The following is a 55,141-nucleotide window of genomic DNA, read 5'->3' as shown; positions in this document are numbered from 1 at the left end:
CTACACGAACAGCACGAACAACCTGAAGCTCGACGGCAACGGCAACCTGCGCATCACCGCCCTGAAGGACGGCGGGGGCGGCTGGACGTCGGCGCGCATCGAGACCCAGCGCTCGAACTTCAAGCCCGCGGCCGGCGGCAAGCTCGCCATCGAGGGTCGCATCCAGATGCCGAACGTCACGGGCGAGGCAGCCCTGGGCTACTGGCCCGCGTTCTGGACCCTCGGCGCGCCGTACCGCGGCAACTACTGGAACTGGCCGGGCATCGGCGAGTTCGACATCATGGAGAACGTCAACGGCATCAACTCCGTCTGGGGCGTGCTGCACTGCGACGTCGCTCCCGGCGGTGCCTGCGGCGAGTTCACCGGCATCGGCAACTCGCGGACGTGCCCCGGCTCGTCCTGCCAGTCCGCCTTCCACACCTACCGCTTCGAGTGGGACGACGCCGCGAAGACGTTCACGTGGTTCGTCGACGGCCAGTCCTTCCACCAGGTGACGCAGGCCCGTGTCGGCGTCAACGTGTGGAACGCGATGACGTCGCACGCGGGGCACTTCATCCTGCTCAACCTCGCGATGGGCGGCGCGTTCCCGAACGCGCTGAACAACAACCAGCCGACCCCTGTCGCGGCCACCCAGTCCGGGCACTCGATGGTCGTGGACTACGTGGCCGTGTACTCGGCTGGCGGCGGGTCCACCACTCCCCCGACGACCACGACCACGACGTCGAACCCCGGCGGCGGGGGTTCCGCGTACAGCGAACTGCAGGCGGAGAACGCCTCGGAACGCTCCGGTGGTTCGGTGGCGCCGGGGGATGGTGGCTCCGGCGTGCACCAGATCGCGAACGGCGGCTACCTGAAGTTCTCCGGCGTGAACTTCGGCTCCGGCCCGGCCCGGCAGTTCCTCGCCAGGGTCGCCTCCGGTGCCGGAGGCGGGGTGAGCGGCCTGGTCGAAGTGCGGCTCGGCTCGCGCACGGCCACTCCGGCGGGTTCGTTCGCGGTCGGCAACACCGGTGGGTGGGACGCGTGGAGAACGATCCCCGCGAACATCTCGAACATCTCGGGCACCCACGACGTGTACGTGACGTTCACGAGCGGCCAGCCGGCGGCTTACGTGAGCGTGAACTGGGTGAAGTTCGGCCTCTGACCCCCTGCGTGCGCGCCGGGGAGAGTTCGTCCGCTAAGATGTCATCCGTACGACACGGATGATTAGCTCAGCGGGAGAGCACTACCTTGACACGGTAGGGGTCACTGGTTCAATCCCAGTATCGTCCACTCCACTCGGAGCGAGTTGTGTTCGCGGAAAGCGCGAACCTGCTCGCTCCGTTGTGTTTTCCGGGGGTGCAACCCCCAGACCCCGCCCGGCGGGCTTCGCCCCCGTACCCCCAGCCGTGGTCGCGCTGGAGGTACGGTCGGGCTGTGTACGCCGAACGTCCCGCTCCCGCGGGTCTGGCTTGCCTGTGGACGCGCACGGTGTCATCGCAGACCGTGCAGCGCGTGGTGCCGGACGGGTGCACGGACCTGATGTGGACACCCGCGTCCGGCGCGCTGTACGTGGCCGGTCCGGACACCTCGGCTCAGCTCGCCACCGTCGCTCCCGGCACGTTGTACGGGGTGCGGTTGCCGCCCGGAGCGTTCCCGTCGGTGTTCGGGGTGCCCGCGCACGCCGTCCGGGACCTGCGGGTGCCGCTGTCCGAGCTCGTTCCTTCGGCTCGGCTCGACTCCTTCTCGGACATGGTGTCGTTCTGCGCTTCGCGAGTGGTCGTCGATCCTGCTCTGGCAGCGACCGCGTCGTTGCTGCGGTCCGGTGACGTCGGCACGGTCGCGTGGGAGATCGGGCTGAGCGCACGTCAGCTGCGGCGGCGGTGCCTGGACGCGTTCGGCTATCCACCCAAGGTGTTGCAGCGGGTGCTGCGCTTCGACGCGGCGCTGCGGCTGGCTTGGAAGGGTGTGCCGTTCTCGGCCGTGGCATTCGAGGCGGGTTACGCGGACCAGGCGCACCTGGCCCGCGAAGTGCGTGCGTTGGCCGGCGTGCCCCTCGGTCAGCTGATCCGGCCGTAGCGGCGCAGCGTCAGCAGTGCGTCGACCGTGGCGATGGAACGCCATTCGAAGTCCACGATCGGGGTGAAGGCGGCGAAGCCGAAGGTCCAGCCGCCGTCCTCCTGCTGGCCGTTCTGGAGCTCGTCGAGGTCCTTGCCGAACTCGTCGTCGGTGAACCACGCGCGGGCGAGGCTGGTGGGCTTCTGCGCGTACATGTGCAGGTCCAGGCCTTCGCCCTCAGCGTATCCCTCGGTGCTCGGCTTGAGGTGCCCGAGCCTCTCGGCGGCCAGTTCGGCGCGGGCGCGGTCCGGCACCTCGTCCAGGAACATCGCCGCTGCTCGCAGCTCGTACGGGTGGGTGTTCTCGAGCTTCTCGATCTCCTGCCAGCAATAGCCGGTCGCCTTGTCGAGCCACGGGTCCGTCGTTCCGAGCGCGTGGAGGGCGGCGGCGATCTGGGCCGTGAGGAGAAGTCCGCCCTGGTCGTCGGCGGCGACCCACGGCGCCTTCGGATGGTCCTTCGAGGTGGACATGCCGAACGGGACACTGCCGTCCGGGCAGGTGTCGTTCAGCCAAGTCAAGATCGATTCAGCATGCTCGGGGGCGCCGACCTCGCCGAACACCTGGAGCGCGCGCAGAGCGTGCAACGGCTGGCTGGTGGGCCCGCGGTGATCGGGTTCGAGCCCGTAGCCGTAACCGCCGTCGTCGTTGCGGTAGGCCAGCACCGCCTGGACCACGTGCTCGGCCTTCCCGCCGTCGAAGGCGTGCTCGAACCAGCGTTGTTCCAGCGTGCGGGCGTTGCGCCAGAGGAAGGTCCTCGCTTGCTCGATCATGCCCCGAACCTATGCCGCTCGCGGTGCGCGGTCTTGAACGAATCGGCCATGTGACCTGATCTGCTGATTCGTTCGCCTCCGCAGGGAACCGGTCCTATGCGAAAATCCTCTGACAGGGGTGTGGAGTTCTGAGGGGAGCTGGCCAGGATGCTGATGTTCGACGCACTCGTACCCGTGAAGACCGCCGGGGCCGTGGGCAAGAGTATCGGTGCAGCCGTGGGTGCCGCGGCGGGAGCAGCCGCCGGTGCGGGCAGTGGCGGGGTCGCGAAATTCAGCGTCGACCCTGAGCAGGCCCAGAAGATGATCGACGGTCTGAAGCTCGCCATTGAGAAGCTGATCGATCTGAGGGACAAGTCCGACGAAATCCAGGCTTCGGGCGCTCCTGGTCCAGATCCCTACAGCGGCTACGCGACGCTCGCGATGCGCAAGACGGCAGGTGGAGAGCCCGGCGGATACCTGTGGGCGAACCAGGAGGCGCAGAAGGCGCTGGAACAAACTGTCAAGAACATCGAGAAGGCCCTTGCCGAGTATCGGGCCACCGACGATGCGGCGAAGTCCGCGATGAAGGGCTGACACGATCTTGAAGCGCATGACCGCCCTGCTCACCGCTGTACTCGCGTTCGGTGCACTGGCGGGGTGCACGGCCTCCCAGACCGGCGGCAATCCCACCACGGCGCAGTCGGCCGGTACCAAGCAGACGAGCAGCGAGCCCACGAGCGACGGGCCCGATGCCGGACTCAGCATCGCCAAGTACGTGAGCAACCCTTGCAGCATCCTCACCGCGAGCCAGGTGACGACGCTCGGTTCTGTACGAGCACCTGAGCCCGGCACTGGCGAACTCGGCCCCAACTGCGTGTGGAGGGGTCAGGACGTCATCAAGAACTCGAAGTACACGGTGCACACGACCGAAAACAAGTCCTTCGAGGACATCATCAACAACGTTAAGGCCAACCCGGTCTTCACCGACAAGAAGATCGACGGTGTGAGGGTCATCTCCACCAGTCAGACCGACGCGTCGACCGGTTGCCTGACCACGCTCCAAGCCTCGAAGACCGACTCGGTCACGGTGCAGGTCGCCACAGCGGCGGACGAGCGTGCGGCCAAGCCCGCCTGCACGGAGACCGAGCGCGTCGCGCAACTGATTATCACAAACTTGAAGGGGTAGCGAGATGGCTGGGGATGAGCCGAACATCGCTGGTTTCGCCATTCTTCCCTTCGCGGGTGGCGAAACCATCTACAAGTGGTTCGAGAACGGCAGCGGTCCGAGCCAGAGCACCGCGATCGCCTCGCAAGGCTGGCGTGATCTCTCGACCGGCCACGGAGACGTCGCCCAGCTGATCGAGAAAGCCGTACGCGACTCCGGTGCCGCGTGGGAGGGGTCCGCAGGTGACGCGGCGCGTGGTGGGACTTCACCGCTCGCGACGTGGGCCACGGTCACGGGCGATTCGGCAACTCAGGCAAGCACGACCGCCGACACGGTCGGCAGCGCGTACGCCGACGCCAAGAACTCGATGTCCAAGCCACCGTCGGTGCCGGACAAGCCGTTCCTGAACGACTACCGCCCGTGGGACACGGACTACGACAAGGCGCTCGAGCAAAACCAGCAGGTCAGCGAGCAGAACATCCGGGCGTTCAACCAGTACGCCGGAGCCGTCAACGCGAGCATGAGCAACCAGCCGACGTTCATCGCGCCGACCGCCAACGACGGGTCCGTCGAACAGCAGCCGGGTGGCGACCACATGATCGACAGGGTCGGGATGCAGACCCAGCCGCCGCCCAGCATCGGCACGCCTCCCGGCGGTGGGGGCGACCGCATCGGTGGCGGCCCTGACGGCAGCGGCACGGACCTGTCCGGCTCGAGGCCGCCCGGCGGCGATGACACCAGCACGGCCGGCGTGAACGACCCCAAGTTCACCCCTCCGCCCACCGACATCGGCCGTCCGCGGCCCGACATCGGCGTTCCGACCTTGCCGCCGGACGGCGTGTACAACCCGAACGACCCGCGCAGGCCCGGTGGTCCGCTCGATCCCAACAACCCGCGCAGGCCTGGCGGTCCGCTCGACCCCAACAACCCGCGCAACCGTCCCGGCGGCCTCGGCGGACCCGGTGGACCCGGCGGCGGTGGTGCCGGTGGTGGCGCCGGCGGCGGTCGTGGTGGTGGCGCCGGTGGCGGTGTCGGTGGTGGGCCCGGTGGTGGTGGCCTCGGTGGTGCCGCTGCGGCCAAGGGCATGGGCGGACCTGGCGGTATGGGCGGCGGCTTCGGTGGCGCGGCCGGTGTCACCGGTGACGGTCGTGGTGGCGCTGGTGGCTTCGGGCCGTCCGGTGCCGGTGCCGCGGGTGCCGCCGGTCGTGGTGGCGCCGCGGGCATGGGTGCCGGCGGTATGGGCGCCGGTGGTGGGCGTGGTGAAGGTGCTGAGGACTCGGAGCACAAGTCCGCGTCGTACCTTCAGGAGACCGAAGACATCTTCGGCGATGGAACGATGGTCGCTCCGCCGGTCATCGGCGGATAAGGGGGAAACGTGCTGCGGAGCAGGGTCGCCATCCCTGTCACGGCGCTCTACCAGGCGTGGCAGGCCGCGGGCCTGCCGACGATGCACCGTGCGCTGCTCGCTCAGGTCGACTTCGACGAGGACCTCCTCGAGTCGGGTGACGTGAGCGAGCTCGAACGGTTGCAGCGGTCGGCGTGGGCGCAGCTCGAGCAGTACGGGCTCGCGCGCGGCGGTCAGATACACCCGGACCTGACGAACGCGCTGCGGCTCGTGGTCGAGGCCGGCGTGGAGTACTGGGCGTTCTTCAGCCTGAAGGACGGCCCGCAGCAGAGCGTGCTGGTCGTGTCGAACGGCCAGGACGCGCTGCGGATCCTGCTCACGCCGGACCAGCAGTTCGTGCTCGAACCGGTGCGGGCGGAAGAGGCTCCGCAGGCGTTGATCGGCGCCCTGCCGCCCACGCCGGCGGGCAGGGGCAACCCGATCACGCTGCCCGAGGAGGCGCTGCAGCAGAAGCGGCCGCAGCCGTCCTACGAGGACACCGGCTCGTTCCTGCAGCAGAGCCGGCCGACGAGCACGCCGAACGACCAGCTCGTCGCGCAGCTCAACGAGATCATGAGCCAGCCGCGCACCGGTGGCGGTCAGGTCTTCTCGGCCAAGCGCGACCACCTGGGCCGCAAGCAGCGTTGCGTCAACCCGCTGACGTTCATCGACACGCCGAGCGGGCGCTACCTCGCGGCCAAGAGCGACGGCTGGCTGCGGGTGCAGCCGGCCGACTTCGGCACGTTGACGCGGATGACCGCGACGATGCCGTAAAAGAACGTAAAAGGACGCCACGAAGGCCGGGTCGCAGCTGCTGCGACCCGGCCTTCGTCGTTCAGGAGAACCGCAGCGCGTCCGGCCCCAGGTCGGCCGGGCTGCGGTGACCCGACAGCCCGAGCGTCAGGTCGAAGTCCGCGAGCAGGCTGCGCAGCACGTGCCGCACGCCGACCTGGCCGCCGTGCGCCAGTCCGTACGCGAAGGGCCGCCCGACCATCACGGCCTTGGCCCCCAGCGCCAGCGCCTTCACGATGTCGGCGCCGGTGCGGACGCCGGAGTCGAACAGCACGTCGACCTGCTCCCCCACCGCCTCGACGATGGACGGCAGCGCGTCCAGCGACCCGACGGCACCGTCGACCTGGCGCCCGCCGTGGTTGGAGACGACGACACCGTCCATTCCGTACTCGACGGCCTTGCGCGCGTCGTCGGCGTGCTGGATTCCTTTCAGGACGATCGGCCCGTCCCAGTGCTCGCGCAGGAACGAGAGCTGGTCCCACGACTTGTCGGTGCCGGTGAACAGCTGCACCCACCGCAGGATCGCCATCGGCAGGTCCTCCTCGGGCGACTTCTGCAGCCCGGCGCGGAAAACCGGGTCGCTGAACGGGATCGCCGTGCCGACCGCGCGCAGGAACGGCAGGTAGGCCTGGTCGAGGTCGTGCGGCCGCCACGCCAGCGTCCACGTGTCCAAGGTGACGACCAGCGCCGTGTACCCGGCCTTGCGCGCCCGGTCCAGCAACGACGCGCACACGTCGGGGTCGTTCGGCCAGTAGAGCTGGTACCAGCGCGGCCCGTCACCGGACGCTTCGGCGACCTCCTCGATGGTGTGCGAGGAGGCGGTCGACAACACCATCGGCACGCCGAGCTCGGCGGCGGCCCGTGCGGTCGCCAGCTCACCGTCCGGGTGCAGGATCGACTGCACGCCAACGGGTGCGAGCATCACCGGCGCCGGCAGCTCAGTGCCGAGGACCGAGACACCCAGATGCCGTTCGGTCGCGTTGGTCAGCATGCGCGGCACGATCCGCACGCGGTCGAACGCCTCACGGTTCGCCCGCACGGTGGCGCCCGAACCAGCGCCTCCCGCCACGTACCAGAACGGGCCCGGTCCCAGCCTGTCGCGCGCGGACTGCTCCAGCGCGTCGGGATCGGTGGTGAACGGCGGCACGGCGCCACCGAGCCCCTGCAGGTAGATCTCGTTCTGGTACGCGGCGAAGGAGGTCATGCCGCCTACTTTGCTACGAAGCGAGCTGCACTAGGAAGAACTCGTTGCCGAAAGGATCGCTGAACCAGGTGGCCCGATCACCCCACGGCATGGTCTCCGGCTCGCCCTTCACCGTCACCCCCTCCGCCACGAGCCGAGCAACGTCTCCGTCGATGTCGTCGGTGATCAGCGAGATCCCGCAGCCCATCGCGAACGAGACGTTGGGCGCGTCCGCCTGCGACAGCGCGAACGCCGTCTGGGCGCCGGGAGGAGCGACAGTCAGCCAGCGCATGCCGGCCTCGGTGCTGTCCTGCCGCTTCTGCCAGCCCAGCACGTCCACGTAGAAGCCCAGAGCCTCGTCGAGATCGCGGACGTTGACGGTGGTCGAGTGCACATGAGTGATCATGCGCAGAACGCTAGGCGTGTGCCCCCACCGGGCGCTTCTTCGAAACCGCTCGCCTGGGCCAGCGCGACTCCAGCCAGATCGCCACGGGTGCGGCGGTGACCACTGTGGACAGCGTGCCGGCGATGAGGCCGATCAGCAGTGCGATCGCGAAGTTGGCCAGGGAGCCGTCGCCGAGCACCAGCAACGCCGCCAGGACGAAGAGCACGCCGAGGCCGGTGTTCACGGTGCGCGGCACGGTTTGGACGACCGCGTCCGACACGACATCCGGGTACAAGGCCTTCAGGCGGGAACCTCGTAGTTCGCGGAGGCGGTCGAAGACGACCACCGAGTCGTTGACCGAATAGCCGATCACGGTCAGCAGGGCCGCCAGGAACACGCCGTCGGCCGTCTTGCCCATCCACGCGAACACGCCGATGAGCACGAGGACGTCACTGAGCAGCGCGGCCACCGTGGCGAGGCCGAGGCGCCAGTCGAAGCGCACGGCCAGGTAACCCAGCTGGGCGGCTACGGCGATGGCCAGGCCGATCACGGCGTTGCGGCGCAGTTCTGAGGACAGCGACGGGCCGATGAGCTCGTTGCTGGACTGGCGGGCGCCGCCGTCGACGGCCGACGAGACGACCTCGCCCAGGCGAGCGGAGGTGGCGTCGTCGATCGGGGCCGTGCGCAGGGAGACCTCGTTGCCCGACGACGAGACGACCACGTCGGGGAAGCCCGCGTCCGCCAGGGCGGTGCGCACTCGGCCGGGGTCGATGGAACCGCCCGCGGTGAAGTCGAGCATGCGGCCGCCGGTGAACTCGACGCCCAGGTTCAGACCCCGCGCGAAGAGACCCGCGAACGCCACCAGCACCACGGCACCGGCACTGATCAGCCACAACGACGGGCGGCGGTACAGCACGACGGACAGGCGCCGGCGGACGAAACCGAGGGTGTGCAGGCCGCTCAGACGCGGCCGCTTGGCGACGAAACGGGTGCCGAGCGCCCACACGACGAGCACGCGGGAGAGCACCAGGGCGCTGAACATCGACGCCAGCACACCGATGGTCAGGGTGACGCCGAAGCCGCGGACCGGACCCGTGGCCAGCCAGAACAGCAGACCGGCTGCCAGCAGCGTCGTCACGTTCGAGTCGGCGATCGCGCTCAGAGCGCCGCGGAAACCACTCTCCGAGGCACGCCGGAGGTTGGGTTTCCTGGCGTACTCCTCGCGGGCCCGTTCGAAGATCAGGACGTTCGCGTCCACCGCCATGCCGATCGCCAGCACGAAGCCGGCCAGGCCCGGCAAGGTCAGCGTCGCCCCCACGGCCAGCAGCCCGGCGTACGCGACGCCCGCGTAGCCGACCAGTGCGACCACGGCCAGGAACCCGGCGAGCCGGTAGGCGAACATCAGGAACAGCGAGGTCAGGGCGATGCCGATGATCGCGGCCTGGGCGCTGGCCTCGATCGCCTCGGCGCCCAGGGTCGCGCCGACGGTGCGCTGTTCGATCACCTCGACCGGCACCGGCAGCGCGCCGGAACGAACGACGAGGGCGAGTTCCTTGGCTTCCGCCTGGGAGAAACGGCCGGTGATGGTGGTCGAGCCGCCTGCCTGACCGGCGCCGCAGGGCGTGTCGAGGCTGACCTCGGGGGACGAGATCGGCTTGCCGTCCAGCACGAACGCGATCTGCCGGCCGGGGGTGCCGGACTGCTCGCAGGCCGCCTCGCCGGTGACCTTCTGCCACTTCGCCGGGGCGTCGCCCTGGAACTGGATGTTGACCACGAAACCCGCGCCCTGCGGGTTGCGCGCGGACTGGGCGTCGGAGATGCCCTCGCCGGTCATGACGGTCTGGCCGCCCCGCTGCACCGTGAGCTGCGCGGTCTGACCGAGGACCTTCACGGCCTCCTGCGGGTCCTGGACGCCGGGCAGTTCGACGACGATGCGGTTCTCGCCGGAGCGGGCGATCACCGGCTCGGCGACGCCCAACGCATCCACGCGACGCCTGAGCACCTCCAGCGAACGGTCGGCGGCGTCGGCGTCGCCCTTGGCTTCGAGAACGATCTGGGTTCCGCCCCGAAGGTCGAGACCGAGGCGGGGATCAGAGGTGAGCAGCAGGAAAGCGGAGGCGACGAGGACGCCGAGCGCTATGAGTGCGCGCACGAGCAGCCCTCGTCGCGCGTTGTCGCGCGACATGGGTGAGAAGACCTTCCGGAGTGGGTTGCTGGAGGAGGGATTCAGCGACCGGAAGGCGGTGAACGAGCGGGCTGGGGCGTCCAGCGGAGGCCGTCGGGGGTGCGGTGCACGCGCTGGGCGAAGGCGACGACGAACCGGAGCGGCATCGTCGGCTTCGCGACCGGCGGCACGTCGGAGGCCACCTGGGCCTGCGGGACCTGGGCGGCGTTCGGGTTGTGCGGCTTGGGCGCGGTGACCGGCAGGTTCGCGAAGTCGTGACCGTGCCGGATGACGGAGCCAGAGGCGTCGGGCTCGGCGGGCGCGGCGACGATGAACAGCTGCCCGAGGAACAGCAGGAACGCGAGCGCGACCGCGTTGCGACGCATCACCGCTTCCTGCCTCCACCGACGTAGACGAGCGCTCCCCCCACGACAGCGCACAACCAGGAAAGCACAAGTGGCTGCATCGTCGTAGCCCCGAAGAACAAAGCGACGGTCCAGCCGAGCAGGACGAGGGCCGAAACGGCGAGCAGGGACACCGTCACGGCGAGCTTGCGCAGGCTGAAGAGGAGCTTGAACGGACGCAGCCGCAGCGCCACGACCAGGCAGCACAGCAGCAGCGCGCCGGTGAAGAAGCCCAGGTAGGGCGTCGGCCGGGGCATGCCGGCGATCAACCCGAGTAAACCGCCGCCGATCAACAGCAACGAGAGCGTGCGCAGCGCACGCCACACCTGCACCTTGTTCAACTGCAGCGGCGTGGGCTTGGACGAACGCCGCCGTTGCACGGTCGCGAGGTTCGCCTTGGAGTCCGCGTCGGACGGGTCGAGCTTGATCGCCGAGCGGTACGCGTGCTCGGCGGTGCCCCAGTCGCGCATCCGCAGGGCCGCGTCGCCGAGCACCTGGAACGCCCGCGCCTCGGTCGGTGCGAGCTGGGAGGCGTGCAGGGCCGAGTCGAACGCCTCGACGGCGCCGTCCGGGTTGTCGGCCAGGACCTCGGCGAGCACGACGTAGCAACGCCAGTCGCCTGGCTTGCGCCGCACGGACTCGCGCGCCGCGACCGCGGCCTCCTGGTGCCGGCCGAGGTCGCTCAGCGCCAGTGCCGCCAGCCGCTGAGGCCAGGCGGGCTCGCCGTCGAGGACCATCGCGCGCTTGGCCGAGTCGAGGGCCTGGTCCGCCTCACCCAGGTCGAGGTGGGCGCCGGCGAGCCGGCACCACGCCTCGGCGTGCCGGGGGTTCGCCGCCACGAGGGGCCGCAACAGGTCGATCGCCTGCCGCGGCTTCCCCGAGGCGGTGAGGTCGGCTGCTCGTAAGAGCACCGCTGTCATCGGCTCGGACACGCCGCCCAGTGTGACAAGCTCCCCCGGCCCTCGAACGGGTGACCTCAGCGAGCCGTCCCGAACCAGCGGGTCAGCTCCCGCTGCAAGCCCTCCTGGTCCTCGCCGACCCATGCCACGTGGCCGTCCGGCCGCAGCAGCGCCGCGGGCGCGTCCAGGTCCTCGGTGACGTCGACGACGTGGTCGACCCGGTCCGCCCAGCCGGCGGCCGACAGCGTCCCGGCCTGGTCGAGCAGGATGCCGCGACCGGCGTGCATCTGGGCGTAGAGACCGCCGCGCTTGAGCGCGAGGTCACCGATCCGCCGTCCCACCAGGTCGTTCTCCGAGCCGAGGTCGTACCGGACCGAGACGGCGATGATCTTCTCGATCAGGTACCGGTTGACCTCCTCGAACTGCACCAGCTCGGTGAGCAGCCGCCGCACGGACTGCGGGCCGGGCTCGACCTTCATCAGCTCGATCTGCGCGCGGGTGTTGTTGAGCACCTCCTCGGCCACCGGGTGCCGTTCGGCCTCGTAGCTGTCCAGCAACCCCTCCGGAGCCCACCCGTGCACCGCCGCGGCGAGCTTCCAGCCCAGGTTGAACGCGTCCTGCACGCCGAGGTTGAGACCCTGGCCGCCGGTCGGCGGGTGGACGTGGGCCGCGTCGCCCGCGAGGAACACGCGGCCGGACCGGTAGCGCTCGGCCTGCCGGGTGGCGTCGCCGAACCGGGACGTCCACCGCGCCGAGTGCACGCCGAAGTCGGTCCCGGCGATCTTGACGAGCTGCTCCTTGAAGTCCTCCAGAGTCGGCTTGACCGCCCGGTCCTCGTTCACGCCCTCCGCGGGCACGATGACGCGGTACGTCGCGGTGCCGCCGATCGGGCCGATGCCGAAGCGCTTGTGCGTCTTGCGGACCTCCAGCATCAGCGGCAGCGCCTCCTCCCACGGGATGCCGATCTCCATCTCGCCCAGCAGCGTCTCCACCCGCGACGGCTCGCCGGGGAAGTCGATGCCGGCCAGCTTCCGCACCGTGCTGCGGCCGCCGTCGCACCCGACCAGGTACCGCGCCCGCAACGAGGTGCCGTCCGCCAGTTCGACGGTCACGCCGTCGTCGTCCTGGCTGAACGCGGTCACCGTGCTGCCACGCCGGATCTCGGCGCCGGTATCGACGGCGTGTTCGGTGAGCAACCGTTCGATGTGAGGCTGCGGCAGGCCGAGGACGACCGGGTACTTGGTGTCCAGCCGTTCCGGCGCGGGCTTGTCGATGCCCGCGAAGAACCCGGCGAGCGGATGCGTCGTGCCCGCCTCCAGGAACCGGTCGGCGATGCCTCGCTGGTCCAGCACCTCGATGCTGCGGGCGTGCAGGCCGAGCGCCCGGACGACCTCGGTCGGCTCCGGGTCCCGTTCCAGCACCACCACGCCCACGCCGTGCAGCCGCAGTTCTCCAGCCAGCATCATGCCGGTCGGTCCACCGCCGGCGATGATGACGTCGATCATGGAGTTTTCCCCATTTCCCCAGGTAGATCACGTTGGCTGGGAAATGATGGAGTACACCCGGGGTCTTGTGGCAAGACCCCGGGTGCGCTATATGTTGAAGTGGGAGGAGAGCAGCGCTCTCCTCTTTCGCCGTTTCAGAGGGTCAGAGAAGAAGCCCTGCCTCATTCAGGTGGGCGAAGATGATCCGGTCGACCGGCGAGATCCGGTCCGCGTCGGCGGTGGTCAGCCAGGCGAGTTCCTCGATCTCGGCCGATGCCACCGGTTCCCCGTCGAACGACGCGGTGTAGCAGGTCATCCGCACGGTCACCCCCGACGTGTGGCCGTGCGCCTGGGCCTCGAACGTCCCCACGTGCTGCGCCGACGCCGCGTCGACCTCGACGGACAGCTCCTCGCGGATCTCGCGCACGAGCGTCTCGACGTCGGACTCCCCCGGCTCGCGCTTGCCGCCGGGCAGGTAGTACGTGTCCTTGCCCGCCGACCGGGTGCCGAGCACGCGGCCGTCCTTGAGGTAGATCCAAGCCACCTTGTCGATCACGCGACCGACGATAGTGCTGTGACCGCAATCGTCACCACGATGCACCCGTCTGAGGACTGCAAGACGCGGCAACGGTTGGCGGTCACAGCACTAAGCGCTGGCGAGTTCCTTGACCACGCGGTGCGCGTCGGCCAGCGACTCCACGGCGAGCTCGCGGAACTGGTGCATCTGCGGCACCACGTCCGCCAGGGTCAGCTCGGCGTGCACGAACTCCAGGTTCTGGTCGAGGCCGACCATCGACAGCACGGCGCGCAGGTACGGCTCCTGGAAGTCGAAGCCCGCTCGCGGCGTGCCCGGCTTGTACGAACCGCCGCGGGCCGTCACGACGACAACGCGCTTGCCGCCCCACGCGAACGTGCCGTCCTCACGGGCGAAGTTCGCGGAGGTCGCGACCTGGTCGATCCAGGCCTTCAGCGTCGACGGGATCGAGAAGTTGTACATCGGCGCGCCGATGAGGATCACGTCGGCGGCGTCGACCTCGGCGATCAGGCCTGCGGCGATGCCCTGGTCCGTGCCGTCCTTGTGCGGGATCGGCGACGCGTGCAGATCGCGGTAGGTGTAGCCGGAGCCGGGGTTCGCGGCACGCCAGCTCTCCGCGAACGCGCTGGAGACCTCGCGGGTCACGGAGCCCTCGTACCGAATGCTCGTGTCGATGTGAAGCAGATTGGTCATACCCGGAACATACGAGCGAAGAACTTCCGAGTCAAGATGTTCTTAGCCGAGAACATCTCTTCCGGGATGTAGGATGGGACACATGGAGGAGCAGCCGGAGATCGTCGAAGCCTGCTTGGAGAAGTGGGATTTCAACTGGTTGCTGCACCGCGCCACCCAGCGCGTCGGTGGCGCGTACGCCGAGGAGATCGCGAAGTTCGGGATCTCGTTGCGCGGCCAGCTGGTGTTGCAGGCCCTCGCCAACGAGGAGGTCCAGCGCACCCAGCTCAAGCTCGGCGCGATGCTCGGCCTCGACAAGACCACGCTCACCAGCGAGCTCGACAAGCTGGAGCGGAGCGGCCTGGTCCTGCGCGTCCCCGATCCCAGCGACCGGCGCGTGCGCACACCGGTGATCACCGACAAGGGCCGGGAACTGCAGAAGGAGGCGGGTGACGCGCTCGCCGAGGTCGAACGCGCCTTCCGCTCCCGCTTCTCCCCCGAGGAGATGGCGATCATCCGCAAGGCCCTGCAGGACCTCTCGCGCGGCGAGGGTCCGATGCACGGCTCCTGCATCTAGACGACTTAGACGAGAGCGCCCAGGTCCGCCTCGCGCAGCTGCTCCGGCGTCACGGTCGCCTGCGCGTCCACGAGCGCCTTCAACGCCGTGCCGTGGTCCCAGACGTTGACGTTCATCGCCGCCCGCAGCCGTCCGTCGCGCAGCCAGAACGCGATGAACTCCCGCGACGCGATGTCGCCGCGCACGACCAGCTCGTCGTCCGGGCCCGCGAGGCCGCGGTACTCCATGCCCAGGTCGTACTGGTCGGTGAAGAAGTACGGCGACTTCACGTAAGGGTCGTTCAGCCCGATCAGCGACCCCGCCACGTGCGTGCCCTGGTCCTTCGCGTTCGCCCAGTGCTCGACGCGGACGCGGTGGCCGTAGCGCGGGTGGTCCTGCGCCGCGACGTCGCCGGCCGCGAAGACGTCGGGAGCGGACGTGCGCAACGTGGCGTCGACCGCGATGCCACCGTCCTTCAGCTCCAGACCGGCGGCTTCGGCCAGCTCGAGTCGTGGTGCCGCTCCCACGGCCAGCACCGTGACGTCCGGGATCAGCTCGGTGCCGTCGTCCAGGCGCACACCGGACGGCGAGAAGCTCGAGACACCGGTGCCCAGCTTGAACTCCACGCCGTGTTCCTCGTGCAGGCCGCGGAACGTCGCGCCCATCTCGGTACCCAGCACGCGCACCAGCGGTTCGGCCAGCGGGTCGACCACCGTGACGCGGCAGCCGTGGGTGCGGGCGGCGGACGCGACCTCGCAGCCGATCCAGCCCGCACCGATGATCACGACGTGCCGGCCCTCGCGCAACGCCGACTTCAGCGCGAGCGAGTCGTCGAGCGTGCGCAGCACATGTCCTTGGGCGCCAGGCAGAACGCGCGGCCGCGAGCCGGTCGCGAGCAGGAGCCGGTCGTAGGGACGCACCGCTCCATCCGAGTCCACGACCGTGTGGTCGCCGGGCCGCAGCTCCAGTGCGGACACTCCGAGCTGGAGGTCGATGTCGTTGTCGGAGTAGAAGCCCGGCTCGTGCACCCACGCGGGTTCCGCGGCCTTGCCGAGCAGCACGTCCTTGGACAGCGCGGGAAGTTCGTACGGGCGGTGGAGTTCGGTGCCGAACATGGTGATCTTGCCGCCGTAGCCGCGGTCCCGGAGCGCTCCCGCCGCGGAGGCACCGGCGAGGCCCGTACCGACGATCACAATGCGTTGCGGTTCCGCCATCTTCACCCCTTCAGGTGACCTGGTCTCGTCCCACGTGCGACGCTATCCGCAGCTCGGCGCGGTCGCCGAACGGAGAACGCCGAACCTCCGTCATGACCGGCGGTGACCCGCGTCTCTCTGACGCTAGCGCCGGAACACCGGGCCGGTGCACCGAGTGAGCTGGAGGAAGAAACCCGTGGGAGCCCAAGAGGAGTGGCAGGTGAGCTGCCGCGACATCGCTTCGCGCCGACGGGACATGACGGTGTTCGTCAGCCAGGGGCACGTAGTGATCACCGTGCCGCCGGGAGAGGCCGCCGTGCTGACACCACTGGAGGTCGGCCGTCTGCGGGCGGCGCTGCGCGACGCCGTGGTGAGCGCGTCCAACACCGACGTGTGACCGCCGTCACACAGCTACCTACTCGCTAGTAGGTAGCTGGCAGAGTGGGTCGCATGGTGACCCGCGTGCTGCTGACCCTGGTCAAAGCCGGAGTGATCCGGCCGTTGGGCCCGCGAGGGCTCGCCGGCACCGTGCGCGGGTTTTTGCACTGGAACATCACGCTCGCGTGGGGCTACCAGACGGGCGCGGGACGGCACCCGGACCGCGCGGCGATCATCGACGACGACGGCGTGCTCACGTACGCGGAAGTCGACGAGCGCACGAGCAGGCTCGCGCACGCCTTCCGTCCCGGAGAACGCGTCGGCCTGCTGTGCCGCAACGGCCGCGCCTTCATCGAGACGATGACCGCGTGCACGAAGATCGGCGCGGACGCCGTGCTGCTCAACACCAGCCTGAGCGGCGGGCAGCTGGCCCAGGTCGCCCAGGACCAGGAGATCGACAGGATCGTCGCCGACCGCGAGTTCGCCGACGTCCTGCCCGGCCTGCCGGTGTTCTTCACCGACGAGCTCGAGTCGCTGATCGCCAACGGGCCCACCAGCTCACTCCCCCGCAGGCCCCCGCGCGGCCGGCTGATCATCCTCACGTCCGGCACCACCGGCACGCCGAAGGGCGCCCGCAGGCCGGAACCCGCGAGCCTCGCACCCGCCGCCGCGCTGCTGTCCCGGATCCCGTTGCGGCACGGCGACGTCATCTCCATCACCTCCCCGCTCTTCCACGCCTGGGGCCTCGCCGCGTTCCAGCTCGGACTCGTCCTCGGTGCCACCCTGGTGCTGCGCCGCAGGTTCGACCCGGCGCAGGCGTTGAAGGACGCCGACAGGTGCACCGCGATGTTCGTGGTTCCCGTGATGCTGCAACGCATGCTGGAGGTGGGACATCGGCCGAAGCTGCGGATCATCGCGTCCAGCGGCTCCTCCCTCCCACCGAAGGTCGCCGCCCGCACGCTGGAGGAGTTCGGCCCCGTCCTCTACAACCTCTACGGCTCAACGGAAGTGAGCTGGGCGAGCATCGCCACACCCGAGGAGATGCTGCGCGAGCCGGGCACGGCGGGACGACCGCCGCTCGGCACCAGACTGGCCATTGTGGACGGCCAGGGCGAACCCGTGGCGCCGGGTGAGACCGGGCGGATCTTCGTCGGCAACGAGATGCTGTTCGACGGCTACACCAACGGCACCAGCAAGGAGTCGCTGAACGGCCTGATGTCGACCGGCGATCTCGGCTACCTCAAGGACGGCTTGCTGTTCGTCGCCGGCCGCGACGACGAGATGATCGTCTCGGGTGGCGAGAACGTCTACCCGCACGACGTCGAGGACCTCCTCTCGACGCTGGACGGCGTCACGGAGGTGGCGGTGCTCGGCGTGCCGGACGAGGAGTGGGGCCAGCGCCTCGCCGCGTTCGTCGTCGGCGCAAAAACCCTGACGGCCGAACACATACGTGAACATGTGAAGGCGAATCTCGCGCGTTACTCCGTTCCCCGGGATGTTTTCTTCGTCAACGAGTTGCCGCGCAACGCAGCCGGAAAAGTGTTGAAACGTCAACTCAGGGAGCACCACTAGGCTCAGCCTCCGAACTAGGGGGCTCGACCATGACGGTTCCGGGCAGGACCGCGGATCCGCGATCCAACGCCGTGCACAACCTGCGTGAGGCACGGATAGCGCTGGACGAGGGCAGGCCAGGCGAGGCCCTGGAGTACGCGGAGAAGGCCGTCGCCGCGTACTCGTGGCTGGACGACGCGGAAGGCGTGGCGGAGGGTGTCCTGGCCCAGTCGGTGGCGCTGGGCAAGCGGGGACTGTGGCCCAGCGCGCTCGACACGATCGACAAGGTGCAGGCGATCGCCGCCGCCAACCGCCACATCGGACTCCAGGCGCGGTGCAGCTTCTCCCGTGCCGTGGTGGAACTGCGGCTCGACTCGCGGGAGCGGAGCTTCAACTCCTTCGCCCGCGCGCTGGGTCTCGCGGAACTCACCGGAGACAACGAGCTGATCGGCTCGGTGCTGTTCGAACAGGCACGCGTGATGCGCATGCAGTACCACGAGCACTGCATGATCCGCACCGAGGAGAGCCGCTGCAGCCTCGACGGGGAGCCGTGCGTGCGCAAGCTCCGCCGCGCGGAAGCGTTGTGCGCTCAGGTGCGCGACCGCTGGAAGTCGCTCGGCGACCCGGTGCGGATGGCGATGGTCAACGTCCTGCTGACACACGTGCGCATCGATCTGGGTGAACTTGACCGCGCGCACCGCAGCTGGCAGCGCGCTGACCAGTTGCTTGCCGGAAGGAACCGCCCGGTGGCGCGGGCGGAGGCGTTGATGGCACGGGCGCGGCTCAGCGGTGCGCGGGCGCGCCATCCCGAGCAGATCGCCCAGCTCACCCAGGCCGCCGAACTCGCGATGAGCTGCCTGGCACGGGAAGTGGCGGTGCACGCGCACCAGCAGCTGAGCGAGGCGCACGAACGGACCGGCGATCTCGAACGGGCGCTGCGCCACGCGCGGATGCAGCTGGAGCAGTACCGCCTGTGGGAACTGCAGGAGGGGCGCGACCTGCTGCGGATGCGCGAGCACGACCTGTCGTCACGACTCGTGGAACAGCTGGCGCACAAGCGTTTCGAGCCCAAGCGGGAGAACGCGGTGGTACGGGTGCCGAACGCGGGTGAGCTGCACGAGACCGGCACCGCGGAGCACACGAACGCCCGGATCGCCCGCGCGTTGCGAGCAGGACTCACCAAACGCGGCATCGAGGTGCTGAGGCTCGTGGCCGCCGGGGCGAGCACGGCGATGATCGCGGAGTCGCTCGGCCTGTCCCCCAAGACCGTGCAGAACCACCTCCAGCGCATCTACACCACCCTTGCCGTCAACGGCCGCTCCGGAGCCATCGTGTGGTGGATGAACCTGACCGCCGGCCAGTAATGCATTGTCAACTGATTGACAACTGGTCCGAGCGGACCGGGGGACCATCGCCCGTTCGGCCGCTTGCCGGTGACGAGGAACTGCCGGTTCCCGGGTGTTCTACCCACATCCGTGCGGTTGAATTGGGTGATGTGATGGGTAACTGGTCTGTGTCATGCTCCGTTAACAACGTGGCCAGTTGATGAGCGAGGGGCGGTCATGGGCAGGCACCGCCGCCGGGCGCCCGCGTCAGTGCTTTCGGAGCGCGATGCGTGCCACATCTCGCCACAGCAGCGGGTCGACGCCCTCGGGGTTGATGTTCTCCAGCAGTGCGGCCAGCGCCGCGCGCGCGTCGCCACCTCCGTGCGGATCGACCTCGTCCGCCGCCCGCACGAGCAGCAGGTGGCACCGCAGCTGCTGCTCGGCGTCGAGCTGTCCAGTGGCGAGCGCGACCTCCGCCAGTTCGCGGGCCCGGCCGACCTCTCCGTCGCGCAGAGCCAGTTCCGCCCGCAACACACGGGCGTGCGCGAGCAGGTCGTCCTGCCGGCCCATCGCGGCGATCGTCGTCTCGACCTCGTCCAGCATCGCGACCACCTCGTCGAGGTTCGAGCCGGGCGTGCGCAACGCGATGGACGCCCCGGCCAGGCGGACCCGGCAGCGGTACTCGGGATCGCCGTTGAAGTCGTCCAGCAGCGCGACGGCCTCGCGGATGCAGTGCGCGGCCTCCATCCGGTCCCCCAGGCGATCCGCGACCTTGGCGCGCACCCACCACGTGGAGATCGCGAGCCGGTCGCGGCCGAGTTCGGGCAGCCGTGCGGAAAGCTGGTCCACGACCTGTTCGGCGTCGGCCAGCCGCCCGGCCACGGTCAGCTCCGCGCACAACGCGATCAGAGCGCGCGTGTGCACGCGCCGCACCCGTTCGCCGTCACCGCTCGCCAGTTCGACGGCCTCGGTCGCCGCCCGCACGGATTCGGCCGTCCGGGCGAGGCGCCGCAACGAGGATGCGCGCAGGATCTCCACGAGCGCGTCCACCGCCGGACCGGGAGACCACGACTTGCGCAGCTTCGCCGCCGCCAGCAGCAGACCCTCGTGGTCGCGCTGCCTCGCGAGCACCACCAGGCGCGTCCAGCGCACGCACCAGCCGAACATCTCCTCGTCCGACCGCTTTCCCAGCGCCTCCAGCAGATCGACGGCCAGGACCAGGTCTCCGTCGTGGTATGCCAGCAGCGCCTCGCACCACGCGAGCGCCTCGTCCTGCATGGCGGTGCGGTCCTCGTCGACGACCAGCTCGGACGGGTCGACGCCGAGCACCTCGGCGAGCCTGCGGACGACGGCAGGCGACGGAACGCGTTCGCCGGACTCGAGCCGGGACACGTAGCTCATCGAGACTCCGGGGCACGCGAGGTCCTTTTGCGACAGACCGCGCTGCAGCCGGACAGCCCGCAACCGCGCACCGAACCTCGTCAACGACTTCCTGCCCTCATCCACGGCCGCCACCTAACGAAGGAGCCCCTCAATGAAGTCGAACACTATCGCTCGAACCATCGCCGCCGTGATCCTCAGTCTGGGGGCACTGCTGGCGATGTCGGGCGCGGCCTCGGCTGACGACAGCGACAAGTTCACCCCGCCGTACTGCGCCCAGCCCTGACCGACCCGCCCTGCCCGACCCAACCCTGCTCGGGGTGGTCTTGCCTCCCTCGCAAGCAAGACCACCCCGGCCACCGACACACCAATTGACACACCTGGCCACACCAGCGCGTACGGGTGAGGCACCCTTGTGGGGTGACTCTGCAACTGCGCACGCCTCGTCACCAGGTGAGCCCGAAGTCCGTCCTGCTGTGGACGATGCAGGCCGCCTTCTTCTGGCTCGTGCTCTTCGTGCCCCAGCTGGTCGTGTTCCTGCTGGTGGACGAGCCGCCGACGTGGGAGTTCGTGCTCATGATCGCCACGCTGGTCGTCGGGATCGTGCACACCGCGGTCGAACCGAGCTGGCGCTACCGCGTCCACCGCTGGGAGACCACGCCGGACGCCGTCTACACCCTCTCCGGCTGGCTGAGCCAGGAGTGGCGAGTCGCACCGGTGTCGCGGATCCAGACGATCGACACGAAACGCGGGCCGTTCCAGCAGATGCTCGGCCTGTCCACCGTCACCGTGACGACGGCGTCGGCCGCCGGGCCGGTGGAGATCGAGGGCCTGGAGCACGAGGTCGCGCAGAGGCTCGTGGTGGAACTGACCAACACCACGCAGGCCACGCCCGGTGATGCCACGTGAGCACTCCCGCGGAGGTGCCGGCCGGGCTTCCCGCCGCACCGGAGTTCGTCGAGCCACTACCGGAGTGGCACCGCCTGCACGTGCGGATGCTGGTCGTGCGGCCGCTCAACGAGGGCATCGCGATGCTGGTGCCGATCCTCGTGCTGCTGTTCACCGGCAACGGCGAGAAGTGGCGGCTCTTCGCCAGCGGCGCGACGGTCGCGGCGATCCTCGTTTTCAGCTACCTCATCTGGCGCACCACGAGGTACCGCATCACCGACGACCAGGTCGAGCTGCACACGGGACTGCTGACCCGCAAGCAGCTCGCGGTGCCGCGTGATCGCATCAGGACCGTCGACCTCACCTCCAAGCCGGGCCACCGGATCTTCGGGCTCTCGGCGGTGCGGATCGGCACTGGCCAGCAGGACGTGCCCGGCACGGACGGCCTGACGCTCGACGCGGTGACGCAGCAGGAGGCCGAACGACTGCGGTTGTTGTTGCTGCAGAAGGGAGTCGCGCCGCGAGCGGCGACCACGGCGGAGGGCGAGCACGCGGAACCGGTTCCGCTGCCCGAGTCCGAGGTCATCTCGCAGCTCGACCTGAAGTGGCTGAAGTTCGCACCGTTGTCGTTGTCGGGTCTAGTCGCGATCGGCGCCTTGTTCGGCGTGCTGTCCAACTACGCCGACGACCTGGGTCTGCACCCGGTGCAGGACCTGTGGGAGTGGCTGTTCGAAAACCCGAGCCTCGCACTGTTCGCCGTGTTCTTGGTCGTGCTGGCCGTGGCCGGGCTGGTCCTGTCGATCCCGCTCTACATCCTTCAGTTCTGGAACTACCGGCTGACCCGCGAACCGGACGGAACCGTGCGCGTGCAACGGGGTCTGCTCACCACCCGCTCGGTTTCGGTGGAGGAGCAACGCCTGCGGGGCGTGGACATCCAGGAACCGCTGCTGGTGCGCGCCGGCAAGGGCGCGAAGCTCGCCGCGGTGACCACGGGCCTGGGCTCGAAGGGCGAGAGCAACCTGCTGCTGCCGCCCGCACCGCTGTCGGTGGCGCACCAGGTGTCGCGGGACGTGCTGAAGGTCGGCAACGACCCGACGACGCTGCGGCTCCGCAAGCACCCGTTCGCCGCGTTGCGCCGCAGCATGCTCCGGCACGTGGTGCCGTGGGTCGTGATCGCGACGGGCCTCGCGATCTGGGCGCCGTCGTGGGCCTGGCCGATCCCGGTGGCGATCATCCCGTTCGCCGCGCTGGTCGGCTGGGACAACTACCGGTCGCTCGGCAACGCCCTGGACGAGCGCTACCTGGTGACGCGCAACAACTCCCTCGTGCGCAGCACCGTCGCGTTGCAGCGCACCGGCATCATCGGCTGGCGCATCCAGCGGTCGTTCTTCCAGCGCCGCAGCGGTTTGATGACGATCGGCGCGACCACCGCGGCGGGCGCGGGCATCTACCACGTGACGGACGTCGGCGAGTCGCACGGGCTGGCGCTCGCCGACGAGGCCGTGCCGGACCTGTTGCGCCCGTTCCTGGTCGACTCCACTGTGGACGATCAAGCCGAGCGGAACGCCTGACGGTAGGCGCTGGGCGAGATCCCGACCGAGGCGGCCAGCTGCTGCCGCAGAGCCGCGCCGGTGCCGAAACCGGCGTGGCTCGCGACCTGGTCGATCGGCAGGTCGGTGGACTCCAGCAGGTGCCGGGCCCGGTCGACGCGCTGCTGCGTCAGCCACTGGCCCGGCGACATGCCGGTCTCCGCGCGGAACCGGCGGGTGAACGTGCGCACGCTCATCCGCACCTGTGCGGCCATCGCGGCGAGGTCGAGCGGCTCCTGGAGCCGTTCCAGCGCCCATTCGCGGGCGAGCGCGGTCGAGGTGTCCGGGTAGCTCGGCACCGGCCGGTCGACGAACTGGGACTGCCCGCCCTGCCGCCACGCCGGGACGACGCAGTAGCGGGCGACCCAGTTCGCCACCTCGCTGCCGTGGTCGGACCTGATGACGTGCAGGCACAGGTCGATGCCCGCCGCGACGCCCGCGGACGTCAGCACGTCGCCGTCGTCGATGAACAGCACGTCCGGGTTGAGGCGCACCTTCGGGTAGAGCGCGCTGAACTGGTCGGTGGTCTTCCAGTGCGTGGTCGCGGGCCTGCCGTCGAGCAGCCCGGCGGCGGCGAGCACGAACGCGCCGGTGCAGATCGACATGATCCGCGGGGCGTTCGTCGTCGTGAGGGCTTCCAGGACCGCCGGTTCGAGACGGCCTTCCCGCGCCGGCTGGTAGTGGGTGCCGGGCACGAGCACCGTGTCCGCGTCCTTGAGCACCTCCAGGCCGTGGTCGGGCGCGATGGTGAAGCCGCCGGTGGTCGGGATCGGGCGGCGGTCCGGCGAGCAGACGACGACCTCGTACCTGTCCTCCAGCCGCGCGAACATGTGCGTCGAGCTGCCGATGTCGAACGCGACGGACTTCTCGAGCGCGAGGACGGCGATCCGGTGCATGGCCTGATTCTTTCACATGTTGGCCATCGGGCCACTGGTCGCCGGGTCGCCCATCGCCGAACCTTGTCGGCGTGAGACTGCATTGGGCCTGGGTTGTCGCAGGTGTGTCCTTCATCGCCCTGGTGGGCGCCGCGTCGTTCCGGGCCGCGCCGGGTGCGTTGATCGAGCCGCTGCAGGCGGAGTTCGGCTGGACGACCGGCACGATCTCGCTCGCCATCTCGATCAACCTGTTGCTGTTCGGGCTGACCGCACCGTTCGCGGCCGCGCTGATGGACAAGTTCGGCGTGCGGATCGTGGTGACCAGCGCGTTGACGCTGGTCGCGATCGGCAGCGGGCTGACGGTGTTCATGACCGCGTCCTGGCAGCTCGTCATGCTGTGGGGCGTCGTGGTGGGTGTCGGTACCGGTTCGATGGCGCTGGCGTTCGTCGCGACGATCACCGGACGCTGGTTCGTGAAGCACCGCGGCCTGGTCACGGGCGTGCTGACAGCGGGTGGCGCGGCAGGTCAGCTGGTGTTCCTGCCGACCGTGGCCTGGCTGTCCGAGTCCTACGGCTGGCGGTACGCGTCGCTGGTGATCTGCATCGCCGCACTGGCCGTCGTGCCGCTGGCGGGGTTCTTCCTGCGCGAGTACCCGCGGGACGTCGGGCTGCTGCCGCTCGGCGCGACCGAGGACACTCCCCCGCCGCCGTCCGGTGGTGCGGCCAAGCGCGCCCTGGGTGCGTTGGCCACGGCGGCCAGGACCCGGCCGTTCTGGTTGCTGGCCGGTGGTTTCGCGATCTGCGGAGCGTCCACGAACGGCCTGGTGGGAACGCACTTCATCCCCGCCGCGCACGACCACGGCATGCCGACGACCACCGCCGCCGGGTTGCTCGCGCTGGTCGGCGTGTTCGACATCGTGGGCACCATCGCGTCCGGCTGGCTGACCGACCGCGTCGACTCACGGCTGCTGCTGGCGGGCTACTACGCGTTGCGCGGCCTGTCGCTGATGCTGCTGCCGCAGCTGTTCGGCGAGTCGGCGCACCCGTCGATGCTGGTGTTCATCATCTTCTACGGCCTGGACTGGGTCGCGACGGTGCCGCCGACCGTGGCGCTGTGCCGCCAGTACTTCGGCATGTCCGGTCCTGTCGTGTTCGGCTGGGTGTTCGCGTCGCACCAGCTCGGTGCGGCCGTCGCGGCCTCGGCGGCCGGGCTCACCCGCGACCACCTGGGCAGCTACGACCTGGCCTGGTACGTCGCGGGCGCCCTCTGCATCGGCGCGGCCGTGCTGTCAGCGTCGCTTGCGCGAAGTCCCGAACAGGCCTCGCGTGATCTCGCGCGCCAGGGCACTGCCGGCTGACCGCAGGAACGACTTCACGGCGCTGTTGCCCAGCACCTTCTCGACGAGCCCCGGTTCCTCCTTCTCCTGCCGCTGGGGAGGAGCGTCCGGGACTCGTTCTTCCTTCGGCGGCGCGACCTTCTGCATCAACTGCTCGTAAGCCGACTCGCGGTCGACCGTCTCCGAGTACTTGCCGTGCAGATCGGACGCCTGGGACGCCTGTTTGATCGCGTCGTCGCCGATGGTGTCCATCAACGAGCGCGGCGCCCGCAGGCGGGTCCACGCGACCGGCGTCGGCGCGCCCTTCTCGCTCAGCACGGTGATGATCGCCTCGCCGATGCCGAGCGACGTGAGGGCCTTCTCCAGGTCGTAGTGCGGCGTCGTCGGGTACGTCTTCACCGTGCGCGCCAACGCCTTCTGGTCGTCGGGCGTGAACGCGCGAAGTGCGTGCTGAACCCGCGCGCCCAGCTGCGACAGCACGTCGTTCGGGATGTCGGTCGGCAGCTGCGTGCAGAAGAAGACGCCGATGCCCTTGGACCGGATGAGCTTCACGGTCTGGGTGATCTGGTCGAGGAACGCCTTGGAGGCGTTGGAGAACAGCAGGTGTGCCTCGTCGAAGAAGAAGACGAGCTTGGGCTTCTCGACGTCGCCCTCCTCGGGCAGCGTCTCGAACAGCTCGGCCAGCAACCACATCAGGAACGTGGAGAACAGCGCCGGGTTGCCCTGCAGCTCGGCCAGTTCCAGCAGGCTCACGACGCCCTTGCCGTCGCGCTGCCGCATCAGGTCGGCCGGGTCGAGCTCCGGTTCGCCGAAGAACCTGTCGCCGCCCTGCGCCTCCAGGTTGGCCAGCGCCCGCAGGATCACACCGGCGGTGGAGCTGGAGACACCGCCGATGCCCTTCAGGTCCGCCTTGCCCTCGTCGCCGGTGAGGTGCTGGATGACGCTGCGCAGGTCCTTGGTGTCGAGCAACGGCAGGCCGCGGCTGTCGGCCCAGTGGAAGATCAGCCCGAGCGTCGACTCCTGGGTGTCGTTCAGACCCAGCACCTTCGACAGCAGGATCGGCCCGAAGCTCGTGATCGAGGCGCGCAGGGGAACGCCGAGGCCGCCCGTGCCGATCGACAGGAACTGCACGGGGTACGACGCCGGCAGCCAGTCGTCCCCGGTGTCCGCGGCACGGGCCTTGGTCCTGTCGCTGTCCACACCCTGCTGCGACAGACCGGACAGGTCGCCCTTCACGTCCGCCATCAGCACCGGAACGCCGTTGTCGGACAGCTGTTCGGCGAGCAGCTGGAGGGTCTTCGTCTTGCCGGTTCCCGTTGCGCCCGCGACAAGTCCGTGGCGGTTGACCATGGCCAGCGGGATGCGGACGTGGGCGGCCGGCTCCACCGTCCCGCCGACCAGCACGGCGCCGAGCTCGATGGCCGCGCTCTCCGACGCGTACCCGGCAGCGATCTCAGCTTGAGCCGTCATGCACGAGGAGCGTAATCAGGTTGCTGCACGCCGCCACTCGAAGTTGACGCTCCGCGCAGTAATGTTTCCGGCGTGATGGATCGTCTGGTGTGGATCGACTGCGAGATGACCGGACTCGACTTGGGCAAGGACGCTCTGATCGAGATCGCGGCACTGGTCACGGACGCCGAGCTCAACGTGCTCGGCGACGGCGTGGACATCGTGATCCACGCGGATGACGACGTGCTCGCCTCGATGCCGGAGGTCGTCATGCAGATGCACGCCAAGTCGGGCCTGACCGAGGAGGTGCGCGCGTCCGCGGTCTCCCTGGAGGAAGCCGAGGCCGCCGTGCTGGCCTACATCAAGGAGTGGGTCCCCGACCCGCGGACCGCTCCCCTGGCCGGCAACTCCATCGCCACCGACCGCGGCTTCATCGCCCGCGACATGCCGGCGCTGGACGCCCACCTGCACTACCGCATGGTCGACGTGTCGTCGATCAAGGAGCTGTGCCGGCGCTGGTACCCGCGCATCTACTACGCGCAGCCCGGCAAGGGCCTCGCGCACCGCGCGCTCGCGGACATCGTCGAGTCGATCCGAGAGCTCGCGTACTACCGGCGCACGGCGTTCGTGCCGCAGCCCGGTCCGTCGACCGAGCAGGCCCAGGCCGTCGCCGCTGACCTGCTCAAGAACGTCGACTGACCCCCGATTTCAATATCAGTGGATGCCGTTGCTATGCTTCCCATGCCGGTCAACGACCAGCAATGGTGGGTGTAGCTCAGTCGGTAGAGCACTGGGTTGTGATCCCAGGTGTCGCGGGTTCAAGTCCCGTCACTCACCCGGATAAGCCGGGTTGTGTTCGCGGAAAGCGCGAACACAACCCGGCTTCGTTGTGTTTCTGGGGGCCGAGCCCCCAGGCCCCACGCCGGGGGCAAGCCCCCGAACCCCATCTGTCGGAGCGCGCTGTGACCACTCTTGTCGCCAAGGACCTCGCCGCCGGCCACGGTGACCGCGTCCTCTTCTCCGGGCTGGACCTCGTGGTCGCTCCCGGAGACGTCATCGGCCTCGTCGGCGTCAACGGCGCGGGCAAGTCGACGTTGCTCAAGACGCTGGCAGGGCTCGTCCCCGCCGAGTCCGGCCGCGTGACGCTGAGCCCGCCCGCGGCCAACGTCGGGCACCTGTCGCAGGAACCGGAACGCCGCGAGGGCGAGACCGTCCGCGACTTCCTGGCCCGCCGGACCGGTGTCGCGGACGCCCAGGCCGCACTGGACGCGGCCACCGAGGCGCTGACCGCCGGCAACGACGAGGGCTACTCGGACGCGCTCGACCAGTGGCTCGCGCTGGGCGGCGCCGACCTGGAGGAACGGTCGCTCGAAGTCATCGCCGACGTGGGCCTCTCCGTCGGCCTCGACGCGCTGATGACCTCGCTGTCCGGCGGCCAGGCGGCACGGGCGGGGATGGCTTCGTTGCTGCTCAGCCGCTACGACATCTTCCTGCTCGACGAGCCGACCAACGACCTGGACCTCGACGGCCTGGAGCGGCTGGAGAAGTTCGTCACGGGCCTGCGCGCCGGCACGGTGGTGGTGTCGCACGACCGCGAGTTCCTGGCCCGCACGGTCACAAGCGTGCTGGAGCTCGACCTGCACCAGAACTCCGTGCGCCTGTACGGCGGCGGTTACGAGTCGTACCTCGAAGAGCGCGCACGGGCCCGTCAGCACGCCCGTGACGACTACGACGAGTTCGCGGACACCAAGGCCTCGCTGGAGGCCCGTGCACGCATGCAGCGGTCGTGGATGGACAAGGGCGTGAAGAACGCCCGGCGCAAGGCGACCGACAACGACAAGAACGCCCGCAAGTTCCGTGCCGACGCCACCGAGAAGCAGGCCTCGAAGGCCCGGCAGACCGACCGCATGATCGAACGGCTGGACGTCGTCGAGGAACCCCGCAAGGAGTGGGAGCTGCGGATGGAGATCGCGTCCGCTCCCCGGTCCGGCGCGATCGTGGCCTCGTTGCGGGCGGCCGTCGTCGAGCGCGGCGGCTTCCGGCTGGGCCCGGTGGACCTGCAGATCGACTGGGCGGACCGGGTCGCCATCACCGGCGCGAACGGCGCGGGCAAGTCGACGTTGCTGGCGGCGTTGCTCGGGCGCGTCGAACTGGCTTCCGGTTACGCGACTCTGGGCTCCGGCGTCGTGGTCGGCGAGGTGGACCAGGCGCGCGGGCTGTTCCTGGGCGACCTGCCGCTGGTGGACGCGTTCGAGGAGGCCGTGCCGGAGATGAACCCGGCGGACGTGCGGACGTTGCTGGCCAAGTTCGGCCTGAAGGCGGCGCACGTGATGCGCCCGGCGGCGTCGCTGTCACCGGGTGAGCGGACGCGGGCGGCACTGGCGTTGCTGCAGGGCCGCGGGGTGAACCTGCTGGTGCTGGACGAGCCGACGAACCACCTGGACCTGGCCGCGATCGAGCAGCTGGAGACGGCGCTGGAGAACTACCCCGGCACGTTGCTGCTGGTGACGCACGACCGGCGGATGCTGGAGGCGGTGCAGGTGAACCGTCACCTGACCGTGTCGGACGGTCAGGTGACGGTTTCCTAGAGGCTTAGCGGTTGCCCTGGACCCAGGTGGCCCAGGGGACCTGCCAGTCGCCGAAGCCGTCCCACGGCTCCAGCACGGGACCGCCGGAGTTGGTGACGACCACGACGTCGCCCTGCTTGCTGTTGTCGAACACCCACTTGGCGTTCTCCGGCGAGAGGTTCAGGCAGCCGTGGCTCACGTTGCGGTGGCCCTGGTCGCCGATGGACCACGGCGCGCCGTGGAAGAAGATGCCGCTGTTGGACATGCGGTACGCCCAGTCGACCGGCGTCTTGTAGCCGCCGTTCTCCAGCGCCAGGCCGTACGTCGTCGAGTCCATGATCATGTGGTTGTACTTCTCCATCAGCACGTACGTGCCGGTGGGAGTGGCGTCGGCCGGCTTGCCCATCGAGGTCGGCATGGTGCGCACGACCTGGCCGTTGACCTTGGTGATCACCTGGTGCGTCTGGCCGTCGGCCTCGTGGATGACCTCGTCGCCGACCGTCGTGGTGATGACGCGGTCTTCCTGGCCGTAGATGCCGTCACCGATGTGCTTGCCGTAGACCTTGATGTTCATCGTGATCTTGGTGCCCGGCTTCCAGAACTTCTCCGGACGCCAGTGCACCTCCTTCTTGTTGAACCAGTAGAAGGCGCCCTCGACCTTGGGCTCGGTGGTGATCTCGAGCATCTTCTCGGCCGCGACCTTGTCGGCCACCGGCTCGTCGAAGTAGAAGGCGAGCGGCTGTCCGACGCCGATCGTGGTGCCGTCCTGGGGGTTCGTCGACACGTACGTGAGCGTGCGCGGCTTCACCGTGGTGAAGGACGACTCCTTGGTCTCCGTCTTGCCGTCCTCGCCGGTGGCCGTGGCGACCAGCTTGTACGTCTTGGAGTACCCGAGCGGCTCAGTGTTGGTCCACTGCGTCGACTCGGGGTTCATCTTGCCCTCGACGACCTTGCCGTCGGGGTTGGTCAGCTTGACGTCCGTCAGCTTCCCGTCCGCCGCCGTCGCGATGACGGGCAGACCGGGCGACACGTCGGCCACACCGTTGTTCAACGCCAGCGTCAGCGTGACGGGCTTCGGCGGAGGCGGAGGAGCGCTCGACTCCCCACCGCCACCGGCCACCGCATCGCCGCCACCCCCCGAACAGCCTGCGATCAGCATCACAGCGACCCCCGCTGCGACCACCCCAAGACCGCGCCTGCTCCACATCCCCATGGACGTACTTCCGATCTGCTTGTGTCCGCTCCCGAGACTGCCTGCACGAAGGTGTTTGGGCGTCCCCCGATTAGGTGACGACAGGGGGTGGCCCGAAGTTGCGCAAGTGGCCGGATCGTTACGTGGCCGATGCACCCCCAAACCGGTGCTGACCAGCCGATTGGGAGCGCGCGGAGGCGCTGTGCTAACGTTCTTCACGTCGGAAACGAGCAAGCCTCCGGCACACAAACAAGCGCCGCTAGCTCAGTTGGTTAGAGCAGCTGACTCTTAATCAGCGGGTCCGGGGTTCGAGTCCCTGGCGGCGTACTCCAGAGAAGCAGGTCGAGATTCGTCTCGACCTGCTTCTCTGCTTTTTCGTGCTTGTCGTCATTCTCCTTTTCGGCTCAGCAGGCCGCGGCCACCGGTTCGCTCGAGCCGGTGTCGACGAACCCGTCGCTGATCCACTTGCCGTCCTCGAGCCGGTTCCACAGGTCGGTGCTGCCCCAGACGCCCTCGACGGCCTCGCCGCGGCTGGTGCACGCGATGGACACCACCGCGCCGTCCGCGACCGTGCCCTCGACCGGGTAGGTCAGGCCGGGGCCGGACCGCAGGTTCACCGTGCTGTTCGGACCCGCGTCGACCGTGCCGGTGGGCAGGGTCGTGCCGCCACCGCCGTAGTTCGTGATCCGGCCGCCGACGGACACGCGCGTGCTGCCGCGTTGCGCGTAGCCGCCGTAGGCCTGCGAGCCTTCGTAGAACGTCCAGCCGCCGATCGTCATGCCGTTGACGCTCACGTGGGTGTTGCCGCGCAGCAACGAGAAGTGCACGTGCGCGCCGGTGCCCGAACCGCCGCACGGCAGTTCGTTGCCGATGTTGCCGAGGTACGTGCCGGTGCGCACGGCGCTGCCGTCGGCGAGCGTCGTGAGGTTGTACATGTGGTAATAGGTGGTGCTGTACCCGTTGTCGTGCACGACTTTCACCAACGCGCTACGGCCGACGACGCAGCTCTTGTAGACGCGGCCGCTGCCCGCGGACAGGACCCGGCCGTCGCCGCCGTTGAAGTCGATGGAACTGAACGGCCGGCTGTTGCCGCTGTTGCCGTGCGGGCCGCCGCCCATCCACCACGCCACGTTCACCGGCCACGGCAGGCCGAGACCGGTGGGCGCGAGCGCTTGTGCGCGGTTGTTCTGGTTGGCCGCGAACGTGCGCTTCTCGCCGTCGCTGAGCACGCCGGACGGCGCCTGCGCGGCGAGGGTGGCGAACCCGGCGGTGCCGTCGAGCTCGACGCGCCACGCGGTGTGTTCCCTGCGGGCCAAGAACAACGCCATGTGCGGTGCGCCGTGTTCTTGGCCGTGGGCCATCGGGATGGTGGTGCTGCCGAACACCCACGCACCGGACGTGCGGGTCGGCTCGAACAGCGGTTCACGCAAGGTCTGCGTGTCCCACTGCCGCTTCAACGCGTCGCCGTGCTGCTGGAGCATGGTGGTGCGAACGGTTGTGGCGAGGTCGGTCTCGGCGGCCGTCGCGGACGGTGCCGCCAGCACCGCCGCACCGGTCGCGAGGGCGGAGAAGAGCGCGGCGAAACGGCGCGCGGACAACGGACGGGACATGTGCCCTCCAGGGGGAATTCGGCACAGTGCAGGGGTTCGGCGGCTCTTGCAGGGGCCGCCGCGCCGATGACATACCGGTGGTCCGACACGGTCAAGGTCGCCTCCGGCGGACGTCCACAACTGTGGAAAGCGCCCTCAAAACTGTGGAGTGATACCCACCTTCGTCGGTCATGTCGGGCGTGAACGGGCTTCTAAACTGTTTCTTCCACACTGGAGGGGGTGGCTCGTGGCCGTTCCGCCCGACGTCGGCCACGAGGTCGACGTGCTGCTGCGCGCCGGTCCGTTCCACGCCGCGTTGCGCGCCGCCATCGAGCGCAGCGGCCTCACGCTGGAACGCCTGCGCGACCGCCTGGACCGCCGGGGCATCCACGTGAGCCTGTCCACGCTGAGCTACTGGCGCCTGGGGCGCAGCCGTCCCGAACGCGCCGACTCGCTGCGCGCGGTCCAGGCCATCGAGACCATCCTCGGCCTGCCGCGGCACTCGCTGGAAGCCCTGCTCGGCCCGCCGCGCCCGCGGGGCAGGTGGGTGACGCAGCAGCGACAGCCCCGGCGCTACGGACGAATGCTGGAACCCGCGCAGTCGCTGGCGGAGACCGTGGAGGCGCTGGTCGGGCCGTCCGACAGCGACCTGCGCCTGTGGTCGCAGGACGACGCGGCCACAGTGGACCAGTACGGCGCCCTCCGCTCGATCCACACCAGACAGGTGCTGCGCGCGGTCGCCGGCAACCCCGACCGCTACCTGGCCGTGTACTGCGCGGACGACGGCACGCCACCGGAGGCGCTGGGTGTGGAGGCCGTGCGCAACTGCCGGCTGGGACGCGTGCGGAGGCACCCCGGAGCGCCGGTGATCGCCGCGGAACTGTTGTTCGACCACACCCTGCGCGCAGGCCGGACCCACCTGCTGGAGTACCGCTTCACCATCGAGGAGACAGGCGCGGTGGCCCACGACCACCGGCGTGCGTTCCGCTATCCCGTGGGCGCCTACGTGATGAGCGTGCAGTTCACCGAGCCCCGCCTGCCGGTCCGTTGCTACACCCTCGCGCAGCCCGGTGTGGACGCGGCACTGGAGCACGGGGACGAACTCGCGCTCGCACCGGGCCGGGTGCTGCACCTGACGGCGAGGGACGTCCAGCCGGGCGTGCTCGGCATCGGCTGGGACTGGTCCTAGGACTCAAGCCCAGTCAGGTGATCGCCCCAGCGCCGCCAGGATCCGGCGAAGCGGGTCGGAGGCGTTCTCGCCCACCGCGGGCTTGAACGGCGCGCCGGGCTTCAGCCTGAGTTCGCCGCCGGGGACCGCCAGCGCGATCCGCAACGCGGGTTCGGCGACCTCGGAGGCCAGGCGGTAGCCGAGTCCGAGCGAGCGCGCGACGTCCCAGCCGTGCACGACGTAGTCGATCAGGTGGAAGCTCACCGCCTGCACCGCCGGGAAGCGCGCCCCGAACTCGGGCAGGTCGAACTCCCGTTGCGGCACTTCGGGTTCCGCGAACGCGGCCAGGACGTCCTGCGCCGCCTCGGTGTGGTCTGCCGGACCGGCGGGCCGGACCTCCCAGGCCGTGAGGTCGCCGCCGGCGCCACGGGCAGCGGCCGCGAAGCCGTGGTGCTGGGCGGTCATGTGGGCGAGCAGGTCGGCCAGTGTCCACTCGGCACACGGCGTGCGTCTGCCCATGTCGCCGGCCCGCACCTGGGACACGATCTCGATGCTGGTCCGCACCACGGCACGGTGGTGAGCCAGCAGGTCGATAATATGCATGCGCTTACGATATGCAGATGCTTACTATCACCGCAAGGTCGCTATCATCCTGGTCGTGGACGGCCGGCGACGTGACCTCGCGGCGATGATCGCGCCGCTGCAGCGAGCGCTGGTCGCCGCCGAGCAGCCGGTGCTGCGCGCACACAGCCTGAGCATGTGGGGCTACGTGGTGCTCGACGCGCTCGAAGGCCAGCCGGTGCGGACCCAGGCCGCGCTCGCGGAGTTCATCGGTGCGGACAAGAGCCGGATCATCGGCGTGCTGGACGAACTGGAGGCCGACGGCCTGCTGGAACGCACGCGCGACCCGGCGGACCGGCGCGCACGGCTCGTCACCATCACCGAGGAAGGCCGTCGCCGGCACGGCGTGGTCCAGGCCGAGATCCAGCGGGGAGAAGAACGCCTGCTCGCCCGGCTGACCCCTGCTGACCGCGAGGCGCTGCTGCGCTCGCTGGCCGTGCTCGTCGACGAACTGCCGAAGCTCGGCCAGGACTGAGGAGACACTGTGCCCGACCTGCACGCGCTCTACCGCGATCTGCACGAGCACCCCGAACTGTCGCTGCAGGAGTTCCGCACGGCCGGCGTGCTCGCGGACGCGTTGCGGCCGTTGGGGTACGAGGTCACCACCGAGGTCGGCGGCACGGGCGTGGTGGGCGTGCTGCGCAACGGCGACGGCCCGGTCGTGATGCTCCGTGCGGACATCGACGCGTTGCCCGTGCAGGAGACGACGGGACTGCCTTATGCGTCAACGGTCCGTGCGACCAGTTCGGACGGTGAGGACGTGCCGGTGGCGCACGCGTGCGGGCACGACATGCACGCCACGTGCCTGATCGGGGCGGCCGAACGCCTGTCGCAGACCCGCGAGGAGTGGTCCGGGACGCTGCTCGTGGTGTTCCAGCCGGCCGAGGAACTGGGCAGTGGCGCCAGGAGCATGGTCGAGGACGGCCTGTTCGACCGGTTCGGCAAGCCGGAGGTCGTGCTGGCGCAGCACGTCAGCCCGCTGCCCGCCGGGATGATCGCGTACGGCAGCGGTCCGCTGATGGCGGCCTCCGACTCGGTCCGCGTCACGTTGTTCGGGCGCGGCGGCCACGGTTCGGCGCCGGAGACCGCGATCGATCCGGTGCTGATGGCCGCGCACACCGTCGTGCGGCTGCAGGGCATCGTCGCGCGCGAGGTCGCACCGTCCGAACGCGCCGTCGTCACGGTCGGAAGGTTGCAGGCGGGCACCAAGGAGAACGTCATCCCGGAGACAGCCGAGATCGGCGTCAACATCCGGACCTTCAACGAGCACGTGCGCGGCATCGTCCGGGCCGCCGTCGAACGGATCGCGCGCGCCGAGGCCGCCGCGTCCGGGGCGCCGCGCGAACCCGAGTTCGACTGGTACGACGGCACTCCGGTGCTCGTGTCCGACCCGGACGCCACCACGAGGACGATGGCCGCGTTCGCCGGGCACTTCGGCGAGAACAACCTGATCCCCGGCGCGGTCGTCAACGCCAGCGAGGACGTCGGCGTGTTCGGCACGGCCGCGGGCGTGCCGACCGTGTTCTGGTTCCTCGGCGGCACCGACTTCAGCACCCGCGAACCCGGTCAGCCCGTCGCGATGAACCACTGCCCCGAGTACGCGCCGGACGTCGAGCCGACGCTGACCACCGGGGTCGACGCGCTGGTCGTCGCCGCGCGGGCGTGGCTCGGCTAGCAACGGCGGACGGCCCGTGACCGGGGTCCCGGTCACGGGCCGTCCTGGCCATCACCTCAACGTCAGTTGACCTTCGTCACCTGGAACGCCGGCGCCTTCACCTCGGCCGGCTCGGCCGCCGCGGTGCGCGCCGCCGGCTGCTGGTTCTGGTTCGACACGTCGCGGTAGAGGTAGAGCGTGCCTCCCTTGCTGCGGAAGGTGAACGCCCACGTGCCGTCCTTCAGCGCGAGGACCGACGCGTCCGTGCCGGAGAACTCCTGCCCGGTGATCTTCCACTCCCGGTACTCCTCGCCGCCGGGCGTGATCGGGCTGGTCTCGTACATCGGGCCAGCCGCCGAGCGCACGACGACGGCGAGGTTGCCCGCGGGCGTCCACAGCGCGGCAGGCGAACCGGCCATGGTCACCGCGCCGGGCAGGGTCTGCCAGTCGCTGAAGCCCTCGCCCCACAGGTGGATGCGGTTGTCGGCACGACGGGCGAAGACCCGCATGGCACCGTCCGGCGGGATCACCAGCGCGGGCGTGCCCTCGATCTTGCCGCCGAAGCTGATCCACCCGCTGAGCTTGCCGTCGACCAGCGTCGCCGTGCGCAGCGAGCCCGTGTTGTCGGTGGTGATGATGCGGAACCCGTTGCCCTCCACCGCGACCGCCGGAGTGCGGGTGCTGTTGCCGCCGCCTCCGGCGATCTCGTTCCAGCCGTCGAGGTCGCCCTCGGTCGCTCCGTCCTGCTCACGCCACCACAGGCGGCCCTGCGCGTCCACGGCGAACGAGTACAGCTTGTCGCCGGGGCCCTTCAGCAGCGTGACGTTGCTGGCCATGAAGCCGCCCATGCCGTACGGGTCCGACATCAGGCCGTTCGGGATGTTGTTGCGGGAGCCGCGGAACTCGCTGTCCAGGTTCTGGCCGGCGAGTTGCAGCCTGCCGTCCGCGAAGAACGCCGCGGCCGGCTTGTTGACGAAGCCCGAGGGCGACGTGAAGGGCCTGAACTGCACGCTGCTGAGGTCGTTGATGTTGTGCTGACGACCGTGGTAGAGCACCTTCGACGCGGTGTAGAAGTGTTCCAGCGCGCCGTCGGCGTTCTGGAGCAGCAACGGCGTCTTGTCGTTCTCGGTCACCGCGGGCCGCTGCGGCGTGGCCGAGCGGGTGAGCACGCAGGCGTTGGTCTGGGCGGTGGCGTCCCACCACTGCTCCCAGCCCCAGCCGTTGTAGCGGCGGCCGGCGAGCACCTTGCCGTTCTCGTCGAGGCGCGACCAGGTGATCTCACCGGCGTGGTCCGAGTGCTCACCCTTGTCGGTCGTCGTGCTGTACAGGATGTCGGCGCCCGGCGAGAACACGCGGCTGAACCGGTTCCAGCCACCGCTCACCTCGGAGTACCGCTGCACCCACCGCTGCGAAGGCACGTCGTACTGGAAGCGGTGGAGCGTGCCCGAGTTGGCGTCCTTCTCGCGTGCGTAGATCACGCCGTCACCGGCCGCGACGATCAGGTCGAACTTGAGCCAACCGGTGTCGATGGTCCGCACGTCCCACTGCTCGCCGGACACGTGGCGCTTCCACCGCAGCTTGCCGTCGTCCTGCACGGTGAAGAAGTCGCCGCGGCTGTCGATGGTGATGCGGTTGCGGTACTCCGCGTGGTCCCACCCCCACCAGCCGGAGCCGACCTTCTTGTGGATCGAGTCGCCGTCGAGCTTCTTCCACTCGCTCCCGGTCCACTCCATGCGGAAGATGTCGCCGTTGGTCCGCACGTTGTAGAAGATGTTGTCCTTGCTGGCGAACAACCTCCCGGCGAACTGGGTCGGCAGGTCCTGGGCGTTGCCCCAGTTCGCCGTGCCGTTGGCCGGGTCGTTGTGGGAGTACCTCCGCGGAATGTCACCGATCTTCGCCATGATCGGCGCGGTGCTGGCGCAGGTGATGGTCGCCGCGTTCGCGGGCACCCACTTGCACGCGTCGGTCTGCGCGGTCAGGTCCCAGTCGTTGGCGAAGCCCCAGCCGTTGTAGGTGCGGTCGGCGATGGCGCTCCCCTGCTGGTCCATGTGGTACCAGTAGAGCTCGCCCGGGAAGCCGTGCGGCCCGTTGTCCTGGGTGTGGCCGTAGACGATGTCCGCGCCGGGCGAGAACAGGCTGGCGTGCATGTTCCAGCCGGTACCCGCGTTGCCGTCGCGCTGCAGCCAGGTCCGGTTGACCTTGTCCCAGTGGAACCGCAGCAACGTCCCACCGTTGATGTTGGGGTCGCGCGCGTAGATCACGCCGTCACCGGCGGCGACGATCAGGTTGAAGCGCCCCACCCCGCCTCGATGACCTCGCCCTCGAGGCGCTTGGTGGTGGCGTTGTACCAGCTGCGGCGCAACTGGTTGTCGTCCTGGACCGTCCACAGGTCACCGGCGCTGTCGAACGCGATCCGGTTGCGGAACGCGGCGAGGTCCCACCCGAACCAGCCCTCCGACACCTTGAACGCGGTCGCCTTGTCGTAGTTCTCGATGCGGTAGAACTCGCCGTTCGGCCGCAGGTTGTAGAGCACCCGCCCGGCCGAGGCGAACACCCGGCCGGGGAACCCCGTGCCGAGGTCGATCATGGGATTCCAACCGGCACTGCCGCTCGCGGCGTCGGCGTGCCGGTACATCCGCACGGACTCGGCACCCAGCTTGGCGAGGACCGGTACGTCGGGCAGGCAGCTCACGGCGTTGGCCGGCGGGGTGCTGGCCTGGGCCGGGGCCGCGGTGGTGATCGCCACCGCGAGGGTTGCGGTGGCGGTGGCGGTGAGCAGTGCGGCGATCGCGCGGCCTGCTCTTCCGGACAGGCGCGGTCTGCGCACTTCGGTTCCTCTCATTCTCCTTCCCCCCAGGTCAGTTCTCGCTGCTTTACGAGAAACGTTTTCGCTGCCACGACCAGACCGCGTTCATCAGTGTCCTGAGCATCACGCAGATTCGGGTCAGCACAGTACGTCTCGGCGGCATAGAAAAGGATGTTGAGCACTTCGTGTCGCTCATCCCCGTAGACATTCTCATCATGGCGATGCAATTCAAGATATTGATCTTGAAAATCTTGAGGCGCCAGCTCGCCGGACACCAGCGCGCTGGCGAGAGCAACGTATCCACTGATCACAACGTACCTCGGAACATAACATTGCGCAGCTGGTCGGGCGAGAGCTTCCAGCCACTGACGAACTTGCCATTCTTGTCGATCATCACGTTGACCGAAGTCTTGGGGATCAGGTAGTGATCAACCGCCATGTTGCCACGGTAGAAACCGTCCATCTTGAAGACATCCGGCGACTGAATGTGCTCCATGATCCTGCCCTGGAACTCGACACCATTCTTGTAGTTGTACTTCGTGTCCGGGAAACCGAAGTCCAAGGCGTGCTCTCGATACTTCTTCTCCACGACCTTCTTGTCGAACGTTACTTGTGGGCAAGGCCCGGAGTTGTGGACCAGGACGTCTTGCCCGGCAGCCGACACGTAGTACGTGTGAACACCATCGACCGTCAGGTTGAAGACCGGCCGTTCTTCGGCCCAGGCTCGGGTTCCGGTGACCGCCGTGACAACACCGGTGTCCGTCCGGAGCTGATCCCCTGCACGGATCTCCTTGGCCAGCAGCCACTTGCCCTGGCTTTCGACGTAGACGCTGCGCCACTCCGGCGTCCGCATCGAGGAACTCTGCGAGCTGACGCACCTCAGCATCCGTCAATACCAGCGCCAGAACGGAGAAGTTATCGCGCTCTTGGTGATCGCACCGTCCAAAACGGACCGGGAGCGGGTCATCCCGATGAGTGCCGAGCTGTTCCATGTCATCGCTTCGATCATTCGCCGTCACACCCAGGCAGGGCGCAGCATCCCGCTGCTGAGCCGGTTCGACCCACACGACAAGGTCTGGAGCGGCCAGCTGCCGTTCTTGTTCCAGCGCCGGATCGGGTCGACCGACCGCGTCATCTCCGGCGGCACAGTCCTGAACATGATCAAGCGGCGTTGCGACGAGCTGGCCGAGCAGCACCCAGGCTTCCGCACAACCCGGTTCACACCACACGACTTCCGCCGAATCTTCGCCACCGAGCTGGTCAACAGCGGCCTGCCCATCCACATCGGCGCAGCCCTGCTCGGCCACCTCAACATCCAAACCACCCGCGGATACGTCGCCGTCTTCGACGAGGACATCGTCCGCCACTACGTCGCCTTCCTCGACCACCGCCGCGAGCTCCGACCGATCGAGGAGTACCGCGAGGCCACCAGCGAGGAATGGGACGAGTTCGACGAGCACTTCGACAAGCGCAAGGTCGAGCTCGGCTCCTGCGGGCGCCCCTACGGCACACCCTGCCAGCACGAACACGCCTGCATCCGCTGCCCGATGCTGCACGTCAACCCCAAGATGCTCGCCCGGCTCGACGAACTCGAAACCGACCTCCTCGACCGCCGCACCCGCGCACAGGCCGAAGGCTGGGCCGGCGAGATCGAGGGTATCGACATGACCCTGACGTTCCTGCGCGCCAAGCGCGACGACACCCAACGCCGCACCAACCGGCCAGCTGTTGACCTTGGAATGCCGCCGATCCCAGCAGCGCCAAAGGAGGCGAGATGACTTATCAGGCAATGGACACGGCGAAACCAGCCCACCTGTCCGTAAACAAAACGACGAGGTCAGTTACTCGACGGCTTGTCCGTACAGCCAGCTTCGGTCCAAGTCGCGATCAAGTCACGGCTGACGACGGTGAGCGATCCGTCGAGGAAGCCAATCTCATGGCTACAGCCGTGCTCGTGAGGCAGGATCTCATCCAACGTGACCGCACCGAAGCTGGCCCAGCCGGACTGGTTGACCGTGTCGGGGCTGAGACTGCTGATGCCGACATAGCGAATGCTCAAGTCTTCTTCGTGCTTCCAGCAGTTGTGACGGAAGCCAAGTTGGAGCCAATCCTCGCCGGCCGTTGCTCCGCGCAGCAGCGTGTCGGGCACGAGGTCCTTGACGCACCGTCGGCTGAAGAAGTTGTAGTGGTCTGGATCGGCAGCAAACGCTCGTGCACCACGCGGGAGAGCACCGACGAGTGTGGGCAAGAGGCCAAGATACGCATCAGGATCAAGGAAGTTGCCTGTCCCGGTTGCCTTGACCTTCACGTGTTTCATCCGCTGGTCAACCTCTCCGCTGACGCGATCGCAGTGCACCGGATCCGGTGGGGACCACTCAGGACGCGGACCGCGCGCCTCGCCTGCGAGGTTCCCGCCTACCGTCTCTTACTCCCACCGGTTCGGCACAACGAACCTCAGGCGCCCCGGAACGCCGTTTGCCGGGGTGGCCAGATCGTCACACGTCAGCCAGTCATGCAGCCACCAGATTTCCTGCAACACCCTCAGCCGCGCCGTGGAGGTCACGCGACCTCGACCAGATGGAGGGGCCACCTTCGGCTCAACCAGGTGGTGCAGATAAGAAGAGCAGTTCTCCCATCCCGCCGGCGGTGACGTGTGCACGTCGATCAGCGTGCGGTCCGGCCTGTGGCGCACCTTGGCAGGCGACGCACCGAGGTTCGCCGGGTCGTCGCTGTACGTGGGCGGCCGGCTAGACCTCGCTCACCGGCGGCTCCTCGCGGCAGCGCGCGACGACGGGGCCGAGGAACTGGTGGGCCTGGTGGCGCAGGCCGTCCGGCAGGTCGTCACCACTACGGTCCCAGCAGGTGGCGGTGACGAGGCGTTGGTGGCCAAGGCTCGTGGTGCGATCGGCGACGACCATCCGGCCGCCTCGGGCCTGATCCCGCTCGCCGGTCTCCTGGGCGTCTCGCCGTACCGGTTGAGCCGTGCCTTCACCCGCGCCCTGGGGGTGTGGCTGACCCGCTACCGCAACGGTGTTCGCGTTGCCCGCGCGCTGGACCGCCTGGAGGCGGGCGAGCCCAGCCTCGCCGCGCTCGCGGCCGATCTCGGCTTCGCCGACCAGGCGCACCTGTGCCGCACGGTGCGCGAACACCTCGAACACACGCCGACCGCGTTGCGCAGGCTTCTCGGCGCAAATCTCACCTCCGTGTCGTCACCGGTGATCGACGACACGGAGGTGGCCTCGAGCCGAAGCTCTTAGTCTGAGCGCCTCAATGGCGAGAGGTGCTCGATGAAGAAGCAGGCCTACGCGGTTGCCGCGATCGCGGACTCGATCGCGGCGGCGGTGCGCGGCGCCAGGTCCGTGCGCCCCGTGACGAAGACCGCACTGATGCCCGCTCTGGCCGTGGCCAGCCCGCCCCGCGACCCCGGCATGGCGGTGGGTCTCGCCGGCTCGTGGCTCGGCGACGTGGCGCTGCTCGGCGACTCGGACCGGGCGTTCCGCACAGGACTCTTCAGCTTCCTCGTCGCCCACGTCGGCTACACCGCGGCCCTGGCCCGCCGCTCCCCACCGGGCTCCCGCAAGGCGGTCGTGCCCATCGTCGCGGCATCGGCCGCGGGAGCCGCCGTGTTCGCCCGCGCGGCAGGCCCGCTGGGCAAGCCGGTGGCCCTCTACGCCCTGACGCTCGGCACGATGGTCGCCGCCGCGTCGACGGCCCGCGGCGCCGGCGCACGACGAGTTCTCGGTGGTGCGGCCCTGTTCGCGGTCTCAGACGCACTGCTCGGCGCGAGCCGGTTCGTCCTCGGTGGACGCACCGCGCGAGTGGCGTCGGCGGGCGTCATGCCGACCTACGCGGCCGCCCAGTGGCTCCTCCACACGGGGTTCGAGAAGGCGAACGGGTGACCCGTGTGAAAACCAGTTGGAACCCCTGTGCTAACGTTCTTGACGTCGGAATGAGCAAGGCTCCGGCACACAAACAAGCGCCGCTAGCTCAGTTGGTTAGAGCAGCTGACTCTTAATCAGCGGGTCCGGGGTTCGAGTCCCTGGCGGCGCACTCCAGGGAAGCAGGTCGAGATTCGTCTCGGCCTGCTTCCCTGTTTTTCGCGTGCTCATCCGAATTCTCCGTTTCACCGACGAGGGAGCCCTCCCGGGACCGAGGTCCGGGAGGGCTCCCTCAAAAGGTGAGTCAGGCGACGGTCAGGAGCACTTGCGTCCGTCGTTCACGCACTTCACGATCTTCGCCATCGTCTGGTCGGAGTTGACGTTGGCGAAGTCGTTGTGGTCGGAGAACGGGTTGTGGTTCTCCTCCGGGAACGCGTCGAGCTGGTACTGGCCCTTCTGCTGGACGTCGCGGGCGATGTTGTAGGAGATGCTGATCCGCAGCTGCGGGATGGCCTTGAAGCCCTGCGGGCACGCGCCGGTCTGCTTGTCGGCGAACCGGACGTGGTCGCGGTGGTTGGCGCTGTCGGCGTTCTTGCCGTCCCAGCAGCCCGCGAAGTCGTGCACACGCATGACCTTGCTGCCGTTCGGGCAGATCACGTACTTGTCGGACAGCCGGTCCTCGAACCCGCTGCACGTCCACGTGGCGCGGGCGTTGGCGGGACCGCGGCTGGTCGGCTTGGCGTCACCGACGACCATCTTCAGGAACTTCGGCATGCCCGTGACCTTGCTGGCCGCGTTGCCGCGGTACTCGATCTTCACCTGGGCCGGACGGACGATCTTGCCGTTGTTGCCGACGAGTTCCAGGTTCTTGCCGGTGGGAGCGGCCAGGGGCGGCGCCGGGGCGGCAGTCGTGGTGGTGGCACCGCCGTTGTTGTTGCCCCCGTTGTTGTTACCGCCGTTGTTGTTACCGCCGTTGTTCTCCTCGCCGCCCTCTTCGCCCTCGTTGAGACCGCACTTCGCGAGACGGTCCAGGCCCTGCGGCTTCTCGGCGTTGCGGCCGATCGCGATCGCGATGCGGTCGAGGGTCGCGACCCGCTTGTCCTTCAACGGACCGAGGATCGCGTTGTCGATGAAGTTCGCGCCGCCCTGGCCCTTGGTCTTCACCAGGCGCTGGTTGGCCTCGGCGATCTGCTTGTCCAGCTGGTCGAGGTTGCTGTCCACCTCGTCCAGGGCCTGGTCCGGCACACCCGGCAGCGCCTCGCGCACCGACGGGCACTTGATCGTCGGCGTGGCGGCGTCCTGCTCGGCGCCGTTCTGCTCGGCCTGCTGGAGAACGCCCTCCGCGGCGAACTTGCGCGGCTTCGAGTGGCTGCCGTGGCCGCCGCCTCCGCCGTGGCCCCACCGCAGGTCGCAGTCGGCGAGCGACGTCAGGTTCGGCTTGCGCGCGGACCGGCTCATGGCGTTCGCGATGCGTTCGAGGGTGGCGACCCGCTTGCTGCGCAGCGGGCCGAGAACGGTGTTGTTGACGAAGTTCGGGTCACCGGGGTTCTGGGCGCGCGCCACCCGATCGTTGGCTTCCTTGAGCTGCTGCGCGAGCTGCCGGAGGTTCTGGACGACCTCGTCGCGCACCCGCTGCGGAATGGCGGGCAGGCGCTGGGCGACGCCCGGACACGCGACCTCGGCCGGGCCGTTGTCCTTGATCTTGTCGGGGTTGGAGCCGACGTCCTGCGGGTTGGCCTTGGGGTTGATGCGCACGACAGGCCAGAAGTAGGACGAGCGGTCACCGTTGCGGCAGGTCGTCTCCGAGTCCACCAGGCTCTCGTCGGTCGACTCCGCGCTGATCGACAGGTTGCCCACGAAGTCGTGGACGTGCTGGGCACCGTGCTTCAGACCCGGCTGGGCGACCGGGTTGTCGGCACTGAACTTGCCCTCCTCGTTCGTGCCGCAGTCGACCGTGAACACGCCACCGGCGCCGTTCTTGCCGACCTTCGGCTCGACGACGTTCTTGTTCACCTTCTCGATGGGCGCGAACGCGGCGAGCGGTGCGGGCTCACCGTTCTTGGCGGCCAACGCCACCGTTGCGGTACCCGCTGCGACCACGGCCACCGCCGACAACGAAGCGATCAGGCGAAACTTCCGTCTGTCCGTCACGCGGTGCGTCATACGTACTCCTCGTTCAAGCGGCGCATGAACGGGAGTACGTACGGAGAGGTTCATCGGCTCAACCGAATTGTTACCGTCACCACCGCAGGGCGCTGAGCTCCCCGGTCAGAACGGGCGAGAACGTCCCATCAGGACACCTGCGGGTCCAGCTCGCCGCAGGTCAGGAGCACGGGCATCCGCAGCAGCCGCGTGCGACGTCGGGCGGGAAGACCGCGTCGTCCGTCGTCGCGAACCGGCGGTCCGGTCCCGCCAGCGACTGGAAGAGCGCGGCGAGCGGTGGCGGCATGGCGCACGAAGGCCGGGTAGTCGATGTCCTGGGGCCGTCCGGCCCAGGCGCCCAGTCCCGTGCAGCCAGTTCCGTACTTGTCGAACCGGAGGGTCACCACCCGGTCGCGGTCCAGCGCGCCGGCGAGATCGCGGATGGTGTTCGGCACGAGTGCCGCGGCGACCTTGACGATCATCGGCTGGTCGCCTGCTCGACCATGGCCACCACCGCGCGAGGGTCGTCGACCTCGACGACCAGGCGGGTGTAGTGCTCGTCCGCCAGTTCCACGACCACGGCCTTCTGCGCGTCGCGGACCGCCCACAAGACCTTCTCGCCGTCCTGGTGGAACGTGCCGGCCGTGATCACGCCGGGCAGGTGCGTGCCCGGCGCCCGAATCCCCTTCGGCTTCCCCAGGATTCCCGGATCGAGCGTGGCACCGCGAACGCGGGCGAGCGGGATGGTCAGCCTGCTCTTCAACGACCACAACTTGTCCAGGCCGTTCATCTCCACCACCGGGTCCTGGCCCTGCACGCTGATCGTCGCCATGTCAGATCTCCTTACCGGGCACCGTTTCCGGCGCCTCACGAATGGTGGGGACTTCGGACTCGGCCTCCCCGTGGCGCAGGGCGTCCGGCCGGCCGCGCAGCCATCGGCCCAGCAGCACCTCGGTGGCGCGCGGGTCGCCCGTCGCCTCGTCGACCTCGGCGAGGACCGCCGACACCAGGCCGGCGACCTCCGGGTCGTCGGGCGCGCGATCGACCGCGGCCACCAGCAGGAAGTCCCACGCCGGCATGTGTTCCGGCTGCGCGGCGCGGGCCAGGTGCGGGCGAACGTCCTGCTCGACGTGACGGCGCAACGCCGCCAGGTACAGCCCGCGCTTGCTGCCGAACACGCCGTAGAGGCTGTTGCGGTGCACTCCGAGTCGAGTGACCAGGTCGTCGATGGAGACACCGTCGTAGGCACGGCGGGCGAACAGGTCCGCCGCCGCCTCCACGGCCTCGTCCACGTCGAAAGCCCTTCGTCGTCCCATGTGACGACCGTAGCGGTTTCAGGAACGATCAGTCAAGAACGAGCGTTCCTGAAAATGGAGAGGCTGTTTCCACAGCTCATCCGGGTTTGTGGGCCGAGTGGCGGGGAATCCTCTGCAAGGCGTGCAGTGCGCATCGCCACTTCACCCCGATGACCCCAGACCCTGGCGTCGGAGATCGACTCCGGAGGTACTGCCGTCGTGACGACCGACCGCGGGAACGCGTCTCCCGCGCGGGACCCGATCCCCTCCGCCCTTCGCGTCAGTGCGGCACTGGGCTGGCGCTTCCTCGTCGTGGTGGCCTCGCTCTACGTCGTCGGCGTCATCTTCGGCAGGCTGGCGTCCCTCGTCGTGCCGCTCGCGATCGCGTTGCTGCTGGCGGCCTTGCTCGCACCGGCCGTCAGTTTCCTGATGGCGAAACGGTTTCCCCGCGGTCTCGCGACCTTCGTGGTGCTCGTCGGCGGGCTGGCGGTGCTCGGCGGGTTGCTCACGTTCGTCGTGGTGACCTTCGTCAACGGTGTGCCGGACCTCGCGGCACAGCTGGCCCGCAGCATCGACGCGGTGTCCGGCTGGCTCGTCACCGGACCGTTGCAGCTCAGCGAGAGCCAGCTGCGCGAGTTCGCGGACCGGATCGTGAAAACCCTGCAGGACAACCAGACCGGCATCACGACAAGCGCTCTCACGACGGCCGCGACGGTCGGCGAGACCCTCGTCGAGATGCTGCTGGTGCTGTTCGCGCTCGCGTTCTTCCTCTACGACGGCCCGCGGATCTGGCAGTTCCTCATCCGCGTCGTCCCCGGCGACCCCCGCAGGCGGGTGGACGTCGCGGGCAGGCGAAGTCTGGCCGCGCTGGTCAGCTACGTCCGCGCGACCGGCGCGGTCGCCGTGGTGGACGCGCTCGGCATCGGCATCGGGCTGGCGGTGCTGAAGGTGCCGCTGGCGGTTCCGTTGGCAGCACTGGTGTTCATCAGTGCGTTCGTCCCGATCTTCGGTGCCGTGGTGGCGGGCGGCATAGCCGTTCTCATCGCGCTCGTCGCGAACGGCCCGGTGACCGCCGCGATCGCGCTGATCATCGTCGTCGCCGTGAACCAGCTGGAAAGCCATGTGCTGCAACCGTTCCTGCTGGGACGCGCGGTCAAGCTGCACCCTCTCGCGGTGGTGCTGGCCATCGCGTCCGGACTGCTCGTCGCGGGCATCGCGGGCGCCCTGCTCGCGGTACCACTGCTGGCGGTGCTCAACTCCGCGATCCGCTCACTGTTGAGCGAGGCGGACGAACACGTGGCACCCGCCGACGTGCACACCAGCGAACCTGAGGAGTCCGGGCCGGACGAACCCGGCCTGGACACCGAAGCCGACGAACCGAGAACCGGAGCAGGTAGATGACCTCGACCCAAGACGTACCACCCACCACAGCCGAACGGCCTCGGGGCAGCGACTTCGCCCGTCTGACCAAGGAGCTCAAGACCGCCGGCCTGCTGGACCGCCGCCGCGGCTATTACGCGCTGCGCATGGCGATCAACGGCGTGCTGCTCGGCGCGATCGCCGTGACGTTCGTCCTGCTGGGCGACTCCTGGTGGCAGATGCTCCTCGCGGTGGCCATGGCCGTGGCGTCGACGCAGCTCGCGTTCATCGGGCACGACGCGGGACACCGGCAGATCTTCCGCAGCCACCGCAACAACGACGTGGTCGGGCACCTGCACGGCAGCCTCACCGGCATCAGCTACCAGTGGTGGGTGGCCAAGCACAACCGCCACCACGCCAACCCCAACCACGAGGGCCAGGACCCGGACATCGAGATCCACGCCCTCGCCTTCAGCCGCGCGCAGGCGCACGGCAAACGCGGTGTGTACGGCTGGATCACCAAGCACCAGGCGTTCCTGTTCTTCCCGCTGCTGCTGGCCGAGGCCGCCGTGCTGCGGATCTCCGGCCTGGTCGCCCTGTTCCGCAGGGAACTGCGCAACCCGTGGCGTGAGGCCGCGCTCCAGATCGTGCCGCTGGCCGCCTACCTGGTGGCGGTGTTCCTGGTGCTCTCACCGCTGAAGGCCGTCGTGTTCGTCGTCGTGCACCAGGGTCTGATGGGCGTCTACCTGGGCTGTTCGTTCGCGCCGAACCACAAGGGAATGCCGATCATCGCCGAGGGACAGCGCCTCGACCACCTCCACAAGCAGGTGCTGACCTCCCGCAACGTCACCGGCGGCCGCTGGGTCGACGCCCTGCTCGGCGGGTTGAACCACCAGATCGAGCACCACCTCTACCCGCACATGCCGAGGCCCAACCTGCGCCGCGCACAGCCCGTCGTCGAGAACTTCTGCGCCCGGCAGGGCATTCCGTACAGCAAGACCACCATGGTCCGCTCCTACGCCCAGGTGCTGCGCCACCTGCACGACGCGGGCGCACCTCTGCGCGGCACGGGGCGGTGACCGGCTCAGCGTCCTCGCAACACGGCCGCGTCGAGGTCGCCGACGGTGAGCCGGCGGGCGATGTCGCGGACCGGCGCCTGATTGCTGGTGGCGTAGCCGAAGATGAGGCGGCGGGCTTCGTCCGTGCCGGTGTCGAGGGCCCCGGCGACCATGCCGACGGCGTGCGCGAGCACCACGCGGTCGTTGAGCGTCGTCAGCGTCTGCTCGGCGAGGCGTTGCGTGCGTGCCGGGTCGTCGTCCTGTGACAGGCCCAGCACCGCCAGGTCGGCCAGCACCTGCCCGAGTCGCTGCTGCCACTCCCCCCACGGGGTGACGGCCGCGTAGAACATGTTGAGGCCGCCGACCGCAGCTCCGGCAAGGCGCATCGGCACGGCGTGCACCGCGCGCAAACCTGCGTCGAGCGCGGCAGGGGCAAAAGCCGGCCAGCGGCCAGAGGCTTCTTCCAGGTCCGGGCAAGCGATCGTCGCGTCGTCACTCACGCAGTCCACGCACGGGCCTTCGTCGATCTGGCTCTGCAGCAGTTCGAGGAACCGGGCCTGTTCGTCGGAGGCCGACACGACGCTCAGCCCACCCCGCGGATCGGCCAGCAGCATCCCGATCGCCGACGCCGACAGCAGGTTCTCGCACGCGGCGGTGACCAGGCGCAGGACCGACTCGGCGTCGTGACAGCCGACCAGGCTCGCCGTGAGCTCGCTCAACGTGACGGCGATCTGTTCCTGGACCTCGGGCACTCCCGCAGCGTACGACCCGCCATGGCTCAGTGCGCAGCCACGCGACACGAACACCGCAGCGTCCACTTCGGACAGAACACCCACGCCGTCAGTCGGTCAGCCGGTCGAGAGGAAGGCGCCGGGCCAGCACGTCCCCTGCCACGTCCACGACCGACCTGCCCGCGGCGAAGGCATGCGCGCGCAACCGCAGGAACGCGTCCTCCAGGCTGATCCGCAGCAGGACGGCCAGCATTCCGGTCGCCATGTTGACGTCCTGGTACGACGTCTCCAGCCAGATCCGTTCCTCGCTCGCCATCTGCTCGTTGTGCAGGAGCAGCTTGTGCGAGATCAGATCGGCGAGCAGTGCCGCCTCGAAGACGAACTCCGCGGGCAGCACGCCGGGCCGTCGGCGGTAGAGCCCCAGCGTGCCGAGCAGCATCGCGCCGATCTGCAGCGGGAAGAAGAACGCGGCCGCGAGGCCGGCACCCCGTGCGGTCCCGGCGAACAGCGGCCACCGCACCTCGTCGAGGCTGAGGTCGGGGACCAGCACCGGGCCGTGGGCCGCGACCGCCGCGAAGCCCGGCCCCTCGCCCACGGTGTACTGCGCTTCCTCGATGCCCGCCGCCCACGGGTCACTGGCGCCGACCAGTTCCTGAGCACGGAGGTCGCTGTAGAAGACCAGTGCGGCGCCGTCGATGTCCGGTAACGCACGTACGCACACGGCGCTGAGGGCATGCCCTAATTCCGCACGCCCTGACGTCGTCCTGCACTCGAGCACCTGCGCTATGAGCCGGTCTCGGCGTTGCCCGTTCAAGAGCTTTCCTGTGGCCGACGGTCATCCGTCGAACCCCAGCCTACGAACCCCTTCCCCTTCGCGCACCTCACCAGGTCAAGGGGTCAGGGCAGATCCAGCTCGCCGTGACGGCCGGCGATGGTCTCGGCGAGCTGGACGAGCTTGACGTTGAGGTGCTGCGAGGAGCGGCGCAGCAGGTCGAACGCGTCGTCGGCGCTCAGGCCGCGGCGCGCCATGAGAATTCCCTTGGCCTGACCGATGACGTCGCGTGAGTCGATCGCGCGGCGCAGCTGTTCGGCCTGCAGGGTGGCGATGTCGACGGCCTCGGTGTGTGCGAGCGCCAGGGAAGCGTGCGTGGCCAGCAGCAACGAGACCGCGTGATCCGTCTCGCCGAGGCCGTGGCTCCGGCGGGAGTAGACGTTCAGCGCGCCGGACAGCCGGGGCGACTCGATCTCGGGCAGTAGCGCCGTGGACAGCACCGCGCCCATGCCCCGTTCGGCGGCCTCCGGGCCGAACCGGGGCCAGGACGACGTGGCGGCCAGGTCGGGCGCTTCCGCGACGGCGGGGCCTGCCGGATCCGCGACGTCGAGGCAGGGGCCTTCCCGCAGCTCGTACTGCAGCTGGTCGAGCTCGGTCGCGATCCGGTCGGTCTCCACCGGCGTGTGGAACTTCCCGTCCCGTGACCGCAGGGTGACGCTGACCATGTCCGCGCCGGGCACGACCCGCACCGCGGCCTGGACGATCTGCTGCAGCACCTCCCCCGCCGTGGTGGCGTCGAGCAGCGAATAGGTCAGGGTGGCGAACTGCTGGGCCAGCGGCCCGAGCGGCGCCCCGTGGTCGCGCGTGGGCGTCTGGCCGGACGCGATCGCCTTCTCGGCATCGGTCGCGAACCTGGACCGGTCGACGTTCCAGTCCTCGGCACTGGGCGGAATCTGCGGCACCTCGGATCGTCTCCTTCCCATCCGGCGGACACCGATGACGGCAGCGGGGTTGACCGGGTGCTGCTTTCTGAACCCCCGGCCCACGGTAGGCGATTCCTGCGCCGGCCGCTGGGGCGCAACCTGTGACTTCGCGTTGTGGACCGTGCCACCAAGGCTTACCGTGGAGGGAGGTTCCGCAGTCCGCCCGTCGAGTTCAGCCAGCAGCTCGGTGAACGTCCCACCACCACAGAGTGGAGTCACCGTGCTGGAGGAAGAACTTGACCTTGGAACGCCCATTTGCTCGGTGCGCGGCTCACGGCAGGACGGCGTTCCGATCGTCGCCGTCGCGGGTGAGGTCGACATCGTCACCGCACCGCTCCTGCGCGCGGAACTGACGACCCAGCTGTCGCAGTCGCCCGTCGTACTGGTCGTCGACCTGCGCGAGGTGACCTTCTTCGACTCCTCCGGCATCGGCGCCCTGCTGGACGCTCATCGGTGCGCGGAGGACCTGCGCGTGGTGGCCGACCGGGCCGCGGTGCTCAGGACTTTCCACTTCTCCGGCATGGACACCGTGTTCCGCGTCCACCCGACGCTCGGGGAGGCACTGGCGAGGTCGGCCTGACAGTCCACATCGGACTTGACACTCCGCTCGGACGGCGAGCTGCTCGCTCGCCGCCCGGCCCTGAGCACTACTTGCCGAGTCGCTGTGCGAGCAGTTCCTTGCCCTGCTCGGCGCCCTTGCGGCTTTCGCCCTGCGCGCGGCGGAAGAACTCCGCCAGGTCCGAGTCGCCCGCGCTCTCCGCGTCCTGGACGTAGGTCTCCAGCCGCAGAGCGTTGCTCAGGCAGGCCTCCACGAACCAGATGATGTTGTAGTCCTTGTCCTTCGTACCCGTCACCGTCTGGGCGTCGGCGTTGATCGACACGGTTCCTCCTCGTCCGGTATCGAGTTCTCCTCTTCTCGGCTACCCCACCGGCGGAAGAAGACACATCGCCGGACAGCGAAGAGCGGGACCGGCAGATGCCGGCCCCGCCCTGTGATCACCTGGTGGTCACACCTTCGCGGAGTGCTTCCCGTGGGTCCGGGACTCGGCGTCGCCGCCGTCGCCCGCGGGACCGGAGTGGCCACCGACCGTGGTGCTGTGGTTGGACGCGTCGCCGGTCGGACCGGTGGCGCCGGTGTCACCGGAGTTGCCCGAGGTGACCTCGGTCCAGGACTTGGTGCCGTGGTTCTTCCAGTCGTGCTTCCAGCCGTTGTGGTGCTTCCAGCCGTGGCAGTTGTCGCCGCGGTGGCCGGACCACTTCTGGTGCTTGTTCTCGGTCTTCACCACTGCCGTGTCGCCGCCGGTGTCGCCGGAGTTCCCGGAATCGCCCGAGTTGCCGGACGTGGCGTTGTTCGAGCTGGTGGCGTTGCCACCGTTGCCCGAGTTGCCGCCGTTGCCCGCGGTGGCCTCAGTGGAGCCGGACTTGCCGTGGTTGTTCCACTTGCCGTGGTTCCAGGACTTGCCCTGCTCGGTCACTGCCCAGGCGTCGCCGCCGTCACCGGCCGGGCCGGAGTTGCCGCCCTTGGTGACGCTGTGGTTGCCCGCGTCACCGGTCGCGCCGGTGGCACCCGTGTCACCGGAGTCGCCCGACGTCACGTTGGTCCAGGACTTGGTGCTGTTCCAGGACCAGCCGTGGCCGCGCTCGGAGCCGGTGGTGCGGACGACGGCCTTGTTGCCGCCGGTGTCGCCCGAGTTCCCGGTGTCGCCCGAGTCACCGGTCGTGGCGTTGTTCGAGCTGGTGGCGTTGCCACCGTTGCCCGAGTTGCCGCCGTTGCCCGCGGTGGCCTCGGCCGAACCGGACTTGCCGTGGTTGCTCCACTTGTCGTGGTGGCCCCACTTCTGGTCCTTGGTCATGACCGCCGCGTCGCCGCCGTCACCGGCGGGGCCGGAGTTCCCGCCCACGGTGTTGCTGTGGTTGGAAGCGTCTCCGGTCGCACCCGTGGCACCGGTGTCACCCGAGTCGCCCGAGCTGACGTTCGTGTGGCACTTCGCCAGCAAGCAGACGCCGTAGGCGCTGTTGCCGCCGGTGTCACCCGAGTCGCCCGAGTCGCCCGAGTCACCGGAGTCGCCCGACCGCGCGGTGTTCGAGCTCGTGGCGTTGCCGCCGTTGCCCGACTTGCCACCGTTGCCCGCGGTCGCGCCGGCGTTCTGCGCACGACCAGCCGCGGTGGCGTCGCCGCCGTTGCCGGCCGGACCAGACTTCCCGCCCACGGTGTTGCTGTGATTGGAAGCGTTCCCGGTCGCACCCGTGGCACCGGTGTCACCCGAGTCGCCCGAGCTGACGTTCGTGTGGCACTCGGCCAGCACGCACACGCCGTAGGCGGTGTTGCCGCCGGTGGCGCCGGAGTTCCCGGAATCGCCCGAGTTGCCGGACGTGGCGTTGTTCGAGCTGGTGGCGTTGCCGCCATTGCCCGAATTCCCGCCGTTGCCACCGTTCACGACCGAGTTCACGACGTCACCGACGCCGCCGAGGAGACCGTTGCCTCCGGTGTCAGCGCTTGCCATCGCCGTTCCGAACAGGAGGAATCCTCCCGAGAACGCTGCGGCCAGCAAGCCGCGTCGCACAGAGTTGTGCATTGTCGAACCTTCCCGTCAATCAAGCTTGGTGATCTGGTCGGCTTGGTTGGCAGGACTGGTCAACTGGGATGATTTCGGCCGTAGTAGTAACACCACGACCCGTGGACCTGGTGGTCCCGGTTCACAGCGAGCGACTCGCCGTGCGGGCGAACTCCCGATCCCGCTGGGAGGTCCGACACGGTCTGGCTCGCCGATCCGTTCGACGACACCTGTCCTGTCGTGCCGGGTAGGGCGAACGGCACGTCAGGCGACTGCCTCTGGGGCGCCTCGACGGGTGGCGCCAGGTCAGGTGCGTACATCTTCTGCTGCCGCGACGTGGTCGCCGCAGCGATCCAGCCGGGTAGTGCCGCGGTGTGGGCTTCCGGCACGACGGCCGGTGCCCGCGGTGTTTCCGGCACGGGTTGTGCGGCGACCGGCGGCGGCACTTCAGCCTGATCAGACGGCTGCACCACCAGCGGTTCCACGATCTGTGGCACCAACGGCACGTCCTGCACCGTGCGCGCCACAGGGGCGAGCACCGGCGCCGTCACGGGTTGGAGTGGCTCCAACACCGGACCCAGGGTCTGCACGACGGTGTCCACGGTGGGTGCCAGCGGCGCCAGCACCGGTTCGGTCACCGGCGCGAGCGCGTCGGTCACGGGAGCGACGAGAGTGGCGACCCCGTCCAGCAGGCCGGGCGGGTCACCCTCGTCGGCGCTCGCCACTCCGGCGGACAGGAGACCGAATCCGATCAGGAACCCGGCCACACCGAGCGTCCGCCGCAGAGTTGTGGAGCATGTCGACTTCATGTAATCACCCCCTTTCGACGAATCAGCACCTGTACATCCGGATATTCGACACCCCACGGACACCGGTTCACTCGAAAGTGGAAGCAATTCAGTTGTCGCAGCTCAAAGACATCAATTAATTCGAAACATCGATTTACGACTACTTTGCGACACAAGATCGCGCACTACATGTCAACGCGCAGTGATCGCCGTTGCGGGAACGTCCCTGTGCATCCGGTTCGAACCGCGGACGCACAGGGACGTGCGTGGCGCCGTCCCGAGCCGGCTGAACCGCATCTGGCGGATCCGCGCCTCCTACATCCGTGCGACGCACGGGTGCTGGATCGGCCGTACCGCCCGATCCACCTGATGGAGTGACCACCTGGGCAGACGTAAAAACTCCGGGAACCGCACGCACAGCGCGGTTCCCGGAGTCGCGGTACTGCCTTCCTGGAGATGTCAGGCGGTCAGCAGCACCGAGTCGATGAGACAGGAGGTGGCGTTGGCGGTCTTCACGCCACCGAGGTGAAGACCATCGAGTGCCAGCCGGTCGCGCCGTCCGGGATCGGGGCGGCGCGGTCGTTGGTCTGGGTGTAGCCCTTCCGGTCGGTGGCACGGCATTCCACGGTGTGGTTGCCCTCCTTCAGGTCCAGCTCGACGCGCCACATCCGCCACGTGTCGACGTTGACCTCCCGGCTCAGGGTCGCCTCCTGCCAGGGCCCTCCGTCGACCCTGACCTCGACGCGGTCGACGCCGGTGTGCTGGGCCCAGGCGATGCCCGCCGCGACGAACCTGCCCGCCGGCACCCTCTCGAAGGACTTCGGCCGGTCGACCCTGGACATGGTCTTGACCGGGGCCTTCTTCCCCCACTTGCGCTGCGCCCAGTACGCGTCGAACGCGTCGAAGGTGGTGAGTTCGGCGTCCACCAGCCACTTCGTCGCCGAGACGTAGCCGTAGAGACCCGGCACGACCATGCGGACCGGGAAGCCGCGCTCGATCGGCAACGGTTCGCCGTTCATCCCCAGCGCCAGCATCGCGTTCGAACCCGGCGCCATGATCGAGTCGACCGGGGTGCCGCACGTCCAGCCGTCCACGCTGCGCGTCGCGAGCTGGTCGGCACCGGGACGCACACCTGCTTCCCGCAACAGGTCGGCCAGGTCCACGCCGATGAAGTTCGACGTGGAGATGTACGGGCCGCCGACCTCGTTGGACACGCACACCAGCGTGATCGTCTTCTCCACCATCGGACGCCGCAGCAGGTCGTCGTAGGTGAGCACCATTTCGTTGTCCACCATGCCGTGCACCCGCATGCGCCAGTCCTCGGCCCGCAGGCGGGGCACGGTCAGCGCCGTGTCGACGCGGTAGAACTTCGAGTTCGGCGTGATGAACTCCGGTGTGCCTTCACGGGCGAAGTCGGCGTCGAACGGGATCTCCGGCGCGGTCTCCCTGGGCTGCAACCTGATCGCACGCCGGGAGGCCTCGACGTCCACCCGGCCGGCGAGCAGCTGACCGCCGAGCGCGGCGACACCGGCACCCACCGCGACCGCCGCGG

At 69.0% G+C, this 55,141-nt stretch carries 57 protein-coding genes and 4 tRNA genes (2 of these 61 running past the window's edge); 29 read left to right on the top strand and 32 right to left on the bottom strand.

Annotated elements, in window-relative coordinates; genetic code table 11:
- From LX88_RS18625 to LX88_RS18615, 3 genes are all read left to right on the top strand, one after another.
- Positions 1-1,141, top strand: partial view of a carbohydrate-binding protein gene (locus tag LX88_RS18625; RefSeq protein WP_258949035.1) — the 3' portion only. It extends 242 nt beyond the left edge of the window; only the last 1,141 of its 1,383 coding nucleotides appear in the window; its start codon lies beyond the left edge, outside the window; it ends in the stop codon at positions 1,139-1,141.
- Positions 1,142-1,197: 56 nt separating this feature from the next.
- Positions 1,198-1,269, top strand: a tRNA-Val gene (locus LX88_RS18620).
- A gap of 144 nt (positions 1,270-1,413) precedes the next feature.
- Positions 1,414-2,055, top strand: coding sequence for a helix-turn-helix domain-containing protein (locus LX88_RS18615; RefSeq protein WP_258949034.1), 642 nt, complete (start codon positions 1,414-1,416; stop codon positions 2,053-2,055).
- Here the strand turns inward: LX88_RS18615 and LX88_RS18610 are convergent.
- The gene (locus LX88_RS18610; RefSeq protein WP_258949033.1) at positions 2,037-2,864 is read right to left on the bottom strand and encodes a prenyltransferase/squalene oxidase repeat-containing protein; all 828 of its coding nucleotides are present in this window, start codon (positions 2,862-2,864) and stop codon (positions 2,037-2,039) included. The genes LX88_RS18615 and LX88_RS18610 overlap by 19 nt on opposite strands.
- Before the next feature lie 147 nt (positions 2,865-3,011).
- Between LX88_RS18610 and LX88_RS18605 the strand changes: the two genes are divergently transcribed.
- The 4 genes from LX88_RS18605 to LX88_RS18590 are packed head-to-tail and all read left to right on the top strand — an operon-like array spanning position 3,012 to position 6,166.
- Complete coding sequence (locus tag LX88_RS18605) at positions 3,012-3,437, top strand: hypothetical protein (RefSeq protein ID WP_258949032.1); 426 nt, start codon at positions 3,012-3,014, stop codon at positions 3,435-3,437.
- Between the two features lie 16 nt (positions 3,438-3,453).
- Positions 3,454-4,029, top strand: a complete 576-nt coding sequence (locus LX88_RS18600; protein ID WP_258949031.1) for a DUF3558 domain-containing protein — start codon at positions 3,454-3,456, stop codon at positions 4,027-4,029.
- 4 nt (positions 4,030-4,033) lie between these two features.
- Positions 4,034-5,374 carry a PPE domain-containing protein gene (locus tag LX88_RS18595; RefSeq protein WP_258949030.1) on the top strand — a complete coding sequence of 447 codons (1,341 nt, stop codon included), beginning with the start codon at positions 4,034-4,036 and terminating at the stop codon, positions 5,372-5,374.
- Positions 5,375-5,383: 9 nt separating this feature from the next.
- Positions 5,384-6,166, top strand: a complete 783-nt coding sequence (locus LX88_RS18590; protein ID WP_258949029.1) for an ESX secretion-associated protein EspG — start codon at positions 5,384-5,386, stop codon at positions 6,164-6,166.
- Positions 6,167-6,227: 61 nt separating this feature from the next.
- On the opposite strand, the gene LX88_RS18585 is transcribed toward LX88_RS18590, so the two are convergent.
- From LX88_RS18585 to LX88_RS18550, 8 genes are all read right to left on the bottom strand, one after another.
- Positions 6,228-7,388, bottom strand: coding sequence for a lactate 2-monooxygenase (locus LX88_RS18585; RefSeq protein ID WP_258949028.1), 1,161 nt, complete (start codon positions 7,386-7,388; stop codon positions 6,228-6,230).
- A gap of 13 nt (positions 7,389-7,401) precedes the next feature.
- The gene (locus LX88_RS18580; protein ID WP_258949027.1) at positions 7,402-7,773 is read right to left on the bottom strand and encodes a VOC family protein; all 372 of its coding nucleotides are present in this window, start codon (positions 7,771-7,773) and stop codon (positions 7,402-7,404) included.
- Between the two features lie 10 nt (positions 7,774-7,783).
- Positions 7,784-9,937, bottom strand: coding sequence for a protein translocase subunit SecD (gene secD, locus LX88_RS18575; RefSeq protein ID WP_258949026.1), 2,154 nt, complete (start codon positions 9,935-9,937; stop codon positions 7,784-7,786).
- A gap of 41 nt (positions 9,938-9,978) precedes the next feature.
- A complete protein-coding gene (locus LX88_RS18570) occupies positions 9,979-10,302 on the bottom strand; it encodes a hypothetical protein (protein WP_258949025.1) in 324 nt (107 codons plus the stop codon).
- Positions 10,302-11,252 (bottom strand): tetratricopeptide repeat protein, encoded by a 951-nt coding sequence (locus LX88_RS18565; protein ID WP_258949024.1) that lies wholly within the window; start codon positions 11,250-11,252, stop codon positions 10,302-10,304. The genes LX88_RS18570 and LX88_RS18565 overlap by 1 nt, the downstream gene beginning before the upstream one ends.
- Before the next feature lie 44 nt (positions 11,253-11,296).
- On the bottom strand, positions 11,297-12,724 hold the full coding sequence (rox, locus tag LX88_RS18560) for a rifampin monooxygenase (RefSeq protein ID WP_258949023.1): 1,428 nt from the start codon (positions 12,722-12,724) through the stop codon (positions 11,297-11,299).
- Positions 12,725-12,866: 142 nt separating this feature from the next.
- A complete protein-coding gene (locus LX88_RS18555; RefSeq protein ID WP_258949022.1) occupies positions 12,867-13,259 on the bottom strand; it encodes an NUDIX hydrolase in 393 nt (130 codons plus the stop codon).
- Positions 13,260-13,349: 90 nt separating this feature from the next.
- Positions 13,350-13,931 (bottom strand): FMN-dependent NADH-azoreductase, encoded by a 582-nt coding sequence (locus tag LX88_RS18550; RefSeq protein WP_258949021.1) that lies wholly within the window; start codon positions 13,929-13,931, stop codon positions 13,350-13,352.
- An 82-nt stretch (positions 13,932-14,013) separates the two neighbouring features.
- On the opposite strand from LX88_RS18550, the gene LX88_RS18545 reads away from it, so the two are divergent.
- On the top strand, positions 14,014-14,487 hold the full coding sequence (locus tag LX88_RS18545; protein WP_258949020.1) for a MarR family winged helix-turn-helix transcriptional regulator: 474 nt from the start codon (positions 14,014-14,016) through the stop codon (positions 14,485-14,487).
- A 5-nt stretch (positions 14,488-14,492) separates the two neighbouring features.
- Here LX88_RS18545 and LX88_RS18540 read toward each other — a convergent pair whose 3' ends face one another.
- Positions 14,493-15,680: an NAD(P)/FAD-dependent oxidoreductase gene (locus LX88_RS18540; protein ID WP_258949019.1), complete on the bottom strand. Its 1,188-nt coding sequence runs from the start codon at positions 15,678-15,680 to the stop codon at positions 14,493-14,495.
- 175 nt (positions 15,681-15,855) lie between these two features.
- On the opposite strand from LX88_RS18540, the gene LX88_RS18535 reads away from it, so the two are divergent.
- Genes LX88_RS18535 through LX88_RS18525 form a run of 3 tightly spaced genes read left to right on the top strand, consistent with a single transcriptional unit; the run spans position 15,856 to position 18,952 of the window.
- Positions 15,856-16,056 carry a hypothetical protein gene (locus tag LX88_RS18535; protein WP_258949018.1) on the top strand — a complete coding sequence of 67 codons (201 nt, stop codon included), beginning with the start codon at positions 15,856-15,858 and terminating at the stop codon, positions 16,054-16,056.
- 53 nt (positions 16,057-16,109) lie between these two features.
- Positions 16,110-17,609, top strand: a complete 1,500-nt coding sequence (locus tag LX88_RS18530) for an AMP-binding protein (RefSeq protein ID WP_258949017.1) — start codon at positions 16,110-16,112, stop codon at positions 17,607-17,609.
- Between the two features lie 29 nt (positions 17,610-17,638).
- Complete coding sequence (locus tag LX88_RS18525; RefSeq protein WP_258949016.1) at positions 17,639-18,952, top strand: response regulator transcription factor; 1,314 nt, start codon at positions 17,639-17,641, stop codon at positions 18,950-18,952.
- A gap of 228 nt (positions 18,953-19,180) precedes the next feature.
- Here LX88_RS18525 and LX88_RS18520 read toward each other — a convergent pair whose 3' ends face one another.
- Positions 19,181-20,419, bottom strand: a complete 1,239-nt coding sequence (locus tag LX88_RS18520) for a helix-turn-helix domain-containing protein (RefSeq protein ID WP_258949015.1) — start codon at positions 20,417-20,419, stop codon at positions 19,181-19,183.
- Positions 20,420-20,447: 28 nt separating this feature from the next.
- Between LX88_RS18520 and LX88_RS18515 the strand changes: the two genes are divergently transcribed.
- The 3 genes from LX88_RS18515 to LX88_RS18505 all read left to right on the top strand — a co-directional run bounded on the left by LX88_RS18515 (position 20,448) and on the right by LX88_RS18505 (position 22,752).
- Entirely contained in the window at positions 20,448-20,579 is a 132-nt protein-coding gene (locus LX88_RS18515; protein ID WP_258949014.1) for a hypothetical protein, read from the top strand.
- Between the two features lie 140 nt (positions 20,580-20,719).
- Positions 20,720-21,202 (top strand): PH domain-containing protein, encoded by a 483-nt coding sequence (locus LX88_RS18510; protein ID WP_425459936.1) that lies wholly within the window; start codon positions 20,720-20,722, stop codon positions 21,200-21,202.
- Positions 21,199-22,752: a PH domain-containing protein gene (locus LX88_RS18505; RefSeq protein WP_308203451.1), complete on the top strand. Its 1,554-nt coding sequence runs from the start codon at positions 21,199-21,201 to the stop codon at positions 22,750-22,752. The genes LX88_RS18510 and LX88_RS18505 overlap by 4 nt, the downstream gene beginning before the upstream one ends.
- On the opposite strand, the gene LX88_RS18500 is transcribed toward LX88_RS18505, so the two are convergent.
- Positions 22,731-23,666: a GlxA family transcriptional regulator gene (locus LX88_RS18500; protein ID WP_258949013.1), complete on the bottom strand. Its 936-nt coding sequence runs from the start codon at positions 23,664-23,666 to the stop codon at positions 22,731-22,733. The genes LX88_RS18505 and LX88_RS18500 overlap by 22 nt on opposite strands.
- 77 nt (positions 23,667-23,743) lie before the next feature.
- On the opposite strand from LX88_RS18500, the gene LX88_RS18495 reads away from it, so the two are divergent.
- On the top strand, positions 23,744-25,003 hold the full coding sequence (locus LX88_RS18495; RefSeq protein WP_307790663.1) for an MFS transporter: 1,260 nt from the start codon (positions 23,744-23,746) through the stop codon (positions 25,001-25,003).
- Here LX88_RS18495 and LX88_RS18490 read toward each other — a convergent pair.
- Positions 24,935-26,452 (bottom strand): helicase HerA-like domain-containing protein, encoded by a 1,518-nt coding sequence (locus LX88_RS18490; protein WP_258949011.1) that lies wholly within the window; start codon positions 26,450-26,452, stop codon positions 24,935-24,937. The two genes, LX88_RS18495 and LX88_RS18490, sit on opposite strands and share 69 nt — an antisense overlap.
- Before the next feature lie 72 nt (positions 26,453-26,524).
- Between LX88_RS18490 and orn the strand changes: the two genes are divergently transcribed.
- The 3 genes from orn (at position 26,525) to LX88_RS18475 (ending at position 29,019) form a co-directional block, all read left to right on the top strand.
- Complete coding sequence (gene orn, locus LX88_RS18485; RefSeq protein ID WP_090071422.1) at positions 26,525-27,130, top strand: oligoribonuclease; 606 nt, start codon at positions 26,525-26,527, stop codon at positions 27,128-27,130.
- Between the two features lie 65 nt (positions 27,131-27,195).
- Positions 27,196-27,268, top strand: a tRNA-His gene (locus LX88_RS18480).
- Positions 27,269-27,393: 125 nt separating this feature from the next.
- On the top strand, positions 27,394-29,019 hold the full coding sequence (locus LX88_RS18475; RefSeq protein ID WP_258949010.1) for an ABC-F family ATP-binding cassette domain-containing protein: 1,626 nt from the start codon (positions 27,394-27,396) through the stop codon (positions 29,017-29,019).
- A gap of 4 nt (positions 29,020-29,023) precedes the next feature.
- Here the strand turns inward: LX88_RS18475 and LX88_RS18470 are convergent, their stop codons facing one another.
- Complete coding sequence (locus tag LX88_RS18470) at positions 29,024-30,157, bottom strand: L,D-transpeptidase (protein ID WP_258949009.1); 1,134 nt, start codon at positions 30,155-30,157, stop codon at positions 29,024-29,026.
- 286 nt (positions 30,158-30,443) lie between these two features.
- Between LX88_RS18470 and LX88_RS18465 the strand changes: the two genes are divergently transcribed.
- Positions 30,444-30,517 (top strand) — tRNA-Lys (locus LX88_RS18465).
- A gap of 77 nt (positions 30,518-30,594) precedes the next feature.
- Here LX88_RS18465 and LX88_RS18460 read toward each other — a convergent pair.
- Entirely contained in the window at positions 30,595-31,800 is a 1,206-nt protein-coding gene (locus LX88_RS18460) for a peptidoglycan DD-metalloendopeptidase family protein (RefSeq protein WP_258949008.1), read from the bottom strand.
- A gap of 226 nt (positions 31,801-32,026) precedes the next feature.
- Between LX88_RS18460 and LX88_RS18455 the strand changes: the two genes are divergently transcribed.
- Complete coding sequence (locus LX88_RS18455; protein WP_258949007.1) at positions 32,027-32,968, top strand: hypothetical protein; 942 nt, start codon at positions 32,027-32,029, stop codon at positions 32,966-32,968.
- Between the two features lie 3 nt (positions 32,969-32,971).
- Here LX88_RS18455 and LX88_RS18450 read toward each other — a convergent pair whose 3' ends face one another.
- Positions 32,972-33,550, bottom strand: coding sequence for a TIGR03086 family metal-binding protein (locus LX88_RS18450; protein ID WP_258949006.1), 579 nt, complete (start codon positions 33,548-33,550; stop codon positions 32,972-32,974).
- A gap of 55 nt (positions 33,551-33,605) precedes the next feature.
- On the opposite strand from LX88_RS18450, the gene LX88_RS18445 reads away from it, so the two are divergent.
- On the top strand, positions 33,606-34,043 hold the full coding sequence (locus LX88_RS18445) for a MarR family winged helix-turn-helix transcriptional regulator (protein WP_258949005.1): 438 nt from the start codon (positions 33,606-33,608) through the stop codon (positions 34,041-34,043).
- 9 nt (positions 34,044-34,052) lie between these two features.
- Positions 34,053-35,243, top strand: coding sequence for an amidohydrolase (locus tag LX88_RS18440; RefSeq protein ID WP_258949004.1), 1,191 nt, complete (start codon positions 34,053-34,055; stop codon positions 35,241-35,243).
- A gap of 62 nt (positions 35,244-35,305) precedes the next feature.
- Here LX88_RS18440 and LX88_RS18435 read toward each other — a convergent pair whose 3' ends face one another.
- Genes LX88_RS18435 through LX88_RS18420 form a run of 4 tightly spaced genes read right to left on the bottom strand, consistent with a single transcriptional unit; the run spans position 35,306 to position 38,881 of the window.
- A complete protein-coding gene (locus LX88_RS18435; protein ID WP_372511346.1) occupies positions 35,306-37,522 on the bottom strand; it encodes a tachylectin-related carbohydrate-binding protein in 2,217 nt (738 codons plus the stop codon).
- Positions 37,504-38,049, bottom strand: a complete 546-nt coding sequence (locus LX88_RS44595; RefSeq protein WP_372511344.1) for a hypothetical protein — start codon at positions 38,047-38,049, stop codon at positions 37,504-37,506. Before LX88_RS44595 ends, LX88_RS18435 begins: the two co-directional genes overlap by 19 nt.
- 11 nt (positions 38,050-38,060) lie before the next feature.
- Positions 38,061-38,339: a colicin immunity domain-containing protein gene (locus tag LX88_RS18425; protein WP_258949003.1), complete on the bottom strand. Its 279-nt coding sequence runs from the start codon at positions 38,337-38,339 to the stop codon at positions 38,061-38,063.
- Entirely contained in the window at positions 38,336-38,881 is a 546-nt protein-coding gene (locus LX88_RS18420) for a colicin D domain-containing protein (protein WP_258949002.1), read from the bottom strand. The genes LX88_RS18425 and LX88_RS18420 overlap by 4 nt, the downstream gene beginning before the upstream one ends.
- Between LX88_RS18420 and LX88_RS18415 the strand changes: the two genes are divergently transcribed.
- The gene (locus tag LX88_RS18415; RefSeq protein ID WP_307790658.1) at positions 38,859-39,806 is read left to right on the top strand and encodes a tyrosine-type recombinase/integrase; all 948 of its coding nucleotides are present in this window, start codon (positions 38,859-38,861) and stop codon (positions 39,804-39,806) included. The two genes, LX88_RS18420 and LX88_RS18415, sit on opposite strands and share 23 nt — an antisense overlap.
- A gap of 59 nt (positions 39,807-39,865) precedes the next feature.
- Here the strand turns inward: LX88_RS18415 and LX88_RS18410 are convergent, their stop codons facing one another.
- Positions 39,866-40,345, bottom strand: coding sequence for a hypothetical protein (locus LX88_RS18410; RefSeq protein WP_258949001.1), 480 nt, complete (start codon positions 40,343-40,345; stop codon positions 39,866-39,868).
- 334 nt (positions 40,346-40,679) lie between these two features.
- Between LX88_RS18410 and LX88_RS18405 the strand changes: the two genes are divergently transcribed.
- The 3 genes from LX88_RS18405 to LX88_RS18395 all read left to right on the top strand — a co-directional run bounded on the left by LX88_RS18405 (position 40,680) and on the right by LX88_RS18395 (position 42,078).
- Positions 40,680-41,285: a helix-turn-helix transcriptional regulator gene (locus LX88_RS18405; protein ID WP_258949000.1), complete on the top strand. Its 606-nt coding sequence runs from the start codon at positions 40,680-40,682 to the stop codon at positions 41,283-41,285.
- A gap of 30 nt (positions 41,286-41,315) precedes the next feature.
- Positions 41,316-41,927: a lysoplasmalogenase gene (locus LX88_RS18400; RefSeq protein ID WP_258948999.1), complete on the top strand. Its 612-nt coding sequence runs from the start codon at positions 41,316-41,318 to the stop codon at positions 41,925-41,927.
- A gap of 77 nt (positions 41,928-42,004) precedes the next feature.
- Positions 42,005-42,078: transfer RNA gene (locus LX88_RS18395), tRNA-Lys, on the top strand.
- A gap of 143 nt (positions 42,079-42,221) precedes the next feature.
- Here LX88_RS18395 and LX88_RS44325 read toward each other — a convergent pair.
- The 4 genes from LX88_RS44325 to LX88_RS18375 form a co-directional block, all read right to left on the bottom strand.
- A complete protein-coding gene (locus LX88_RS44325) occupies positions 42,222-44,057 on the bottom strand; it encodes a DUF1996 domain-containing protein (RefSeq protein ID WP_258948998.1) in 1,836 nt (611 codons plus the stop codon).
- A 140-nt stretch (positions 44,058-44,197) separates the two neighbouring features.
- The gene (locus tag LX88_RS18385) at positions 44,198-44,530 is read right to left on the bottom strand and encodes a hypothetical protein (protein WP_258948997.1); all 333 of its coding nucleotides are present in this window, start codon (positions 44,528-44,530) and stop codon (positions 44,198-44,200) included.
- Positions 44,527-44,880: a hypothetical protein gene (locus LX88_RS18380; protein WP_258948996.1), complete on the bottom strand. Its 354-nt coding sequence runs from the start codon at positions 44,878-44,880 to the stop codon at positions 44,527-44,529. Before LX88_RS18380 ends, LX88_RS18385 begins: the two co-directional genes overlap by 4 nt.
- 1 nt (position 44,881) lies before the next feature.
- Positions 44,882-45,364, bottom strand: coding sequence for a TetR/AcrR family transcriptional regulator (locus tag LX88_RS18375; protein ID WP_258948995.1), 483 nt, complete (start codon positions 45,362-45,364; stop codon positions 44,882-44,884).
- Between the two features lie 198 nt (positions 45,365-45,562).
- On the opposite strand from LX88_RS18375, the gene LX88_RS18370 reads away from it, so the two are divergent.
- Positions 45,563-46,744, top strand: coding sequence for an AI-2E family transporter (locus LX88_RS18370; RefSeq protein ID WP_258948994.1), 1,182 nt, complete (start codon positions 45,563-45,565; stop codon positions 46,742-46,744).
- Positions 46,741-47,781 (top strand): fatty acid desaturase family protein, encoded by a 1,041-nt coding sequence (locus LX88_RS18365; RefSeq protein WP_258948993.1) that lies wholly within the window; start codon positions 46,741-46,743, stop codon positions 47,779-47,781. The genes LX88_RS18370 and LX88_RS18365 overlap by 4 nt, the downstream gene beginning before the upstream one ends.
- 5 nt (positions 47,782-47,786) lie before the next feature.
- Here the strand turns inward: LX88_RS18365 and LX88_RS18360 are convergent, their stop codons facing one another.
- The 3 genes from LX88_RS18360 to LX88_RS44320 all read right to left on the bottom strand — a co-directional run bounded on the left by LX88_RS18360 (position 47,787) and on the right by LX88_RS44320 (position 50,216).
- Positions 47,787-48,512 carry a GAF domain-containing protein gene (locus tag LX88_RS18360; protein WP_258948992.1) on the bottom strand — a complete coding sequence of 242 codons (726 nt, stop codon included), beginning with the start codon at positions 48,510-48,512 and terminating at the stop codon, positions 47,787-47,789.
- Between the two features lie 88 nt (positions 48,513-48,600).
- Positions 48,601-49,212 carry a GAF and ANTAR domain-containing protein gene (locus LX88_RS18355; RefSeq protein ID WP_258948991.1) on the bottom strand — a complete coding sequence of 204 codons (612 nt, stop codon included), beginning with the start codon at positions 49,210-49,212 and terminating at the stop codon, positions 48,601-48,603.
- 176 nt (positions 49,213-49,388) lie between these two features.
- On the bottom strand, positions 49,389-50,216 hold the full coding sequence (locus tag LX88_RS44320) for a GAF and ANTAR domain-containing protein (protein WP_372511357.1): 828 nt from the start codon (positions 50,214-50,216) through the stop codon (positions 49,389-49,391).
- A 250-nt stretch (positions 50,217-50,466) separates the two neighbouring features.
- Here LX88_RS44320 and LX88_RS18345 point away from each other — a divergent pair, with 250 nt between their 5' ends.
- Positions 50,467-50,826, top strand: a complete 360-nt coding sequence (locus LX88_RS18345; RefSeq protein WP_258948989.1) for an STAS domain-containing protein — start codon at positions 50,467-50,469, stop codon at positions 50,824-50,826.
- 67 nt (positions 50,827-50,893) lie between these two features.
- Here LX88_RS18345 and LX88_RS18340 read toward each other — a convergent pair whose 3' ends face one another.
- From LX88_RS18340 to LX88_RS18325, 4 genes are all read right to left on the bottom strand, one after another.
- A complete protein-coding gene (locus LX88_RS18340) occupies positions 50,894-51,127 on the bottom strand; it encodes a hypothetical protein (protein ID WP_030481141.1) in 234 nt (77 codons plus the stop codon).
- Between the two features lie 126 nt (positions 51,128-51,253).
- Positions 51,254-52,750, bottom strand: a complete 1,497-nt coding sequence (locus tag LX88_RS18335; RefSeq protein WP_258948988.1) for a serine-rich family protein — start codon at positions 52,748-52,750, stop codon at positions 51,254-51,256.
- 131 nt (positions 52,751-52,881) lie between these two features.
- Positions 52,882-53,610: a hypothetical protein gene (locus tag LX88_RS18330; RefSeq protein WP_258948987.1), complete on the bottom strand. Its 729-nt coding sequence runs from the start codon at positions 53,608-53,610 to the stop codon at positions 52,882-52,884.
- 491 nt (positions 53,611-54,101) lie between these two features.
- On the bottom strand, positions 54,102-55,141 hold the 3' portion of the coding sequence (locus tag LX88_RS18325; RefSeq protein ID WP_308203450.1) for a molybdopterin-dependent oxidoreductase. Its footprint extends 424 nt past the window's final position; 1,040 of the gene's 1,464 nt are visible here — the last part of the coding sequence; the start codon falls outside the window, past its right edge; it ends in the stop codon at positions 54,102-54,104.

Origin of the sequence: Lentzea californiensis (genome assembly GCF_024648825.1) — a bacterium.
Lineage (GTDB): Bacteria > Actinomycetota > Actinomycetes > Mycobacteriales > Pseudonocardiaceae > Lentzea > Lentzea californiensis.
The sequence above is the reverse complement of the archived record's forward strand: the minus strand, read 5'-3'. Positions and strand labels throughout refer to the sequence as shown.

What these genes read in the sequence shown, in the direction of transcription:
- LX88_RS18570 (WP_258949025.1), bottom strand. Translation starts at nt 10,302, where the DNA reads ATGCGTCGCAACGCGGTCGCGCTCGCGTTCCTGCTGTTCCTCGGGCAG.
- LX88_RS18585 (WP_258949028.1), bottom strand. Translation starts at nt 7,388, where the DNA reads ATGACCTCCTTCGCCGCGTACCAGAACGAGATCTACCTGCAGGGGCTC.
- LX88_RS18525 (WP_258949016.1), top strand. Translation starts at nt 17,639, where the DNA reads ATGACGGTTCCGGGCAGGACCGCGGATCCGCGATCCAACGCCGTGCAC.
- LX88_RS18365 (WP_258948993.1), top strand. Translation starts at nt 46,741, where the DNA reads ATGACCTCGACCCAAGACGTACCACCCACCACAGCCGAACGGCCTCGG.
- LX88_RS18470 (WP_258949009.1), bottom strand. Translation starts at nt 30,157, where the DNA reads ATGCTGATCGCAGGCTGTTCGGGGGGTGGCGGCGATGCGGTGGCCGGT.
- LX88_RS18530 (WP_258949017.1), top strand. Translation starts at nt 16,110, where the DNA reads ATGGTGACCCGCGTGCTGCTGACCCTGGTCAAAGCCGGAGTGATCCGG.
- LX88_RS18385 (WP_258948997.1), bottom strand. Translation starts at nt 44,530, where the DNA reads ATGATCGTCAAGGTCGCCGCGGCACTCGTGCCGAACACCATCCGCGAT.
- LX88_RS18540 (WP_258949019.1), bottom strand. Translation starts at nt 15,680, where the DNA reads ATGGCGGAACCGCAACGCATTGTGATCGTCGGTACGGGCCTCGCCGGT.
- LX88_RS18600 (WP_258949031.1), top strand. Translation starts at nt 3,454, where the DNA reads ATGACCGCCCTGCTCACCGCTGTACTCGCGTTCGGTGCACTGGCGGGG.
- LX88_RS18400 (WP_258948999.1), top strand. Translation starts at nt 41,316, where the DNA reads ATGAAGAAGCAGGCCTACGCGGTTGCCGCGATCGCGGACTCGATCGCG.
- LX88_RS18420 (WP_258949002.1), bottom strand. Translation starts at nt 38,881, where the DNA reads ATGCGGACGCCGGAGTGGCGCAGCGTCTACGTCGAAAGCCAGGGCAAG.
- LX88_RS18450 (WP_258949006.1), bottom strand. Translation starts at nt 33,550, where the DNA reads ATGCATATTATCGACCTGCTGGCTCACCACCGTGCCGTGGTGCGGACC.
- LX88_RS18460 (WP_258949008.1), bottom strand. Translation starts at nt 31,800, where the DNA reads ATGTCCCGTCCGTTGTCCGCGCGCCGTTTCGCCGCGCTCTTCTCCGCC.
- LX88_RS18595 (WP_258949030.1), top strand. Translation starts at nt 4,034, where the DNA reads ATGGCTGGGGATGAGCCGAACATCGCTGGTTTCGCCATTCTTCCCTTC.
- rox (WP_258949023.1), bottom strand. Translation starts at nt 12,724, where the DNA reads ATGATCGACGTCATCATCGCCGGCGGTGGACCGACCGGCATGATGCTG.
- LX88_RS18610 (WP_258949033.1), bottom strand. Translation starts at nt 2,864, where the DNA reads ATGATCGAGCAAGCGAGGACCTTCCTCTGGCGCAACGCCCGCACGCTG.
- LX88_RS18545 (WP_258949020.1), top strand. Translation starts at nt 14,014, where the DNA reads ATGGAGGAGCAGCCGGAGATCGTCGAAGCCTGCTTGGAGAAGTGGGAT.
- LX88_RS18490 (WP_258949011.1), bottom strand. Translation starts at nt 26,452, where the DNA reads ATGACGGCTCAAGCTGAGATCGCTGCCGGGTACGCGTCGGAGAGCGCG.
- LX88_RS18605 (WP_258949032.1), top strand. Translation starts at nt 3,012, where the DNA reads ATGCTGATGTTCGACGCACTCGTACCCGTGAAGACCGCCGGGGCCGTG.
- LX88_RS18580 (WP_258949027.1), bottom strand. Translation starts at nt 7,773, where the DNA reads ATGATCACTCATGTGCACTCGACCACCGTCAACGTCCGCGATCTCGAC.
- LX88_RS18515 (WP_258949014.1), top strand. Translation starts at nt 20,448, where the DNA reads ATGAAGTCGAACACTATCGCTCGAACCATCGCCGCCGTGATCCTCAGT.
- LX88_RS18335 (WP_258948988.1), bottom strand. Translation starts at nt 52,750, where the DNA reads ATGGCAAGCGCTGACACCGGAGGCAACGGTCTCCTCGGCGGCGTCGGT.
- LX88_RS18410 (WP_258949001.1), bottom strand. Translation starts at nt 40,345, where the DNA reads ATGAAACACGTGAAGGTCAAGGCAACCGGGACAGGCAACTTCCTTGAT.
- LX88_RS18550 (WP_258949021.1), bottom strand. Translation starts at nt 13,931, where the DNA reads ATGACCAATCTGCTTCACATCGACACGAGCATTCGGTACGAGGGCTCC.
- LX88_RS18375 (WP_258948995.1), bottom strand. Translation starts at nt 45,364, where the DNA reads ATGGGACGACGAAGGGCTTTCGACGTGGACGAGGCCGTGGAGGCGGCG.
- LX88_RS18500 (WP_258949013.1), bottom strand. Translation starts at nt 23,666, where the DNA reads ATGCACCGGATCGCCGTCCTCGCGCTCGAGAAGTCCGTCGCGTTCGAC.
- LX88_RS18380 (WP_258948996.1), bottom strand. Translation starts at nt 44,880, where the DNA reads ATGGCGACGATCAGCGTGCAGGGCCAGGACCCGGTGGTGGAGATGAAC.
- secD (WP_258949026.1), bottom strand. Translation starts at nt 9,937, where the DNA reads ATGTCGCGCGACAACGCGCGACGAGGGCTGCTCGTGCGCGCACTCATA.
- LX88_RS18330 (WP_258948987.1), bottom strand. Translation starts at nt 53,610, where the DNA reads ATGAAGTCGACATGCTCCACAACTCTGCGGCGGACGCTCGGTGTGGCC.